This window comes from uncultured Paenibacillus sp. (assembly GCF_963515335.1).
In the GTDB taxonomy this organism is placed as follows: domain Bacteria; phylum Bacillota; class Bacilli; order Paenibacillales; family Paenibacillaceae; genus Paenibacillus_I.
Genome location: NZ_CAUPYC010000009.1, coordinates 1 through 57671, shown reverse-complemented (window position 1 = coordinate 57671; position 57671 = coordinate 1). Strand labels below are relative to the sequence as shown.

Annotated in this window: 53 protein-coding genes (1 of these 53 running past the window's edge); 48 read left to right on the top strand and 5 right to left on the bottom strand. The window is 57.0% G+C overall.

What is annotated here, in order from left to right:
* From RWM61_RS05390 to cysK, 5 genes are all read left to right on the top strand, one after another.
* Nucleotides 1–1963: the 3' portion of an endonuclease MutS2 gene (locus RWM61_RS05390; RefSeq protein ID WP_313998225.1), read on the top strand. 401 nt of this gene lie to the left of the window's left edge; the window shows 1963 of its 2364 coding nt (coding positions 402–2364); its start codon lies beyond the left edge, outside the window; it ends in the stop codon at nucleotides 1961–1963.
* Between the two features lie 27 nt (nucleotides 1964–1990).
* The gene (locus RWM61_RS05385; protein WP_313998223.1) at nucleotides 1991–2413 is read left to right on the top strand and encodes a DUF350 domain-containing protein; all 423 of its coding nucleotides are present in this window, start codon (nucleotides 1991–1993) and stop codon (nucleotides 2411–2413) included.
* Nucleotides 2414–2537: 124 nt separating this feature from the next.
* On the top strand, nucleotides 2538–3065 hold the full coding sequence (locus RWM61_RS05380) for a hypothetical protein (RefSeq protein ID WP_313998221.1): 528 nt from the start codon (nucleotides 2538–2540) through the stop codon (nucleotides 3063–3065).
* A 79-nt stretch (nucleotides 3066–3144) separates the two neighbouring features.
* On the top strand, nucleotides 3145–4464 hold the full coding sequence (locus RWM61_RS05375; RefSeq protein WP_313998219.1) for an MFS transporter: 1320 nt from the start codon (nucleotides 3145–3147) through the stop codon (nucleotides 4462–4464).
* A gap of 117 nt (nucleotides 4465–4581) precedes the next feature.
* A complete protein-coding gene (gene cysK, locus RWM61_RS05370) occupies nucleotides 4582–5496 on the top strand; it encodes a cysteine synthase A (RefSeq protein ID WP_313998217.1) in 915 nt (304 codons plus the stop codon).
* A gap of 194 nt (nucleotides 5497–5690) precedes the next feature.
* Here the strand turns inward: cysK and RWM61_RS05365 are convergent, their stop codons facing one another.
* From RWM61_RS05365 to RWM61_RS05355, 3 genes are all read right to left on the bottom strand, one after another.
* The gene (locus RWM61_RS05365) at nucleotides 5691–5831 is read right to left on the bottom strand and encodes a hypothetical protein (protein ID WP_313998215.1); all 141 of its coding nucleotides are present in this window, start codon (nucleotides 5829–5831) and stop codon (nucleotides 5691–5693) included.
* 163 nt (nucleotides 5832–5994) lie between these two features.
* Complete coding sequence (locus RWM61_RS05360) at nucleotides 5995–7065, bottom strand: CotH kinase family protein (protein WP_313998213.1); 1071 nt, start codon at nucleotides 7063–7065, stop codon at nucleotides 5995–5997.
* A 94-nt stretch (nucleotides 7066–7159) separates the two neighbouring features.
* Nucleotides 7160–7390, bottom strand: coding sequence for a hypothetical protein (locus RWM61_RS05355; RefSeq protein ID WP_313998211.1), 231 nt, complete (start codon nucleotides 7388–7390; stop codon nucleotides 7160–7162).
* Between the two features lie 290 nt (nucleotides 7391–7680).
* On the opposite strand from RWM61_RS05355, the gene RWM61_RS05350 reads away from it, so the two are divergent.
* From RWM61_RS05350 to RWM61_RS05255, 20 genes are all read left to right on the top strand, one after another.
* On the top strand, nucleotides 7681–8313 hold the full coding sequence (locus RWM61_RS05350; protein ID WP_313998209.1) for a hypothetical protein: 633 nt from the start codon (nucleotides 7681–7683) through the stop codon (nucleotides 8311–8313).
* Between the two features lie 240 nt (nucleotides 8314–8553).
* Entirely contained in the window at nucleotides 8554–9222 is a 669-nt protein-coding gene (locus RWM61_RS05345; RefSeq protein WP_313998207.1) for a DUF2642 domain-containing protein, read from the top strand.
* Nucleotides 9223–9360: 138 nt separating this feature from the next.
* Nucleotides 9361–9852 (top strand): Lrp/AsnC family transcriptional regulator, encoded by a 492-nt coding sequence (locus RWM61_RS05340; RefSeq protein ID WP_313998205.1) that lies wholly within the window; start codon nucleotides 9361–9363, stop codon nucleotides 9850–9852.
* A 14-nt stretch (nucleotides 9853–9866) separates the two neighbouring features.
* Entirely contained in the window at nucleotides 9867–11087 is a 1221-nt protein-coding gene (locus RWM61_RS05335; RefSeq protein ID WP_313998203.1) for an aminotransferase class I/II-fold pyridoxal phosphate-dependent enzyme, read from the top strand.
* 6 nt (nucleotides 11088–11093) lie between these two features.
* The gene (locus RWM61_RS05330; RefSeq protein WP_313998200.1) at nucleotides 11094–11273 is read left to right on the top strand and encodes an aspartyl-phosphate phosphatase Spo0E family protein; all 180 of its coding nucleotides are present in this window, start codon (nucleotides 11094–11096) and stop codon (nucleotides 11271–11273) included.
* Nucleotides 11274–11389: 116 nt separating this feature from the next.
* Nucleotides 11390–11965, top strand: coding sequence for a cob(I)yrinic acid a,c-diamide adenosyltransferase (locus tag RWM61_RS05325; protein WP_313998198.1), 576 nt, complete (start codon nucleotides 11390–11392; stop codon nucleotides 11963–11965).
* Nucleotides 11962–13074, top strand: a complete 1113-nt coding sequence (locus tag RWM61_RS05320) for an RluA family pseudouridine synthase (protein WP_313998196.1) — start codon at nucleotides 11962–11964, stop codon at nucleotides 13072–13074. Before RWM61_RS05325 ends, RWM61_RS05320 begins: the two co-directional genes overlap by 4 nt.
* A 142-nt stretch (nucleotides 13075–13216) precedes the next feature.
* Nucleotides 13217–13582, top strand: a complete 366-nt coding sequence (locus RWM61_RS05315) for a Spx/MgsR family RNA polymerase-binding regulatory protein (protein WP_313998194.1) — start codon at nucleotides 13217–13219, stop codon at nucleotides 13580–13582.
* A 16-nt stretch (nucleotides 13583–13598) separates the two neighbouring features.
* Entirely contained in the window at nucleotides 13599–14834 is a 1236-nt protein-coding gene (locus RWM61_RS05310; protein ID WP_313998298.1) for an aminotransferase class I/II-fold pyridoxal phosphate-dependent enzyme, read from the top strand.
* 119 nt (nucleotides 14835–14953) lie between these two features.
* On the top strand, nucleotides 14954–15694 hold the full coding sequence (locus RWM61_RS05305) for a methylenetetrahydrofolate reductase (protein WP_313998192.1): 741 nt from the start codon (nucleotides 14954–14956) through the stop codon (nucleotides 15692–15694).
* A 29-nt stretch (nucleotides 15695–15723) separates the two neighbouring features.
* Complete coding sequence (locus RWM61_RS05300) at nucleotides 15724–16683, top strand: 5'-3' exonuclease H3TH domain-containing protein (protein ID WP_313998190.1); 960 nt, start codon at nucleotides 15724–15726, stop codon at nucleotides 16681–16683.
* Between the two features lie 620 nt (nucleotides 16684–17303).
* Complete coding sequence (locus tag RWM61_RS05295; RefSeq protein ID WP_313998188.1) at nucleotides 17304–18386, top strand: LacI family DNA-binding transcriptional regulator; 1083 nt, start codon at nucleotides 17304–17306, stop codon at nucleotides 18384–18386.
* Between the two features lie 3 nt (nucleotides 18387–18389).
* The gene (locus RWM61_RS05290) at nucleotides 18390–19274 is read left to right on the top strand and encodes a sugar ABC transporter permease (protein ID WP_313998185.1); all 885 of its coding nucleotides are present in this window, start codon (nucleotides 18390–18392) and stop codon (nucleotides 19272–19274) included.
* The gene (locus RWM61_RS05285; RefSeq protein ID WP_313998183.1) at nucleotides 19264–20094 is read left to right on the top strand and encodes a carbohydrate ABC transporter permease; all 831 of its coding nucleotides are present in this window, start codon (nucleotides 19264–19266) and stop codon (nucleotides 20092–20094) included. Before RWM61_RS05290 ends, RWM61_RS05285 begins: the two co-directional genes overlap by 11 nt.
* A 139-nt stretch (nucleotides 20095–20233) precedes the next feature.
* Nucleotides 20234–21607, top strand: coding sequence for a sugar ABC transporter substrate-binding protein (locus tag RWM61_RS05280; protein ID WP_313998181.1), 1374 nt, complete (start codon nucleotides 20234–20236; stop codon nucleotides 21605–21607).
* Between the two features lie 92 nt (nucleotides 21608–21699).
* On the top strand, nucleotides 21700–25356 hold the full coding sequence (locus RWM61_RS05275; RefSeq protein ID WP_313998179.1) for a TIM-barrel domain-containing protein: 3657 nt from the start codon (nucleotides 21700–21702) through the stop codon (nucleotides 25354–25356).
* A 199-nt stretch (nucleotides 25357–25555) separates the two neighbouring features.
* The gene (locus RWM61_RS05270; protein ID WP_313998177.1) at nucleotides 25556–28831 is read left to right on the top strand and encodes a TIM-barrel domain-containing protein; all 3276 of its coding nucleotides are present in this window, start codon (nucleotides 25556–25558) and stop codon (nucleotides 28829–28831) included.
* A 75-nt stretch (nucleotides 28832–28906) separates the two neighbouring features.
* Nucleotides 28907–32761, top strand: coding sequence for a TIM-barrel domain-containing protein (locus RWM61_RS05265; RefSeq protein WP_313998175.1), 3855 nt, complete (start codon nucleotides 28907–28909; stop codon nucleotides 32759–32761).
* Between the two features lie 70 nt (nucleotides 32762–32831).
* Nucleotides 32832–33134, top strand: a complete 303-nt coding sequence (locus tag RWM61_RS05260; protein WP_313998173.1) for a hypothetical protein — start codon at nucleotides 32832–32834, stop codon at nucleotides 33132–33134.
* Nucleotides 33134–34567 (top strand): bifunctional diguanylate cyclase/phosphodiesterase, encoded by a 1434-nt coding sequence (locus RWM61_RS05255; protein WP_313998296.1) that lies wholly within the window; start codon nucleotides 33134–33136, stop codon nucleotides 34565–34567. The genes RWM61_RS05260 and RWM61_RS05255 overlap by 1 nt, the downstream gene beginning before the upstream one ends.
* A 16-nt stretch (nucleotides 34568–34583) precedes the next feature.
* On the opposite strand, the gene hemG is transcribed toward RWM61_RS05255, so the two are convergent.
* Complete coding sequence (gene hemG, locus RWM61_RS05250) at nucleotides 34584–36050, bottom strand: protoporphyrinogen oxidase (protein ID WP_313998171.1); 1467 nt, start codon at nucleotides 36048–36050, stop codon at nucleotides 34584–34586.
* 171 nt (nucleotides 36051–36221) lie between these two features.
* Here hemG and RWM61_RS05245 point away from each other — a divergent pair, with 171 nt between their 5' ends.
* From RWM61_RS05245 to RWM61_RS05235, 3 genes are all read left to right on the top strand, one after another.
* On the top strand, nucleotides 36222–36461 hold the full coding sequence (locus tag RWM61_RS05245; protein ID WP_313998170.1) for a DUF2249 domain-containing protein: 240 nt from the start codon (nucleotides 36222–36224) through the stop codon (nucleotides 36459–36461).
* A gap of 445 nt (nucleotides 36462–36906) precedes the next feature.
* Nucleotides 36907–37242 carry a hypothetical protein gene (locus RWM61_RS05240; RefSeq protein WP_313998168.1) on the top strand — a complete coding sequence of 112 codons (336 nt, stop codon included), beginning with the start codon at nucleotides 36907–36909 and terminating at the stop codon, nucleotides 37240–37242.
* A gap of 120 nt (nucleotides 37243–37362) precedes the next feature.
* Nucleotides 37363–38058: a Crp/Fnr family transcriptional regulator gene (locus RWM61_RS05235; RefSeq protein WP_313998166.1), complete on the top strand. Its 696-nt coding sequence runs from the start codon at nucleotides 37363–37365 to the stop codon at nucleotides 38056–38058.
* Nucleotides 38059–38120: 62 nt separating this feature from the next.
* On the opposite strand, the gene RWM61_RS05230 is transcribed toward RWM61_RS05235, so the two are convergent.
* Nucleotides 38121–39266, bottom strand: coding sequence for a TIGR04053 family radical SAM/SPASM domain-containing protein (locus RWM61_RS05230; RefSeq protein ID WP_313998163.1), 1146 nt, complete (start codon nucleotides 39264–39266; stop codon nucleotides 38121–38123).
* Nucleotides 39267–39474: 208 nt separating this feature from the next.
* Between RWM61_RS05230 and ric the strand changes: the two genes are divergently transcribed.
* The 20 genes from ric to RWM61_RS05130 form a co-directional block, all read left to right on the top strand.
* Nucleotides 39475–40179, top strand: coding sequence for an iron-sulfur cluster repair di-iron protein (ric, locus tag RWM61_RS05225; protein ID WP_313998161.1), 705 nt, complete (start codon nucleotides 39475–39477; stop codon nucleotides 40177–40179).
* A gap of 180 nt (nucleotides 40180–40359) precedes the next feature.
* The gene (locus RWM61_RS05220) at nucleotides 40360–41400 is read left to right on the top strand and encodes a hypothetical protein (protein WP_313998159.1); all 1041 of its coding nucleotides are present in this window, start codon (nucleotides 40360–40362) and stop codon (nucleotides 41398–41400) included.
* Complete coding sequence (locus RWM61_RS05215) at nucleotides 41387–43585, top strand: molybdopterin oxidoreductase family protein (RefSeq protein WP_313998158.1); 2199 nt, start codon at nucleotides 41387–41389, stop codon at nucleotides 43583–43585. The genes RWM61_RS05220 and RWM61_RS05215 overlap by 14 nt, the downstream gene beginning before the upstream one ends.
* Nucleotides 43582–44145 carry a 4Fe-4S dicluster domain-containing protein gene (locus tag RWM61_RS05210; RefSeq protein ID WP_313998156.1) on the top strand — a complete coding sequence of 188 codons (564 nt, stop codon included), beginning with the start codon at nucleotides 43582–43584 and terminating at the stop codon, nucleotides 44143–44145. The genes RWM61_RS05215 and RWM61_RS05210 overlap by 4 nt, the downstream gene beginning before the upstream one ends.
* A 31-nt stretch (nucleotides 44146–44176) precedes the next feature.
* Nucleotides 44177–44713, top strand: coding sequence for a Rieske 2Fe-2S domain-containing protein (locus RWM61_RS05205; RefSeq protein WP_313998153.1), 537 nt, complete (start codon nucleotides 44177–44179; stop codon nucleotides 44711–44713).
* A complete protein-coding gene (locus RWM61_RS05200; RefSeq protein ID WP_313998151.1) occupies nucleotides 44703–44891 on the top strand; it encodes a hypothetical protein in 189 nt (62 codons plus the stop codon). The genes RWM61_RS05205 and RWM61_RS05200 overlap by 11 nt, the downstream gene beginning before the upstream one ends.
* Nucleotides 44888–46420 carry an MFS transporter gene (locus RWM61_RS05195; RefSeq protein ID WP_313998149.1) on the top strand — a complete coding sequence of 511 codons (1533 nt, stop codon included), beginning with the start codon at nucleotides 44888–44890 and terminating at the stop codon, nucleotides 46418–46420. Before RWM61_RS05200 ends, RWM61_RS05195 begins: the two co-directional genes overlap by 4 nt.
* Complete coding sequence (locus tag RWM61_RS05190) at nucleotides 46413–46730, top strand: hypothetical protein (RefSeq protein ID WP_313998147.1); 318 nt, start codon at nucleotides 46413–46415, stop codon at nucleotides 46728–46730. The genes RWM61_RS05195 and RWM61_RS05190 overlap by 8 nt, the downstream gene beginning before the upstream one ends.
* A complete protein-coding gene (locus RWM61_RS05185) occupies nucleotides 46727–47017 on the top strand; it encodes a hypothetical protein (protein WP_313998145.1) in 291 nt (96 codons plus the stop codon). Before RWM61_RS05190 ends, RWM61_RS05185 begins: the two co-directional genes overlap by 4 nt.
* 246 nt (nucleotides 47018–47263) lie before the next feature.
* Nucleotides 47264–49030 carry a sensor histidine kinase gene (locus RWM61_RS05180; protein ID WP_313998143.1) on the top strand — a complete coding sequence of 589 codons (1767 nt, stop codon included), beginning with the start codon at nucleotides 47264–47266 and terminating at the stop codon, nucleotides 49028–49030.
* A gap of 1 nt (nucleotide 49031) precedes the next feature.
* Nucleotides 49032–50327 (top strand): ABC transporter substrate-binding protein, encoded by a 1296-nt coding sequence (locus tag RWM61_RS05175; RefSeq protein WP_313998140.1) that lies wholly within the window; start codon nucleotides 49032–49034, stop codon nucleotides 50325–50327.
* Nucleotides 50328–50345: 18 nt separating this feature from the next.
* Nucleotides 50346–51101 (top strand): response regulator, encoded by a 756-nt coding sequence (locus RWM61_RS05170; RefSeq protein ID WP_313998138.1) that lies wholly within the window; start codon nucleotides 50346–50348, stop codon nucleotides 51099–51101.
* Nucleotides 51102–51284: 183 nt separating this feature from the next.
* Entirely contained in the window at nucleotides 51285–52613 is a 1329-nt protein-coding gene (locus RWM61_RS05165; protein ID WP_313998136.1) for an extracellular solute-binding protein, read from the top strand.
* Between the two features lie 100 nt (nucleotides 52614–52713).
* A complete protein-coding gene (locus tag RWM61_RS05160) occupies nucleotides 52714–53625 on the top strand; it encodes a sugar ABC transporter permease (protein WP_313998134.1) in 912 nt (303 codons plus the stop codon).
* A gap of 16 nt (nucleotides 53626–53641) precedes the next feature.
* Nucleotides 53642–54478 carry a carbohydrate ABC transporter permease gene (locus RWM61_RS05155; RefSeq protein ID WP_313998132.1) on the top strand — a complete coding sequence of 279 codons (837 nt, stop codon included), beginning with the start codon at nucleotides 53642–53644 and terminating at the stop codon, nucleotides 54476–54478.
* Nucleotides 54479–54598: 120 nt separating this feature from the next.
* Complete coding sequence (locus tag RWM61_RS05150; RefSeq protein WP_313998130.1) at nucleotides 54599–55132, top strand: DUF2249 domain-containing protein; 534 nt, start codon at nucleotides 54599–54601, stop codon at nucleotides 55130–55132.
* 18 nt (nucleotides 55133–55150) lie between these two features.
* On the top strand, nucleotides 55151–56380 hold the full coding sequence (locus RWM61_RS05145; protein WP_313998127.1) for a hypothetical protein: 1230 nt from the start codon (nucleotides 55151–55153) through the stop codon (nucleotides 56378–56380).
* A 45-nt stretch (nucleotides 56381–56425) separates the two neighbouring features.
* The gene (locus RWM61_RS05140; RefSeq protein ID WP_313998294.1) at nucleotides 56426–56740 is read left to right on the top strand and encodes a metal-sulfur cluster assembly factor; all 315 of its coding nucleotides are present in this window, start codon (nucleotides 56426–56428) and stop codon (nucleotides 56738–56740) included.
* 65 nt (nucleotides 56741–56805) lie between these two features.
* Nucleotides 56806–57132, top strand: coding sequence for a hypothetical protein (locus RWM61_RS05135; protein ID WP_313998125.1), 327 nt, complete (start codon nucleotides 56806–56808; stop codon nucleotides 57130–57132).
* A gap of 43 nt (nucleotides 57133–57175) precedes the next feature.
* The coding region (locus tag RWM61_RS05130; RefSeq protein ID WP_313998123.1) for a V4R domain-containing protein at nucleotides 57176–57671 on the top strand (496 nt) is incomplete at its 3' end.

Sequence of the window (57671 nt, the reverse complement as noted above, 5' to 3'; positions counted from 1 at the left end):
GATCATGGCGTGCATTGACGAGCAGGCCGAGGTCATGGACAACGCCAGTACGGAGCTCGCCGCGATCCGGCGCGAACTGCGCGGCGGAGAGGCGCGCGTCCGCGAAAAGCTGGAGTCGATGATTCGATCCCCCTCCGTGCAGAAAATGCTGCAGGACGCCATCATCACGCTTCGCGGCGACCGCTACGTGATTCCGGTCAAGCAGGAATACCGCAACCATTTCGGCGGCATCGTCCACGACCAGTCGGGCTCGGGCGCGACGCTGTTCATCGAGCCGGAGGCCGTCGTCCAGATGAACAACCGGCTGAGGGAGCTGCGCTTGAACGAGGAGCGCGAGATCGAGAAAATTCTGCATCGGCTGACGGCGCAAACGGCGGAGTATGCGGAGGATCTGGCGGTCGATCTCGAGCTGCTCGGACAGCTTGATTTCGCGTTCGCCAAGGCGCGGCTTGCCCATGAGATGAAAGCGTCGCTGCCGCGCATGAACGACCGCGGCTTCATCAAGCTGAAGCGCGGCAGGCATCCGCTCATCGCTCCCGCATCCGTCGTCCCTTTGGACGTCGAGCTCGGCAACCAATATTCGGCGATCATCGTCACCGGCCCGAATACGGGCGGCAAAACCGTGTCGCTGAAAACGATCGGCCTGCTGAGCCTGATGGCGATGTCCGGCCTGTTCGTGCCGGCAGAGGACGGCAGCCAGCTGTGCGTGTTCGACGCGATCTACGCCGACATCGGAGACGAGCAAAGCATCGAGCAGAGCTTGAGCACGTTTTCGAGCCATTTGACGAACATTATCCGCATTCTCGATTCCATGACGCCGAAAAGCCTCGTGCTGCTTGACGAGCTGGGAGCGGGAACCGATCCGGCGGAAGGCTCGGCGCTCGCCATCGCCATCCTCGAGCATATGCATAAGCTTGGCTGCCGCCTGGTGGCCACCACTCATTACAGCGAGCTCAAAGCTTACGCGTATAACCGCAAAGGCGTCATCAACGCCAGCATGGAGTTCGACGTGCAGACGCTCAGCCCGACCTACCGCCTCCTTGTGGGCGTTCCGGGCCGAAGCAACGCGTTTGCGATCGCCGAACGGCTGGGGCTGCCGCGCCCGATCATCGAGCATGCGCGGGGCGAAGTAAGCGAAGAGGATATGCGGGTCGAAAATATGATCGCTTCCCTCGAGGAGGACCGTCTCGGAGCGGAATCGGAGCGGCTGACGGCGGCGGCGCTGCGCGAGGAGATGGAACGGCTGAAGGCGAAGCATGCGGCCGAGCTGCGCCGCTTCGAGGAGCAGCGCGACCGGATGCTGGCGAAGGCGCAGGAGGAGGCGCGCGAGGCGGTCGCCAAGGCGAAGCGCGAGGCGGAGCAGATCGTCGCGGATCTGCGCAAGCTCGCGATGGAGGAGGGCGCGTCGGTCAAGGAGCATAAGCTGATCGAAGCGCGCAAGCGGCTGGACGAGGCCGCGCCCCGGCTTCAGAAGCCGAAGACGGCCGCGCCGCGGGGCGGCAAGCCGCAGAAAATCCAGGTTGGCGACGAGGTCATGGTATACAGCCTGAATCAGAAGGGCCACGTGGTCGAGCTTGGGGCAGCCGAGGCGACGGTGCAATTGGGCATTCTGAAAATGAAGGTGCGGCTGGACGACCTGGAGCTGGTCAAGGCCGCCAACAACGAAAGCCGGCAGCAGCCGAAGCAGGCGGCCAGCCTGAAAAGGACGAAGGATGACGCGGTGCGCACGGAATTGGATCTCCGCGGAGCCAACCTCGAAGAAGCGATCGTCGAGGTGGACCGCTTCATTGATGAAGCGTATCTGTCGAACATGGGGCAGGTTTATATCATTCACGGCAAAGGGACCGGCGTCCTTCGCAGCGGCGTCCAGGATTATTTGCGGAAGCACCGGCTGGTCAAGGCTTACCGGCTGGGAAATTACGGGGAAGGCGGCAACGGCGTTACGGTTGCCGAGCTGAAATAACGGCACGGCGGAAGGACGGGGAGTCGGATGGATAAGGAAGTCGACGGGTTGCTGCACAATCCTTATATCGCAACGTTAGCTTACGTATCGGTCGCCGTGCTGGCGCTCATCGTGTTTTTGTACTGTTTCGAGCTCGTCACCCGCTACAACTGCTGGAGAGAGATCAAGCAGGGCAATCTGTCTGTGGCGATGGCGACCGGCGGCAAAATTTTCGGCATCAGCAACCTGTTTCGTTTCTCGATCGAGGGCGGCGACTCCGTCTATCAAAGCATGGCGTGGGCGGGCTTCGGTTTTATTCTGCTCATGGCCGCTTATTTTTTGTTTGAATTCATGACGCCCGTCTTTCGCATCGATGAAGAAATCAAAAAGGATAACCGTGCCGTCGGCCTGATTGCGATGATTATCTCGGTGTCGCTTTCGTACGTCATCGGCGCAACCGTGTTGTCGTGAGGACGGAAGGGGTGACGCGGGGTGAAATATTTGGGGGGAACGCTGCTTGTGCTGGCGGTGCTGTTCTTCGTGATCGGCGTTGTCTACTTGGCTTTATAAAATAAGGGATAAAGGAGAGCGACCGATGGAAAAGCATGCCGTTTGCCCTTGGTGCGACACGGAAATCGTGTGGGATGAGGAATTGGGGCCCGAAGAATTCTGTCCGCATTGCGAAAATGACTTGAAAGCTTACCGGACGGTCAGCTTCTCGGTCGACAACGACGGCGGGGAAGCGGTCGAAGGGCGGAGGGCAGAGGCCTCGGGCATACCCGGCGGGAGGCGCGGCGCACCGATGGACGACGAGCTGGACGGCTACCGCCATACGAGCTCGCGCTTGCTCTTGCTGGAGGAGAAGCTCGAGAGGATTCTGGACGGGCAGGAGGAAGTGCCGGAATGTCCGGAATGCCGAGAGTTCATGGTTCAGGCCGGAACGCAGACGATCGCGGACGAGCGCTATCGGCCGACCTTGCACGAGGCGGTCGGACAACCGCTGCTGCCGGGACCTTTTCAGCTTGTCTGGTACGTTTGCCCGTCCTGTTTCCATACGCAGAACCGTTTGTCTTCTAATGACCGGGACGGTTTCCTGAAGCGGTTGGGCGCCGATTCGCTCTGATGGCAATACCTGCAAAGCATGCGCTTCCCTCGGTTGGGGCATCTTAGCTTAAGATTCCAACCGGCGGGAGGCATTGGCAATGGCGCAGGAAAAGCACGCGGCGGCCCGAACCGGCGGGACGATCGCGCCGAATGGGCTGCGGAAGCCGAAATGGACGGTACCCAACCGTTCCGGCGGACGGACGCGGCGGGATCGCGTCAGCCGCCGACTCGGCAAGCAAGGGGTGCTGCTGCTCGCGGTGCAAGGGTTGTATAATACGGCTAACGCATTGTCGGGTACATTCGTTCCGGTTTATTTATGGAAGGCGAGCCAGTCGTTTGCGCCGATCGGCTGGTTTGCGCTTTCCCAGCACCTGATGTCGGGACTGACGTTCTGGATCGTCGGCCGGTGGGTCAAGCAATACAACAAAATGAACAGCTTGCGGATCGGCCTCATTTTATCCGGCTTGTTTTATTTGGCTGTGCTGCTGCTCGGGCCGGCGGCCAGCCGTTACGTCGTTCCGCTCGGCGCGCTGAACGGTTTGGCCATGGGCTTCTTCTGGATGGCTTACAATGTCGTTTATTTTGAAATTACGGAGCCCGGCAACCGCGACCGGTTCAACGGCTGGGGCGGGCTGCTCGGTTCGGGCGCCGGCATGATCGCGCCGTGGATTTCGGGCTTCGTGATCGGGGTGTTCGGCGCAGGCGGGTACCGGATCGTCTTTACCGTGTCGCTTGTTGTTTTTGCGACGGCGGCGGTCGTGAGCTTTTTTCTGGCGAAGCGCAGAGCGTCGGGCGAATACGATTGGCTGTACGGCGTTCGCCAGATCCGGTGCGACGGCAGCCCGTGGCGGCGGGTCGTGCCTTCCCTCATGTTCCAGGGCGTTCGCGAAGGCGTGTTCGGGTTCCTGCTCGGTCTGCTTGTATTTCTGTCGACCGGCAAAGAGCAAAGCCTGGGCAGCTTCACGCTCTGGACTTCCCTGGTCGCGCTTGTGAGCTTCTGGCTTGCGGGCCGTGTGCTGAAGCCGGACATTCGGAGCAAGGCGATGGTGGCCGGCGCCTTTGCCTTGTCGATCGTTACGATTCTGTTGTTCATTGATGTGGATTACCGTACTATGCTGTGGCTTGGAATCGCGACCGCGCTGTTCATGCCGCTGTACATCATACCGATGACGTCGGCGGTGTTCGATTTGATCGGCGCGTCCGAGGCGAGTGCGGTCCGGCGGGAGGAGCTGATCGTGCTTCGGGAATCCGGATTGATTGCCGGCCGTGTGATCGGACTTGCCGTTTATTTGGCGGTTGTGGCGAGGACCGAATCGGCCGGAGCGCTTATCTGGCTGCTGCTCATCGTCGGGGCCGCTCCGCTGCCGGGCTGGTTGCTGCTGCGGGGAAGGCTTGTCCGGGGAACGGCGAACGGTTAGGCGGCGGCTCGCGGACATTGATCGGGCAGGACGGCTTGCAACGGCGTGGGAACGGAACGTCTGCCGGCAAGTGATGGAGAGGATTGTTGTGAGTACATATATGGGGAGAGAAAAGGGATGCCGAGAGTTGTGAATCGGATAACGGATTTGATCGGCGAGACGCCCGCGGTTCGCTTGTCCATTGTGGAGCCGGGCTCGGCGGAGGTGCTGGTCAAGCTGGAGCGGTTCAACCCGAGCGGGAGCGTGAAGGACCGCGCGGCGTTTGCGCTAATTGAAGCTGCCGAGCGTCAGGGCCTGCTTCAGCCCGGCGGCACGATCATCGAGCCGACGAGTGGGAATACCGGGATCGGATTGGCAATGAACGCGGCGGTCAAGGGCTATCGGCTTATTCTGGTCATGCCCGACAACATGACGATAGAGCGGATCAAGCTGGTGCGCGCTTACGGCGCGGAGGTCGTGTTGACGCCGGCGGCCGAGCGGATGCCCGGCTCCATCCGCAAAGCGCGCGAGCTGCAGGCGCAAATACCGGGCAGCATCATCCCGAATCAATTCGAGAACGCCGCGAATCCTGACATCCACCGCAGAACGACGGCGGATGAAATCATGCGCCAGACGGGCGGCCGGCTGGACGCGTTCGTTGCCTCCTCGGGCACCGGAGGTACGATTACCGGCACGGGTGAAACGTTGAAGTCGATGCTGCCGGGACTGCATATCGCTGTTGTCGAACCTGCGGGCTCACCGGTACTGTCGGGCGGGGCTCCGGGACCGCACAAGCTGGTCGGAACCAGTCCCGGCTTCGTGCCGGCGATTCTGAACACAAGCGTTTATGACGAGATCATATGTGTAACCGACGACGATGCGTTATCGGTCACGCGCCGGCTGGCGCGGGAGCAAGGCCTGCTGGTCGGGCCTTCGTCAGGCGCATCCGTGTGGGCCGCCATGCAGGTGGCCAACCGGCTTGGCGAGGGCCGCTGCGTTCTTTGCATCGCCCCCGACACCGGCGAGCGCTACCTGAGCATGGATATTTATTGACGCCACACTTGGCTCCGCCACTAACGCCGGAATCCGGCATTAAACGTCCGCGGCGCGTCCGAAAGCAGGGAGTAACGCCGGAATCCGGCATTAAACGTCCGCGGCGCTTCCGAAAGCAGGGAGTAACGCCGGAATCCGGCATTAAACGTCCGCGGCGCTTCCGAAAGCAGGGAGTAACGCCGGAATCCGGATAACTATTTTGGACTTGTTGCGCCCATACCCCATTTACAAGTTTTCTTTTCTCCCGTCAGATCCTTATGCAGCCGCTCCAGCCGTTGACCGCTCGCCGAACTCCGCTGCTCCTCCAAAAAACGCCCGAAAGCTTCTTCAAACATACCTGCATCCCCCTCCACAGCCGAGCCGCGAAAACAAAAACGCCGCCTGCCTCCCTAGGAGACAAACGGCGTGTGCTTCACGCTGACCCGATTATTTTATACCTGTATACCATACCAGATAGACAAAGCCGTTGTCCACACCTTGCCCTTGCCGCAAGGCCGCTTACTTCCACTTTCGAAGCTCGGCCAGGACGGCGCTTCTGCGTTCCCGGATATAGTTGCGGATGAATTCGGGCTCCGATTGGAATACGCCGTAATGGTGCTTGCGGGTGGAGTCGGCGCGAATGTCGTCGGCGATGCGGCGGTGCATGCGATGGACGACCGGCATCAGGGTCGACTCCCGGAAAGCGGTCCGCAGCAGTTTGATCAGCAGCTTTTTGTAGGCGTTCCGGTAGATCGGAAAGCCGAGCAGCTTTTTCGTGAGCGCATTATAGCCCCGGATGCTGACGAGGTCGCTTTCGCAGGGCTTCCCGTAGCAGTTTCTCCCCCAAGTACCCTCGTAATCCCAAGGAATGATGCGGTATTTGCCGCTTTGTTTATGTTCGTAAAGGGCGTAGTTCTGCTCAAAGCCGTCATAATTTCCGGTTAATACGGCCCCGGCCAGCCAACGCAAATAGACGCCCGTATCGAGCTTGGCTGCAATTCTGCGGCGCAGCGCGGCGCCTTTCAATCGGTTGATGTCGCGAATGAAACGGACCAATCGCACGGATGTCGACTTGTCGCCGGCAACCTTCTCGTATCCGGAGAATAAACTGCTTTTGGCCGCCTGGCTGTCCGTGTCCAGCAACCCGAAATGGGCGTTATCGTTGACGGCATACACAATCGATCGCTGCCCGATACGGCGCGCGCGGAAAAACGCCGGATTTACCGCTTCGATTTCCAGATAAACGCCGAGCGACGAGCCGTTGACCGACAACCGGCAGTGCGTGGTGCGGGGAGCGGGCAGGCCGATCAGGTTGAAAAAATAGAACGACAGCGCGTTTCGCATGAGCGACGGATCGTCGTATTCGGTGTTCCAATGAAAGGTGTAGCCGCCTTCAATGCTGATTTCGTAAGACTTCTTGGGGTAGCTCCGCGTATGTCCGCCGCGGATTCTCATCCGGGCGTCCACGGTACGGTTTTGGAGCATGATTCGGACAGGGATGGACATCCGGTTCCAGGGGTCTTGATGCAGCCGGTTCCACAAGTAAGACTCGACGATGATACGGCGAACGGGCAAGTCGGCGGCGGGCATTCGATCACTCCTCGGGGACAAAAGATAAAGCCTATCGTCTACGCTGACGATAGGCTTTCGTTACTTGTAACGTATTCGTTTGCCCCGGATTCGGTCACACGTTCTCGACGTACCATTGCGGCGGCCAATAGCTGCGCTGGTACGGCCATTCGACGCTTCGAGTCACGCCGCGTGTCCGGCCGCCGTGCGTGCCGTGCGTATGGTCGCCGCGCGTCCGATCATCGCGCGTCACGCCTGCCCGGTCGGCGCGTGCCGCGCGGTTCCCGCGGGCCGTATTTGCCTTTTTCCCCCGCCGGCCCGCTTTATTCATTTTACTATCAGCCATATTAAAATCTCCTCCTTATATCGTTCTGATACAGGCTATGTCCGTAATCTATCGACGGTGTTAGCCGAACGTATAATTTGGAAGAATTACGCGAAAATCTAGTACCGAATGCAAGAGGGATACATATAGCTATATTACAATTCATCCTCCCTGGCGGATGGCGCGGGGGGGAGCGAATGGGGGATGATCGCAAGGGGAGAGGCGTCCGGCTGGTCGGTGGGAAGTCTAGCACTTGCAGGTGGAACCAATGGTGTCAACCACAATAAATCTATTAATCTGGAGGGATTCAAGTGGCGTTCATGTTTGAAATGTTCGGCGGCATGAATCAATACCAAGGCGGCAGGAACCAAATGGCTCAAGGGTATTTGAACGGTTTTGTCGGAAAGACGGTAAAAATCAACCGCGGCGGTCCCGATTCGATCGTCGGCCGGGTGATCGCGGTTCACAGCGACTATCTGGTCGTCGTCACGAAAGAAGGCATTGTTTACGTCAACACGAACCATATTAAAAGCATCACGGAAGGCTCGAAAAGCGGAGGCAAGAGCGGAGGCAGAAGCGGTGGCAGAAGCGGCCAGGCTGCCCACATTATCGCGGAAAACTTTAACGGCGTGCTCCGCCGGCTGAACCAGCGGTTCGTCATAATCAACTGGGGCGGACCCGAGAAAGTAGAAGGCTTCATCGTCGAGGTATCCGGCGACACGCTGCTGCTGGTGCACGATAAAGAAGTGATGCGTATTCCGTTGTTCCATATCAAAACAGTCAGCCCGCATAAAACCGGCGGCAAAAACGACAACAAAAAAGACAACAAGAAAGACAACAAAAAAGACAACAAAAACGACAACAAGAAAGACAACAAGAAAGACGGCAAATCCGGCGGCAAATCAGGGGGCAAATCAGGGGGCAAATCGGGCGGAAGACGATAAAACGGCAAATGCCGGAAACGGCGCCCATGCCTCCAGGAAGAGGCTCGTCGAACCGGCATCGCAAGTCCGTGCACAAACCGTTTGCATCCAACCTGCTTAAGCGGAGCGAGGCGCAGAAACATGCGGCAGGCCTACGTTGCTCGCTCCGCCCCATTCATTGGAACAGCGCGTGTTGATCCGATTCTTGGCAGGATGGCTGTGGACAGGCACCGTGCATTCGAACAAGAAAGGAGGAAACCGATGAAGAACCCCAACCATCCGCTGCTTGACAAGCCGGTTGAGGTCGAGGTTGCCGGCAAAGGAGTGCCGCTCCGCGGCAAAATGATCGATCTCGGCCAGGACATTATAGTAATCCGCGGCGCCAGCCACTTCTATTACATTCCGCTTGTGCACGTGAAGCAGCTGCGGCCGGCATCGCAGGAAGAGTCGACGGAAGCGGTCCCGGAGATGCCCTACGAGCCCCAGTCGGATCCGATATCCTACCGCAAGGTGCTGTTCAACGCCAAAGGCATGTTTTCGGAGCTGTACATTGCCGGCTCGCAATCGATTCACGGCTACGTCACAAGCGTCATGAACGACTATTTCACTTTTTATTCGCCCGTCTATCACACGGTCATCGTTTCGCTCAGCCATTTGAAATATTTGTCCCCTTACCATCCCGATGTGACGCCCTATACTTTGCCGCCGGAGCAATTTCCGCTGAAACCGTCGCCCATCTCGCTGGCGCGCACGTTCGATCAACAAATCCGCAAGCTTATCGGAGAATTCGTGGTGCTCGATCTGGGCGACCATCCCAACAAAACCGGCATCCTTAAACAAATGGAAGACGGAATGATCGAGCTGGCGAACGCCGCCGGACAGCCCGTCTATATTCACTTCGACCATGTCAAAACGGTGCATGTGCCATAAGCGGCCCCAAGATCGCATACCGGGCGGGAGGCCCCGTCCGGATTACATAATCGGCGTTTATTTTCTTTTTGCAGGAAACGGTTAATCGTTGTAAGATAGAGAGTATTAATCGCAGACGGACTGCAGGAGGTTGCGACGATGGATGGACTGAAGCTGAAAATATTGGAGCTGCTCAAGGAAGATGCGCGCCGCGGAGCGGAATTGATCTCGACCATGCTGGGCGTGCCGGAAGCGGACGTCAAGCAGGCGATAACCGAAATGGAAGACGAGCACGTGATCGTGAAATATGCGACCGTCGTGAACTGGAGCAAGGTGGACGACGAGAAGGTAACGGCGCTGATCGAGGTGCAGATTACGCCGGAACGCGGCCGCGGCTTCGACAGCATTGCGGAACGCATCTATTTGTATCCCGAGGTCAAATCGGTATACCTGATGTCGGGCGCTTACGACTTGCTGGTTGAGGTAGAGGGCAAGACGCTCAAGGAGGTCGCTTCGTTCGTGTCGAATAAGCTGTCTCCGATCGATTCGGTGCTGTCCACCAAAACGTTCTTCATTCTCAAAAAATACAAGCAGGACGGCATTATTTTCGAGGAAACCGAAGGCGATAACCGCCTTGTCATTTCGCCGTAAAGGAGAGCTGCGCCATGATTAAAGACAAGGAGCAACAACCCGCCTCGCCCAAGACTGCACGCGCTTCGATGTCGGAATACTTGGCGCCCGGCGCGCGTTCGCTCAAGCCTTCCGGCATCCGCCGTTTCTTCGATCTCGCGAGCGGACGGAAAGACATCATCACGCTCGGCGTCGGCGAGCCCGATTTCGTTACACCGTGGCATGTGAGGGATGCGTGCGTATCCGCGCTCGAAGCGGGAAAAACGCAGTATACGTCCAACGCAGGCATGCCGGAGCTCCGCGAGGCGATCGGCGAATATTTGCATAACCGTTTCGCGGTCGGTTACGATCCGTCGAATGAAATATTGGTAACGGTCGGAGGAAGCGAAGCGATCGATCTGGCCCTGCGCGCGCTGGTCGAGCCGGGTGATGAAATTTTGATCCCTGAACCGTGCTACATAACGTATTCTCCGATCACGTCCCTCGGCGGAGGTATTCCGGTCGGCATCGAGACGTTTGCCAAGGACGAGTTCAAGCTCAAGGCCGAGCAATTGGAGGCGAGCATCACGCCGCGCTCCAAGGTGCTGATTCTGTGCTATCCGAGCAACCCGACGGGCGGCATTATGACGTACGAGGACTGGCTGCCGATCGCCCGGGTCGTGGAAAAGCACGATTTGATCGTCATCTCCGACGAAATTTATGCCGAATTGAGCTATAACGGAAACCATGCCAGCTTTGCGGCCGTGCCCGGCATGCGCGACCGGACGATTCTGGTCAGCGGGTTCTCGAAGGCGTTCGCCATGACCGGCTGGCGGATGGGCTATGCTTGCGGACATCCGGAGCTGATCGCCGCCATGCTGAAAATCCACCAGTATACCATCATGTGCGCGCCGATTATGGGGCAGGTGGCCGCGCTCGAGGCGCTCAAGAACGGCCTTGGCGAGAAGGACCGGATGGTGGAGTCCTACAACCAGCGCCGCAGGCTGATGGTGAAGGGCTTCCGGGATATCGGCCTCGACTGCTTCGAGCCGCATGGCGCCTTCTACGTATTTCCGTCGGTCGCCGGCACCGGCCTCGATTCCGAAACCTTCGCAGAGAGGCTGCTGAAGGAAGCGGGCGTGGCCGCCGTGCCGGGCAACGTTTTCGGACTCGGGGGGGAAGGGCATCTGCGCTGCTCGTACGCGACCTCGGTGCCGCAGCTGACCGAAGCGCTCGAGAGGATCGGAGCGTTCGTCGAATCGGTGAAAAAAGGATGACCGCCGATGAATCCCGCAGCGATCCGCAAGCTTGAAGACGAAATCAACCTGCTGCGCAGCAAAATGGTGCTGACCTATATGGAGGAATCATCGTTCAATTCGGACAAAGTGATCGCCATCAGCCGCAAGCTCGACAAAAAAATCAACGAATATATGAAAAGCACCAAGATGTGCGCGAACGGCTAGGATCGGCCGATTCGTGTTTCGGGAAGAAGTCTCGCGGGAGGCTTCTTTTCTTTTTCCGGGTTGGCCCGGTATGGTATAGTGAAAACTGGATTATTTTGCGGGAAGGGGCGGAATAAATGAGATTGTATACACGCACGGGGGATGCCGGTCAAACTTCGTTAAAAGGAGGCCGCGTCCGCAAGGACGATGCGCGCGTCGAGGCCTACGGGACGATCGACGAGCTGAACGCGTTCGTCGGACAAGCGGCGGCCGCATTGGTTCGGTCGGGCAAGCTCGACGACATGGCGGCGCAGCTTGCCGACATCCAGCAGGAGCTGTTCGATTGCGGCTCCGACCTGGCATTCGCTAACGAGCCTTCGGTGTACAAGATGGGAGCGGAGCCGATCGCCCGGTTGGAGTCGGAGATCGACGCATACATCACGCAAGCACCTGAGCTTGCGCGCTTTATTTTGCCGGGAGGCTCGGAGGAGGCGGCGCTGCTGCACGTATGCCGCACCGTATGCCGGCGAGCCGAACGCCGCTGCGTCACGCTTGCCGCCGAGCATAACGTGAATGCGCACGCCGTTACCTATTTGAACCGGCTGTCGGATTACTTCTTCGCGGCGGCGCGGGTCGCCAATGCCCGACTTGGCGTAGCGGACGTCGAGTACGTGCGAAGCGCCAATGTGTTTCGCAAGCCGAAATCGCAATGAGCGAGCGTTATTACGAGCCGATCACGCTGACGGTCGATCCCCGGGATGAGGGGATGACCGTCCGCACCGTGCTGGAGAAAAGGCTCGGCGTTTCCCGCAAGCTGTTGTCCAGGCTGAAGCTGACGGAGGAGGGCCTGACGCTGAACGGGCGGCGCGTCTACACGACGGCGAAGGTGAAGGCGGGGGATGAAGTCGCGCTCCGAATGGAGCGTGAGCGTTCGGACGATATTTTGCCGCAGGAGATGCCGCTTGACATCGTGTACGAGGATTCGCATCTGCTGATTCTGAACAAAGCGGCCGGGGTCATCGTCCATCCGACGCACGGCCATTACACGCATACGCTGGCGAACGGCGTCGTCCATCTGTGGCAGTCGCGCGGCGAATCGTTCCGGTTCAGGCCCGTTCACCGGCTCGATCAGGAGACGTCGGGCGTGGTGGCCGTGGCCAAAAACGGGTATGTGCATCAGCAGCTGTCGGAGCAAATGCAGCGCGGCGAGGTCGACAAGACGTATATCGCGTATGTGTTCGGCAAGCCGGAGCCGGCTTCGGGCACGGTCGATGCGCCGATCGACCGCAATCCGGATGCGCCGCATATTCGCATCGTCACGCCGGATGGTTACCCGTCGGTGACGCACTATGAGACGGTGGAGATTTACCGGGGCGGAGCGGGGTCCGCTTCCTTGGTCCGGTTAAAGCTCGAGACGGGGCGCACCCACCAGATTCGCGTTCATATGCGGCACATCGGCTGCCCGTTGATCGGCGACAAAATGTACGGCATCGGGACGGGTGAGGCCGCCTTGAAGCGGCGGATGACGGCTGATGAGCCTGCCAAGCCGCGGCAGGCGGCGGCGACTGCCGCCGACATGCAAGGTCGCGAAGCGAAGGCTGCTGCGGAGTGGCGGACGATGGGGACGGCCGCGGATAGGCATGACGGCGAGGAGACTGCTGCGGAATGGCGGGCCGCGGCCAATGAGGCGGCCGGAAGGCAGGCGCTGCACGCCTGGGAGCTCGCATTCACGCACCCGATGACGGGCGAGCGCGTGACGTTCCGCGCGTCGTTGCCTGAGGATTTGCAGCGTCTGGAGCGGCTGCTGAGGGAGGGCGACTAGCTCTGTTTGGTGGGGAATAACGCCGGAATGCGGCGTTAAAAGCGCCGCGGGGCGCTTCCGGTGGGGAATAACGCCGGAATCCGGCATTAATTTTACGCAGCCGGAAGGGGCTTATTTTTACTAGTGGAAGGATGGAGCAACGTTGGCGGAAAAGAAATTGAAAGTTTATCATTACGCGAAATGCGGCACCTGCCGTACGGGCATTAAGAAGCTGCAAGCGATGGGCTATGAGCTGGACCTGCGCGACCTGTTCGAGCAGCCGGCGAGCGAAGCGGAGATTAAGGGATGGCTGCGGCTCAGCGGGTTGGAGCTCGAAAAATTTTTCAATACCTCCGGCGAGGTGTATAAGGAGCAGAACCTGAAGGACAGGCTGCCCGGCATGAGCGAAGAGGAGCGGATCGCGATGCTCGCCTCGAACGGCCGTTTGGTAAAGCGGCCTGTCGTGACCGACGGCAAAACGCTGACGGTCGGTTACAAGGAAGACGAATTCGAGCGGGTATGGGGCTGAACGCGCAATGACGGACATGATGAAATGGCGGTCGTCCCGCCTGTCCAGGCTCGGCTCCGCGGTTTTTGCCGAGGTGGCGGAGTGGAAGGAAGAGGCGAGACATGACGGTCTCGACGTGATCGATCTCGGGATCGGCAGCCCGGATCTGCCGCCGTCCGAACGGGTGCGGCAGGCGATGAGCGCAGCCGTGCTGCGCGATGACGCCTACCGGTACCCGCTTTCCAGAGGGAGCATCAAGTTCCGGCAGACCGCAGCCGATTGGCTGTCATACCGCTTCGGCATCTCGATTGATCCGGAGCGCGAGCTCGTGACGCTGATGGGCTCGCAGGACGGACTAGCACATCTGGCCCTGGCGGTCAGCGAGCCTGGCGACATGGCGATCGTGCCGGATCCCGGTTATCCGATCTATGCCGCGGGACTGGCTGTAGCTGGCGTAGAGCCGTATTTTGTACCGCTTCGGGCGGATAACGGCTTTCTTCCGGATCTGGGAGCCGTGCCCGAGCACATATGGGCGAAATCCGCATTCATTCTGCTCAACTTCCCGAGCAATCCGGTATCGGCGGTCGCCGACCTGCCGTTCTTTGAACGGCTGGCAGCTATCGCGAAGCGTTACGGAGTGCTTGTCGTGCACGATCTTGCCTATTCCGAAATGGCGTTCGACGGCTTCCGGCCGCCCAGCATCCTTCAGATTGAAGGGGCCAAGGATTTTGCGGTAGAGTTTCATTCACTGTCCAAAAGCTTCAATCTTGCAGGCGGGCGAATCGGCTTTCTGGCGGGCAATGCCCAGGCGGTCGGCGCGCTGCGCGATTTGAAAGCGAATCTCGATTACGGCGTATTTGAAGCCGTGCAGGAGGCAGGCATCGAAGCGCTCCGTGAGGACATGGCCGGCGCCGCGCCGGTCGGCCCGGTGTACGAGCGGCGGCGCGACCGGTTTCTGGCGGCATTGCGCGCCGAAGGCTGGGAAGTGACGCCGCCGAAGGCGACGATGTTCGTCTGGGCGCCGCTGCCGAAAGGCTGGGGATCGCAGCAAGAAGGGAAGGTAGCCGCAGACACGCCGCCAAACGCGGATAGTCGGCAATCTTCCCGCGCATTTGCCCGCGAGCTGCTGCGCGCGACCGGCGTCGCCGTCATCCCGGGCAGCGCGTTCGGCGCGCAAGGAGAGGGCTACGTACGGATCGCCCTGGTCGAGGAAGCGGACCGCCTCGAGGAGGCGGCGCGCCGGATCGGCCGGTTCATCCGCGGCGAATTTTGACGCAAAACCCGTCCCCGTGACCGGCATATCTCGTGTATAATAGAAGTCGGACATGTTCTTGTCGAACGCTGCCCGGCTTCCTTTTTCCATATCAATAAGTCCGATGGAGATCACATCAAATGCATATTTCAATAGAGTTGGTTCCCCGCGGCCTGGACAGGTTTCGGGAGGAGCTTCAAGCGGTCAGGAAACGGCACGCCCCGATCGATACGGTGAACGTGCCCGATCTGATGCGGCTTTCCGTCCGGAGCTGGGAAGGAGCGGCGGCGGCGAGACCTTTCTACCAACGAGCCATTCCCCACATCCGCGCGATCGATTTCGACCTGCGCAAGCCGTTCAAGCTCGGGAGCGAGCTGCTGCGCAACGGCCTGGCGGAGATTCTGGTCATAGCAGGCGATCCGCCGGCCGACATGACGCGGAAGGTTTACCCGACGAAGACGGCCGAGCTGATCCGCAAAGTGAAGCACGAATATCCGCAGCTGAAGGTGTATGCCGCGATCGATCCTTACCGGAGCAGCATCCGCGACGAGCTCGGCTATGTCGGCGAGAAGCTGGAGGCGGGCGCGGACGGTTTTTTCACCCAGCCGTTCTTCGATGTCCGGTTGATGGAGGTTTATGCGGAGCTGCTGCCGTGCTGCGACATTTATTGGGGCGTGTCGCCGGTTATGACGGATGCGTCGCGCGGCTATTGGGAAACGAAAAACAACGCGGTGTTTCCGGCAAATTTCAAGCCCGCGCTGGATTGGAACGTCGACTTCGCGCGGCGGGCGATCGGGTTTGCCGACAAGGCCGGGGGGCACGTCTATCTGATGCCGATCAAGGTTGATGTGGAGACATACTTAAGCGGGATTTTCAGTTAAAATCGATTTGCGATTACGGAGGAGAAAACATGGATTTGGGAGAAAGCCGGGAACGGCTGCTGATTGTCGACGGCATGGCGCTGCTGTTCCGGGCGTATTTTGCGACCTCGTTCACGGGTGCGATCCGGCGGACGAGCGCGGGGGTGCCGGTCAACGGCGTCCACGGCTGGGTGCGTTATTTTTGGGATGCGGTGCAAAAGTTCGAGCCGACGCGCGTCGTTTGCTGCTGGGACATGGGGAGCACGACGTTTCGGTCGGGTCAATTCGAAGGCTACAAGGCGAACCGGCCTGAAGCGCCTGATGATTTGATTCCACAGTTCGATCTCGTCAAGGACGTCGTCGCCAGCTTCGGCATTCCGAACGTCGGCATTTCGGGGTATGAAGCCGACGATTGCATCGGCACGCTCGCCAAGCTGTATGCGCCGCACGCGGATGTGTTCATCCTGACCGGCGACCATGACATGCTGCAGCTTGTGGACGATCGGATTACGGTCGTCATTATGAAAAAAGGCCAGGGCAATTACGCGGTTTATACGCCCGATTATTTGTTTGAGGAGCGGCAGCTGACGCCGGCGCAGATCGTCGACCTGAAAGGGCTGATGGGCGATACGAGCGACAATTACCCGGGCGTAAAAGGGATCGGGGAGAAAACGGCGCTGAAGCTCGTACTCGAATACGGTTCAATCGAAGGCATTCTGGGCAATCTCGATGGGTTGTCCAAAACGATCCGGGCGAAAATCGAGGCCGATCTGGACATGCTGCACCTGTCGCGCGATCTGGCGACGATCCGCTGCGACGCGCCGGTGGAGCTGGAGTGGGAGCGTTGCGTATGGGCGCTCGACCATGCGGCGGCGGCAAGCAAATTCGAGGAGCTCGAGTTCGGCGGCCTGATCAAGCTGATCTCGGGCGGTTCGGCACCGAAGGCCAAGGCGAAGGCGAAGGTGGAGATAGATCCTTTTGTGCAGACGGCGATGACGCTGGAACTATAATTTCTATAAAACTTGAGCCGTCCATGTGACGGCTTTTTTGTTGTGCGTTCACTGACGTGTCGCATATACACTTAGATTTCGAACCGATAGGGCTTTCTTAAAGGCAGAAAGATTTGCCAGAGGGGGCCCCGTTTTCACGAAACGAAGGTTCCAATCAAAAACGGTTACGAGGTGCAAAAGATGCACTTTGTTAGGCCGAAATGGTCCGATTTCTAGCAATAAGGTGTAAAACCTGCACTTGGTTGCGGCAGAACGGCCATTTCCGGTAGAATTACTGCGTTTGTGGTGCATATTTTGCACTTCGTTCGGCGCTGCTGATGCCTGTTAGAGAAACCAGGTGCATAAAATGCACCTGATTGATTGGAAGCGGGCTATCATTCCAATCCGACATACATTTGGATAGCCTCCGGCGCAGCCAAGCGGGAAACTTGCCCCTAAAGTTTATTAAACGGTTAACTTAATCTCGACGAATCAGGACGGTTAATGCGATAAAAATAAGGTTTATCATGGGAAAAATCCATATGTAAACACTTTCACAACGTAATTCCGAAAATTTATGTTGCCAAATTCTGATGTCGGGACTATAATTCACTTAAACGTATAACCATTGGAGCGATCATATGAAACGACCGACGCTGAAAGACGTTGCAAAGGCTGCAAGCGTTTCCACCGCCGCCGTCTCCTACGTGCTGAACGGCAAGCACGAGAAGGTGTCCGGCGAGACGCTGGAACGAATAAACAACGTCATCAAAAGTCTCAATTATGTCCCGGATTATTCGGCGCGCAGCCTCGTCAAAAACCAGTCGAAGCTGATCGGCATCGTCATCCCGCAAACGGAAAAGCACGCCCAGCTCATTCTGGAGAATCCGTGGTACAGCGAAATTATCAGCGGCATCGAAGGCAAGCTGCGCGAATACGGCTATCATTTGCTGCTGTCGGGCGTCAATCAGGGCGAAAGCTATCTGGATGTGCTGATCCAGCGCAACCTGGACGGCGCGATCATTATGGGAATCTATCCGGAGGAATTTTACGCCGGCCTGAAAAAAATCAAGATCCCGATCGTGCTCATCGACAGCTACATCAACGACAGTTACTTTTACCGCATAGGCATCGACGACGAACACGGCGGGTACCTGGCCACCAAGTATTTGATCGATATGGGCCATACGAATATCGGCATGATAACGGGCGCGATCAGAAGGGAAGGCGTGGTCGAAAAGCGTTTTCTCGGCTACAAGCAGGCGATTCGCGAGTCCAATCTTTTCTACAACCCGGATTATGTGTTTGAGGACTCCATGAGCTACGATCACGGCGTCGCGGCGGGCCGCCGGATCGCGTCCGCTTTTCCGGAAATTACCGCGGTGTTCGCCACGGCCGATATGATTGCGTTCGGACTGATCAAAAGCTTCACGGACGAAGGCATCCGAACGCCCGACGACATCTCGGTCATCGGCTTCGACGATGTGTTCATGTCCAAAATGTTCCTGCCGCCGCTGACGACCGTCCGTCAGGACATCAAGAAAAAGGGCGTGATCGCCGCCGAGCGGCTGCTCCGCCTGATCGGCGAAGCCGGGGACGACGACGGCGGGCAATCGGAAGATCAGCAAGAGACCATTCTGCCGCTTGAGATTGTGGAGAGGGGAACCGTCATACGGCGCGGCAACGGTCAGAGTCAGACGGAAACGGAGTTCGGGAGAGGATAAACCATGGTAGGGCAAAAAAGAATTTCCAAATGGCTGATCATCATCGCGTTTTTGCTGCCGAGCCTGGCGGGACTCGTCCTGTTTCAGCTCATTCCGCTGCTGTCGTCCGCCGTCATCAGCTTCACGGATTGGGACCTGCTTACGAAGGCGCGTTTTGTCGGCTTCGACAACTACACAGAGGCGCTTGACGACGAACAGACGGTAAGCTCCCTGATCAACATCGTGCGCTATATCGTCGGTTATCTGCCGACCGTGCTTGCGCTGGGATTGTTTTTTGCGGTGCTGCTGAACCGCAGGATGAAGGGCGTGAAGTTGTACCGGGTTTTTATTTTTATCCCCGTCATCACTTCCTGGGTGGCCGTCGCGATCGTATGGAGATGGCTGCTTAACGGACAGAGCGGGCTGGTGAATTACTTTCTTTCCTTCTTCGGCATTCAGGGACCGATATGGCTGCAGGATTTCACCTGGGCGATGCCGGCGATCATCGCGGTCAGCATCTGGAAGGATATCGGCTACGTGACGATCATCCTGCTGGCCGGCCTCCAGGAAATTTCGGACGATTATTACGAGGCGGCCATTATCGACGGCGCCAGCGGCTTCGGGAAATTCGTCAACATCACGCTTCCTTTGCTGACGCCGAGCCTCTTTTTCGTCCTCGTCATCTCGCTCATCAACGGCTTTCAATTGTTCGACCAGGTGATGGTCATGACCGGCGGCGGCCCGGCGGGCGCGACAACGACGCTGGTGCAGCAAATCTACGAGAACGCTTTCCAAAATTACAAGATGGGCTTCGCATCCGCCCAGTCGTGGATTCTGTTCCTCATTATATTCGCGGTGACGTTAATCCAGCAAACTCTGCAGAAAAGGTGGGTCACCTATGATCGCTAGACGCAACCTTATCCGCGACGCGCTTGCCCACTGCGTGCTGATCGTTGCGGCCGTCGTCCTTATTTTCCCGTTTGTCTGGATGTTGTCCGGCTCCTTCAAGGACAGTCTGGAAGTGGTGCGGATGCCGCCCAATCTCATACCGGAAACGTTCCGATTCAGCAATTATGCCGAAATTACGAAATATTTTCCGATCTACCGGTTTCTTGCCAACAGCATAGCGGTATCGGTGATCACGACAGCGCTGCAGCTGCTTGTCGCCGCCATGGCTGCGTTCGTATTCGCCAAAATCCGGTTCAAAGGCCGGGAAGCGCTGTTCGTGCTTTTCCTGATTACGATGATGATTCCCTTGCAGGTCACGATGACGCCGCTGTTTATCGTTTTCCAGAAGCTGAACCTGATCGATACCTATGCGGGCCTCATTCTGCCGGGGATATTCAGCGCTTACGGCACGTTCATGCTCAGGCAGCATATCCAGACGATTCCCGACACGCTGCTCGAAGCGGCCTTTATGGACGGCGCCTCCTATTTCAAGGTGTTTTGGTCGATTATATTGCCGCTCAGCAAACCGTCCATCGCGGCGTTGTCGATCTTCTCTTTTATGGCTTCGTGGAACAACTTCCTGTGGCCGCTGATCATCACGAGCGATACGGACATCATGACGCTTCCGATCGGGCTAAGCAAGCTTCAGGGAAGATGGGCCACCGAGTGGAATATTCTGATGGCAGGCAATGTCGTCAGCTTTATTCCAATCTTCATCGTGTTCCTGTTTGCCTCGAAATACATCATTAAAGGGGTGACGATGAGCGGGGTCAAAGGCTGAATCGGGAGCGGGAACGGGAACGGGAACGGGAACGGGAACGGGGCTTCTCTTGAAGGGGGTGATGCCGGGCGGAATCCGGCAGCAGCAGTGCCAGGCACGAAATACAAGGGACTCATCAAATGAAAAGTGAGGGTTGAACATGACAAAAAAAAGCAGGATTTGGTCCGTGCTGGTCATCATGGTGATGATGCTGGTGGTTACGGCATGCGGAGGCGCGAACTCCGGCAACGGGGAGAATCAGAAGGGCAACACAACGGCTCCGGCGAATACGACGGCGAATGAGGGGAACAAAGAAACAGAGCCGGCCGCCGAGCCGAAGCAGGATCCCGTTACCTTGAAATTCATGCAGTATACGGCCAGCGGCTCGCAGGAAGAAACGCTGGATGCCATGGTCAAGGCATTCGAGGCCGCAAACCCGGACATCAAGGTGGATGTGGAAGTCGTCGACTACGCCAACTACTACACGAAGCTGAACACGCAGATCGCTTCGGGGGAAGGCCCTGACGTGTTCGAGGTCGGCTATGAGAACTTCGCATCCTATGCGGCCAAAAATACATTGAAGGATCTGACATCGGTAATCGCGGCGGACACCTCGTTCAAACCCGAGTCGTTCCAGGGTCTGGCCTACGACGCGTTCAACTACGGCGGCAAGCAATACGGCGTGGTCGAAAGCTTCTCCGCCGTCGTTCTTTACTATAATAAGGACTTGTTCGACAAATATCAAGTCGAGTATCCGACAGCCGACTGGACCTGGAAGGAAGAACTGGCAGCGGCCCAAAAGATGACCGATCCGAAAAACGGGGTTTGGGGCACCTATGCGCCGATCCAATTCTATGAATTCTACAAAACGATCGCGCAAAACGGCGGCGGCATCTGGTCGGCCGACAACAAGCCTACCGTCAACAGCAAAGAAAATATCGAAGCGTTGAACTGGATGCTCGGCAAAGCGAGCAAGGAGAAGGTTTCGCCGCCTCTGAACGACGACACGTTCAGCCAGCCGGACGCCGATCTTAACGCGTTCATGTCCGGCAAGCTGGCTATGCTGCGCGCGGGCACCTGGAACTTCGGACGCTTCGCGGAAGCTCCTTTCAAATGGGACATCGCGCTGGAGCCGGGCAACACGCAGAAAGCGCACCATTTCTTCGCCGACGGTCTGGTTGTTTCCGGCAATACCAAGAACGAAGAAGCGGCATGGAAGTTTATCAAATTCATGTCTTCCGATCCGGCGGCGGTCAGCCTGCGGATCGAGAAGGGCTGGAGCACGCCGGCCGTGTCGGATGACGCCGTCATGCAGGCTTTCTACGACCAGAAGCCGCCGGAATCCAAAAAGGTTGTGCTGGAAGCGCTCGACAGCTTGGTGCTGCCGCCGGTTGGCCCGATTCCGGATCAATGGGGCGATCTGCAGAAAGCGATCGGCGATGAGCTCGAGAAGGCGAAGCTGAAGCCGGATTATACCGCGGAACAGGCATTGAACGCGGCGCAGGCGAACGTCGAAAAGCTGCTCGCAAAATAAGCAATCGGTTGGTCTGTCGGGGCTGTTGTTTTGTACAATGGCCCCTTTTTCTATCGAAGTTTTGCTCATTCGTTCCCAGGAGGTATCATGCATTGGAAAGTTTGGCTACCACGGCGCAGCATCGCGACAACGCGTTTCGATCTTACGCATTTATGAAGTCGGGTAATGCCCCTGCGGCGTATTCGCTGGCTGCGGAGCTTCTCGCGGCAGGGGACAAATCCGCCCCGGACGAGGCGTTTGCGCTTTGGGCGGCCGGAGAATATATGAACGCGACACAGGACTACAGCTTGCTTCAGAACGATGGGACCGCCATTGCAAAGGCGATCGGCCGCATCGAAGGCGGGTGGCGGACGCCCCAAAGCCACTGGCTCGATCCGCGGCGCAGCGGCGTGTTTCTGACGAACCTGGCCATTTATTATGCCGGTCTCAGCTCGATCGGACCGCATGCCGGGGATGAGCGGACACAGCAGCTCATGAAATCGATTCGCGAGCTTTTATTCGCCCGTTTCATTAAAGACGGGCGGGTCGTCAGCGAGCTGGGCGACACGGCCGTGCACGGCGATATCGTGGCGGCCGCCATTCCGTTCGGACTGCTCGGCATCGAGGACCGCATTCTGATCGAGGCGCTGGCGGTCGTCGAGGAATCCCTCACGGGCAAAGGCGTCCGGCTGTCGGCGAACGATACCTGGTTCGGCGGCTGCGAGCGGACCGATGTCACTTGCCTGCTCGCCTGGTATTACGCGAACAAAGGCGAGATCGGCAAGGCGAAATCGCTGCTGGCGCATGTGGAAGGGCTTTTCCGGACAGACGGCAGCATCGGCGAGCTGGATGTATCGACCGCCCGGGAGCCGCTGTTTCTCTCGCATTGGCAGTCGCAGTCGCAGGCGCCGGACAGCCGGCTGAGCGTTGTGCTGTTTGAATTGGCGTCCGCCAGCGTGCGGTCCGGGGGACTGCTGAAGGCCGGTGCGGCGGCGGATACGGTCGATCTGCTGCATAAGCCGACAGGGTACGACGATCCTTATGTTACGCTGCCTTATGAAAGGCTGCCGCGCGAGCCCGAAGCGGGCGATACCGTATTCGTTCGATTGTTGACCCGGCCGTTTCATCCGAATCAGCGCGTGACGGTCCATGTTATGGCGGACGGCGCAGCCTGTGCGGAGACGATCCGGATGCAGGCGGAAACGACGCCGGACGGCGATAAAGTGTGGGCCGCCCGTTTGGGTGTTTTCGAGGCGGGACAGGAGGTTCGGTACGAGTTCCGGCTGGAAGGCGACAACGGCGTGCAGCAATCGGAGCCGTACCGTTTTCTCGTGCGGCAATGGCTGCCTGTCGACCGTGTGCGGTCGATGGAGGCGTCCGACGACAGCATTGCCGTCACATTTGCCGGCAGGCCGGAATTCGGCGAACGTTCGCCGGTCGTCACGCTGGCGCGGCATGAAACCGGTGCGGCGAGGCTGTCGTTTGAGGCGGTTCCGCACGGTGCGGCGAACGGCGCCGGCGAAGCCGCGGAGACGGCGGAAGCCGTGCTCGCGCTTGCCGGGGCGCAGCTCGCGGCTCGCAGGGAGAACGGAGCGCTTAAACTGCTGCTCCGCAATGAGCAGGGCGTTCTGATCGAGAGCTACGGTATAGAAGGGAAGCCGTTCCTGGAAGTGCTGACGGACAGAAGCGGCATGCTGCATAAGGTCAGGTTCAACTGGAAGTCCAAGGCGGAGCACCGCTGGTTCGGCATGGGGGAACGATACTCCCACTTCGATTACTCGGGGCAGGAAGTGGACCAGTATGTCTACAATCAATACCGGGATCAGGGGCTCAAAACGTATATGCCGGTTCCTTTTGCCGTCAGCTCGGGCAAATACGCGGTATTTCTGGATACGCCGCTCTATTCCAAGTTCCGTTTCCACACCCGTTTGTCCGATCTGGTGGAGATCGAGGCGGATTTGCATACCGTCTCCCAGCAATTGACCGCTTATTTATTCGCGGGCGAACCGCTGTCCATGATCGGCCAGTTCGCCGGAATCGCCGGGCGGCCGGCGCTCCCTCCGAAGTGGGCGTTCGGTCCCTGGATGTCGAGCAACAACTGGGATTCGCAGGCAGAGGTGATGAAGCAGGTCGAGCTGACGAACCGGCACCGTATTCCGGCCACCGTGCTCGTGCTGGAGCAGTGGAGCGACGAGGCGACGTTCTACATTTTCAACGATGCGCAGTACGAGGTGAAGGACGGCTCCGAGCCGTTCCGCTACGCGGATTTTCGTTTTCCCGAATGGGGGCGGTGGCCGAATCCGAAGCGGATGATGGACGACCTCCACGCGGACGGCTTGAAGGTGCTGCTGTGGCAAATTCCGATCCACAAGTTCATGTACGGCGTCGTTCATGAGCAGCGGGACCGCGATGAGCGGACGTTCCTGGAGCGGGGCTATTGCGTGCACGATGAGAACGGCGAGCCGTTTACGCTGCCGTACAACTGGTTCAAGGATTGCCATATTATCGACTACACGAATCCCGAGGCGAAGCGCTGGTGGTTCGATAAACGCCGTTATTTGGTGGAGGAGCTCGGGGTCGACGGCTTCAAAACGGACGGCGGCGAGTTCGTGTTCGGCCATGGCCTGAAGTTTCACGACGGCTCGACGGGCCGGGAGATGCGCAATCTTTACCCGAACCTGTATGCGGGAAGCTATTACGACTTCGTGCAGCAGGTCGCCGAAGGCGGGGGCGTGACGTTCAGCCGTGCCGGCTATACCGGAGCGCAGCGGTATCCGCTGCACTGGGCCGGGGACGAACGGTCGACGTTTGAAGCGTTCCGCTCCTCGCTGATCGCGGGCCTGACGAGCAGCATGTCGGGCATCCCGTTCTGGGGCTGGGATCTGGGCGGCTTCCACGGCGACATTCCGACCGCGGAATTGTTCGTGCGCTCCACGCAGATGGCCGCTTTTTGTCCGGTTATGCAGTACCACGCGGAGACGAAGGGGGAGTTCAACCAGGACCGGACACCGTGGAATATCGCCGAACGGACGGGACAGCCCGCCGTCATCGAGCTGTATAAGCGTTATGCGGATATCCGGATGAACCTGCTGCCTTATATTTATGAGCAGGCTGTCCGAACGAGCCGCACCGGCGTGCCGCTCATGCGGGCCATGCTGCTGGAACATTCGGATGACCCCCACTGCACGGAGATGACCGGACAGTATATGTTCGGCGATAGTCTCCTTGTGGCGCCCATCGTCGAGGAAGGCGCTTATACCAAGGAAATCTATTTCCCCGAAGGCAGATGGCTGCCCCTGTTCGGCGGCGAAGAGATTGCGGGGCCGCGGCTCGTGAAGGTAGAGGCGGAGCTGGCCCGCATTCCCGTTTATGTGAAGCAGAACAGCGTGCTGGCATTGAATCTGGGCCAGGATTGCCGTCTGGGCGACCATGTCGGCAATCGGACCGACCGCTACGAGCGCCTTTGTTTCCTTGTCTATTTGACGGATACGGCTGCCGCCCATTTCGAAGACGATTTGGGGCTGTCGATCGGCATCGGGGCGGAACGCGACGCTGACGGCATCCGTTTGAAGTGGAACGGCAACCGGACGGAGCCGGCGGTATTTATCGTTGGCGGGCTTGACGGCGTTTCCTCCGTGCAAGCAGGAAGCCTGTCATTCGAGCGCGTCGGCGAGGCGTCCTTGCTGAGCGCCGGAACCTACTGCGTTCGCGACGGAGAAGTGCTGGTCGCCGTCGGAGAGGCCGGCGGCGAAATCACGATTCATCCATAACCGCAACAATAGAGCGCCTGCACCGAGAGGAATGAAATGAAACGTTTCCCGGTGCAGGCGCTTTTCACCGATTGAGAAAGGAGGGATGCCCGGAACCATTATTGAAAACGCTTCCTTTATGGGCGGTTGCAGTCTCGGGCCCACGCAGCCTGCGTGTGGGCAGGCGATTCGCTAAAAAGCATGAAAGGTGATGAGATTGATGGGATTCAAGAGACGAAGAAAGACCGTGGCCATGCTCGCCGCGATCGTCATGTCATTCGTTCTGCTGGCCTCTACCGTGTATGCGATCGACGGCGTGTACCACGCCCCGTACGGAATTGACGATCTGTATGAGATTCAGGCGACGGAACGCAGTCCGCGCGACCCCGTTGCCGGCGAGAATGTTTCTATTAAAATTACGACGTGGCCGATCGAGCCGGGGCAGACGGCCTGGGTGACCTGGACGAAGAACGGCATCACCCAGCCCGCAGTGGGCGCGTCCTGGCAGTACAACAGCGGCAACAACACATACTGGTCGGCCAACCTCGGCAGCTTCAGCAAGGGGGATGTCATTGCCTACACGGTGCGCGCGAACAAAGACGGGGCGAACGAGAAAACGGTCGGCCCGTTCACCTTCACCGTAACGGACTGGGAGTCGGTCAGCAGCATCGGCAGCGTGACCGACAACACCAACCGCGTCGTGTTGAACGCCGTCCCGAATACGGGAACGATGTCGCCGAAAATCAACCTGCTGTTCACGGCGGACGACGTGTTCCGCCTGCAGCTGTCGCCTAACGGTTCGGGCACGTTCAGCAGCGGACTGAGCAACTATACGGTTTCGGACACCTCCGCGACAACGTGGATCAGCACGTCCAAGCTGAAAATCAAGGTCGACAAAAATCCGTTCAAGCTTAGCGTATATAAGCCGGACGGAACGACGCTGATCGCCCGCCAGTATGACAGCACGGTCAATCGCAACCTGGCCTGGCTGACCAACGGCAGCACGATCGTCGACAAGGTGCAGGATAATTTCTACACGCCGCCGGGCGAGGAGTTTTTCGGATTCGGAGAGCGCTACAACAGCATTCGCAAGCGCGGCAGCGACGTGGATACGTATGTGTACAACCAATACCGGAACCAGAACGACCGCACGTATATGGCGATACCGTTCATGCTCAATACGAACGGCTACGGCATTTTCCTCAACACCACATACTATTCGAAGTTCCGCCTGGCGACCGAACGGAGCGATATGTACAGCTTCACGGCGAACACCGGCGGCAGCGCCAGCTCGCTGCTCGATTATTACTTTATTTACGGCAATGATCTCAAGGGCGTCGTCAGCAATTACACGACGATTACCGGCAAGCCGGCCGCCGTGCCGAAGTGGGCGTTCGGGCTGTGGATGTCGGCCAACGAATGGGACCGCCAATCGGAGGTTGCGGGGGCGATCAGCAACGCGAACGCCAACAACATTCCGGCAACGGCGATGGTGCTGGAGCAGTGGAGCGACGAGCAAACGTTCTATATTTTCAACGACGCGCAATACACGCCGAAACCCGGGGGCCAGGCGTTGACCTACGCGGATTTCACTTTTCCGGCGGGCGGCAGGTGGCCGAACCCGAAGCAGATGGTGGACGATATCCATGCGAACGGCTTGAAGGTGCTGCTGTGGCAGGTGCCGATCCAGAAGTACACGTCGACCCCTTACGCGCAGAAGGATAACGATGAAGCGTACATGATCTCGCAAGGGTACGCGGTCGGCAACGGCAGCGGCGGGCAGTACCGCATTCCGTGGGGGCAGTGGTTCGAGAACAGCCTGCTGCTCGATTACACGAACTCGGCCGCGACGAACTGGTGGATGTCCAAGCGCAGCTATCTTTTCGACAGTGTGGGAATCGACGGATTCAAGACGGACGGCGGCGAAATGGTGTGGGGCCGCTGGAATACGTTCGCAAACGGCAAAAAGGGCGACGAGATGCGCAACCAGTACTCCAACGATTATGTGAAGGCCTACAACCAGTACGCCAAATCCAAGAAGTCCGACGCCGTCAGCTTCAGCCGGTCGGGGACGCAGGGGGCGCAGCAGAACCAGATCTTCTGGGCGGGCGACCAGGAGTCGACGTTCTCGGCGTTCCGCGATGCCGTGAGGGCCGGCCTGAGCGCGGGGATGTCCGGCGTTCCTTTTTGGAGCTGGGATCTTGCCGGTTTTACGGGAACCTACCCGACGGCCGAATTGTATAAGCGCGCGACGGAAATGTCCGCGTTCTCGCCGATCATGCAGTTCCACTCGGAGAATAACGGCAGCTCCGGCATCAGCGAGGAGCGCTCGCCGTGGAACGCGCAGGCGCGCACCGGCGACACTACGATCATCAGCCATTTCGCGAAATATACGAACACGCGCATGAACCTGCTTCCGTACATTTACAGCGAAGCGAAGAAAAGCAGCGATACCGGCGTCCCGATGATGAGGGCGATGGCGCTCGAATACCCGGCGGACAGCAATACGTACGGGCTGACGGAGCAGTACATGTTCGGCGACAACCTGCTCGTCGCGCCGGTCGTCAACCAGGGCGAAACGAACAAGAGCGTTTACCTGCCGGCAGGCGACTGGATCGATTTCTGGTGGGGCGCGCAGCGACCGGGCGGACGCACGATCAGCTACTACGCCGGCGTCGATGACATTCCGGTATTCGTGAAAGCGGGAAGCATCCTGCCGATGAACCTGAACGCGCAGTATCAGCTCGGCGGCACGATCGGCAACAGCCTGACCAGCTACAACAACTTGACGTTCCGCATCTACCCGTCGGGCACGACAAGCTATGACTGGAACGACGACATCGGCGGATCCGTCAAGCGAATCACGTCGACGGAGGAGTTCGGGCTGGGCAAGACGACGGTGTCGCTGCCGGCGGTCAATTCCGTCAAAACGCTGCAGGTGTTTACGACCAGGCCGTCTTCCGTAACGGTCGGGGGTTCGGCGCTGACGCAGCAATCGACGCTTGCCGCGCTCATCTCCTCCGCCTCCGGATGGTACTACGATTCCGTCCAGAAGTTCACGTACGTGAAGCTCGGCGCGAGCGCAAGCGCGCAGACCGTCGTGCTGAACGGTGTGAGCAAGGTGGAATATGAGGCCGAGTTCGCAACCCAGGTCAATGTGTCGACCAATACCGATCATGCGGGCTACACGGGCACCGGCTTCGTCGACGGCTTCGAAACGGCCGGGGATTCGGTCACGTTCGAGGTGTCGGCCAAAACGAGCGGCACGTATACCATAGGCATCCGCTACAGCTCGGCGGGAGGCAACGCATCGAGAGCGATTTACGTCAACAACGTGAAAGTGACGGACCTGGCGCTGCCGCAAACGGCGAATTGGGAGACCTGGGCGACCGCGACGCTGAACGTCACGCTGAATGCAGGGGCGAACACGATTAAAGTGAGCTATGACGGCACGAGCTCGCTCGGCGTCAATCTCGACCATATCACGGTTTCCTAACCGGAATCGGCGGGAAAGGGAGGCCGTTGCCGGCCTCCTTCCTTCCCGACTATCATGTGGAAGGTGGACTTGTTTATGAACGCTTGGCACAAGTTTCGGCGCCGCGCGATATCGTTCATCCTGGCCGCAGCGCTGCTGGCCGCTTCCGTTTCCGTCGGTCCGGCGGTGTCGGCTCAAGCCTATGTAAGCGCGCTCGGCAATTTGATATCGACGAGCGTAACGGGCGACACGCTTACGCTGACGATCGACAACGGCCTGGAGCCGAATGACGACCTCCTGGTGCTGCAGGCCGCGGCCGAAGGCATCCTCAAGGCGAATTACCGCCCGAACGGTATTGCGGCCAGCTCAAGCACGCCGATGATCGATCCGAATAAAACCTGGTCCGCGGTCGGCGCGACGATCACGACGACAACGGATCCGATGACGATCACGACGTCCAAAATGAGAATCGAGCTATCCAAAAATCCGGTCCGCATGACGGTCAAAAAAGCCGACGGCACGACGCTGCTGTGGGAGCCTTCCGCGGGCGGCGTATTCTACGACGGCGTCCGGTTCCAGCATGCGCCGGGCGACAACATCTACGGCATCCGGAGCTTCGACGCCTTTGAAGGCGGCGGCAGCCTGCTTCGGAACAGCTCCACCCATGCCGCCCACGCGGGCGAGCAGGGCGATTCCGGCGGCCCGATCATGTGGAGCACGGCCGGCTACGGGGTTGTCGTCGACAGCGACGGCGGTTATCCCTACACGGACGGCGCGACAGGCAAGCTTGAATTTTACTATGGAGGCACCCCAACCGAAGGGCGGCGGTATACGAAGCAGAATGTGGATTATTACATCATGGTCGGCAATCCCAAGGAAGTGATGAGCGGAGTGGCCGAGATTACGGGCAAGCCGCCGATGCTGCCGAAGTGGTCGCTCGGATTCATGAACTTCGAGTGGAATATCAACGAAACCGAGCTCACGAACAACGTCGACACGTATCGGGCGAAAAATATCCCGCTCGACGGCTACGGCATCGACTACGACTGGAAAAAATACGGGGAGAACAACTACGGCGAGTTTGCCTGGAATACGACGAATTTCCCTTCGGCCGCGACCACCTCCCTTAAAACGGCGATGGACGCCAAAGGCGTGAAGATGATCGGCATCACCAAGCCGAGAATCGTCACGAAGGATTTCGGCGGCAATCCGACCGTTCAAGGCACGGATGCGGCGAACGGCGGATATTTCTATCCGGGGCACAACGAATACCAGGATTACTTCATCCCGGTTGCGGTGCGCAGCATCGATCCGTACAACGCCTCGCAGCGCAACTGGTTCTGGAATAATTCGATCGACGCGTACAATAAAGGCATCGCCGGCTGGTGGAACGACGAAACCGATAAAGTGTCTTCCAACGGGGTGACGTATTGGTTCGGCAACTTTACGACGGGATTTATGGCGCAGACGATGTACGAGGGACAACGGGCCTATACGGCCAACGCCGCACGGGTATGGCAGACATCGCGGACGTTCTACCCGGGCGCGCAGCGGTATGCGACGACGCTGTGGTCGGGCGACATCGGCATCCAATACTACAAAGGCGAGCGGATCAATTGGGCGGCCGGCCTCCAGGAGCAGAAGGCGGCCATGCTCTCTTCCATCAACAACGGACAGGTAAAATGGGGCATGGATGTCGGCGGCTTCAACCAGCAGGACGGAACCACGAACAACCCGAACCCGGACCTGTACGCCCGCTGGATGCAGTTCGGCGCCTTGTCGCCGGTATTCCGCGTACACGGCAATAACAGGCAGCAGCGCCAGCCCTGGTATTACGGGACGACGGCCGAGGAGGCGGCGAAGCAGGCGATTCAGCTGCGTTATTCGCTTATCCCTTATATTTATGCCTATGAAAGGAGCGCCTACGAGAACGGCAACGGGCTCGTGCGGCCGCTCATGCAGGATTACCCGGCCGATCCGAATGCGAGGGATTACACGGACGCTTGGATGTTCGGCGATTGGCTGCTCGCCGCGCCGATCACCGAGAAACAGCCGAGCTCTAAACAAATTTACCTGCCCGGCGGCACCTGGACGGATTATTTCCGCGGAACCGTCTATGCCGGAGGGCAAACGATCAGTTATCCGGTCAATCCCGACACGCTGACGGATATCCCGCTTTTTATCAAGAAGGGCGCCATCATTCCGACGCAGAAGGTTCAGGATTACGTGGGGCAAAGCGCGGTGACTTCGGTGGACGTGGACGTATTCCCGGACACGGCGCAGTCCTCGTTCACGTATTACGATGACGACGGAGCGAGCTACGCTTACGAGAACGGCGCCTTTTTCAAACAGCTCATGACGGCGCGGGATAACGGTTCGGGCACAATCAGCTTCGCGTTAAACGCCAAGAGCGGGTCCTATGCACCGCCGTTGCAATCGTATATCGTCAAAATTCACGGCGCCGCCGGAACTTCCGTCACCAATAACGGTGCGGCGATGACTTCCTATGCGAACCTTAATGCGCTTCGCGCCGCCGCGGGTGAAGGCTGGACGACGGGCAAGGACGTTTACGGGCCGGTCACGTACGTCAAGCTGGCGGCGGGAGCGGCGTCGAACAAATCCGTAACCGTAAACGGCAGCGCATCCGTGCCGGCAGCCTCCGTTATGTACGAAGCGGAAGACGCATCGTTATCCGGCAATTCGACGAGCACCAAAGCATCCGTCAACAACAACTACCCGGGCTATACCGGTACGGGATTCGTCGAAGGCTTCTGGAATGCCGGCGCGGCCGTTACCGTTTATCCGAAAGTGACGGCAGGCGGCGATTACAGCGTCGCTCTGCGATACGCCAACGCTACGGGTGCAAGCAAGAAGGTGAGCATTTTCGTCAACGGCAAATGGGTGAAGCAGACGACGCTCGCCAACTTGGCGAATTGGTCGACGTGGGGCACGCAAGCCGAGACGCTGCCGCTTACGGCCGGAAGCAATATTATCACCTACAAGTATTACAGCGAAGCGGGTGATACGGGGAATGTGAATCTGGACTCCGTCTCGGTGCCGCTCTCGCCGGCCGCAGCCAAGTATGAAGCCGAAAGCGCCGATCTGTCCGGCGGCGCTTCCCGGAATACGGACCACTGGTATTACAGCGGCTCGTCGTTCGTCGATAATATGACGGCCGCGGGATCGCAGGTACAATTCAACGTAAACGTGCCGAGCGCGGGCAGTTACCAAGCGGCGCTGCGTTATGCCAACGCCACTTCCGTAACGAAAACGCTCAGCACCTATGTCAACGGCGTTAAAATCGGCCAAACCGCCTTCGCGAGCCCCGGAGCGAACTGGAACGACTGGCGGGATCAGACGCAAACCGTCACCTTGAACGCCGGCAGCAATACGATCGCGTTCAGATACGACACGGGAGACAGCGGCAACATCAACCTTGACAGGCTGCTCGTTTCCGCTGCGGCTCCGGGAACGCCCGTCTCCGAACAAAACCTGCTGGACAACGGCGATTTCGAGCGCAATCCGGCCCAGACCACGAACTGGACGGAATGGCGTCCGGCCGGTCAACCGACCGCCTACGGCATAGACAGCGGTTCCGGAACGAATCCGCCCGAGTCCCCCTGGACGGGAGACAAGCGCGCTTACTTCTGGGCGGCGGGCCCCTATCAGCAAAGCATTCATCAGGTCATCAGCGTGCCGGTGAACAACGCAAACTACAAGTTCGAGGCGTGGGTGCGGCTGAAGAACGCGACGCCGACCACCGCAAGAGCCGAAATCACGAACTACGGAGGCTCCGCCATTTTCAGCAATATTAGCAACGACGGCGTCTGGAAGTACATCAGCATCAGCAACATTATGGTGACGAACGGCCAGATCGACATCGGCTTCTACGTCGATTCGCCGGGAGGAACGACGCTGCACATTGACGATGTGCGGCTCACGAAGCAGTAGAAGGCAGTTTGAACAGGGCTTGGGTATCCGGTGTGCCGGGTACCCAAACCTGCATAGAAATCTAGGTCGGATGACGCAGAACAAAACCTTACAGAAATTAAAAACCAAGCAAATTCCCCTTGAAGAGGAGAAGGGTTTTGGGAAATATCGACATTCCCCGGCAGGATTGCTTGGTGCAATTGGCTTTTCCGCAGCTGCTTTGCGTGGTTGTGGAGAACCTACCGGGCAACCCGGGGCCAAGGCAGGTTTTTCTGGCTGCTCTTATGTGTGGCTAATCTTTTTGCCGTCGCCGCTTACGTCTTTTCTCTTTATTACCATTTCATTTTGCAAGAAGCCGTACCGTTTGCCGGGTGGACGAACGCCTTGTGGCTGATGCAATACCTGTTTTTTCTGGCAGCCCTGATCATCAAAACGAAAAGCATAAAGCGAAAGTCCCACACCGTCATCTTTCTGTTTAATATTATCATTCTGATGACCGTAGCCGCCAGCTTGAGCTGGTACTTTATTATCGGGCCCGCCTTAACGTTCTCCTCCGTCCCGATGGCCGTACGACTGGTCTTCATCGCTTACCCGATCCTGGATTTGGGTTTGCTTTTCGCCACCGTATATTTATTGATCAACTCCCAATACCGGTCGAAAGTGCTGATGGTCATTGCCTTCGGATTTCTGACTCAAATCGCGGCGGATTCGATTTATGTATACGTATCGCTCTATGAAACCTATAAGGAGGGAAGCCTGCTCGAGCCGCTGTGGACTTTAACGGTTCTCCTGAAAGGATTTTCAGGTTTGTATGCGGCCAAGCACGAGCATGAGCAGCCGGTTCATCCCCACGATATCATCCGGGAAAAATACAACAACAACATTATTTTTACCGTGAGCGTTATCGGATTGATGATCATCGTCTTTTTCTCCCATATCAACCGAAGAATCGAGAGCATCGAAGTGGGGCTGTTGATCACGATGTCGCTAATCATTACGAGGCAATTCGTATCTTTATCGGAAAATGAGAAGCTGTTCGGCAGGCTGCAGAAGCTTTCGGAAAGCCTCGAAGAAAAGGTGAAGCAGCGAACGGCGGAGCTGGAGCGCAAAACCGAGGAACTGCACCATATCGCTTACCATGATGTGCTGACCGGGTTGCCCAACCGTAAAAAACTGTATGCGCATTTGTCCGGGCAAATTTCGCTGGCGGCAGCCGCAAAGGAAGAGATAGCGGTCATGTTTGTCGATCTGGACCGTTTCAAATATGTGAACGATACGTTCGGCCATGAGATTGGCGACCTTCTGCTGCAGGGTGTCGCCGGTCGTCTGAAAAGCATTGTCGGAGAAGACGGCCTGATCGCCAGATTCGGAGGAGACGAATTTATCGTGGTCCGGTCCGGCAAAGGCAGCCGCGCGTGCGCGGATACGGCTCAGTCGATTATAGACCGTTTGGCGACCCCGTTCTTCATAGAAGGCAATGAAATCACGATCAGCCCGAGCATCGGCATCAGGCTTTATTTCGGCTCCGGCTATTCATCGTTAAGCTATCTGAAGCATTTTCCGATTGATGAAATGAAGATCGACAAGTCGTTTACTTTCGGTATCCCTGAAGATTCGAAGGATGCGGCGATTACGGAAGCGGTCATCCATTTAGGCCGGCAATTAAATATGGAAATTGTTGCCGAAGGCGTTGAAACGGAGGAACAGATTGCTTTTCTCAAAACCCGCCGGTGCTGCATCGTACAGGGATATTTCGTCGGGAAGCCGGCGCCCGCCGAACGGATCGGACGGCGCCTCGGCGTCGGCGCGCAATCCGAGGGCGCCTAGACATCCGCCGATCGTCTCAGGTCGGCGGATGCAAGCCAAGCTGCCCCAGCACCTTCCCGGCCGCTTTGACGCCTTGATCGATACAGTCGGGGATGCCGACTCCCCGATAGGACCTGCCTGCGAGCACGAGACCCGGACACCGGTCTTCGAGCTCCCGCTCGACGGCTTGTATGCGCTCCAGATGGCCCGGCAAATATTGCGGCATCGCCAGCGGATGCCTGGTTACGAGCTTGAACAGCGGCGCATCAAGCGTACCGGTCACTCGGCTCAAGTCTTTCATCACCATGAGGGACAGTTCTTCGTCATCCACATTACGATGGGATTCGTCGGCGGCGTGTCCGACATAGGCGCGAATCAGCACCTTTCCTTCGGGAGCCGTATGGTTCCATTTGGACGATGCCCAGGTGCAGGCCGTGATGCTCATCTTCTCCTTGCGCGGCACGACGAAGCCCGACCCTTCAAGCGGCTTCGGAAAGCTCCGCCCTTCAAAAGCCATGACCACGTTCGCTACCGACACGTCCGGCACCTGCCGGAGCCCGGCGATGCTGCCAAGGCCGAACGGCTGCAGCAGCCCGGCGGCTTCCTCTGCGGGACCGGCAAACACGATGCCGTCGCACGCGATAACGGATTGATCCGCAAGGCGAAGCTTGTATCCGTTGCCGATCCGCCCTATGGACTCGAGGGCCGTCCCCGTCTTCATGTCCGCCCCCATACGGATCAGTTCCTCGCTTAACCGGTCGACGATCGACCGCAAGCCTCTTTTCAAGCTCAGAAACATGCTGCCGCGCAGATGCTGCGGCAGCTCCGTGCCCGAAGCCGGGGCGGAAGGCGCGCCCTTGCCGCGGCCTTTGACGATTCCCATAATGAGGCTCCGGTGGCGGGCGGTCATGTCCAGCAGCTGCGGGAAAGTAGCCGCCGTGCTGAGCCGGTGCAGGTCGCCGGCATAGATGCCGGCCAGAATCGGCGAGACCAGGGAATCGGCTACCTCTTTGCCGAGCCGTCCTTCGATCAGGCTTCCCAGCGAAACGTCGCCGCCGTGCTTCGTTCCCGGCAATACCAGGTCCAGGGAGGCGCGGGCTTTCCCCTTGAAAGAGATTAGGCCCGTTGACAGAAACGGCTTCAGCCGGGTCGGTATGCCCAGCATGAGCCCCTTGGGAACCGCCTGCAGCCGGCCGTTCAGGTAGATGAAGCTTTTGCCGGCGGCGGGATTCATGCCAACCAGATCGTTCTCCAGGCGGAGCGCGCGGATCAGCTTGACGGCGGCGGGCTTGCGGGACAGAAAGGAATCGGGTCCTTGTTCAATAATAAACCCGTCGCGCGCGACCGTTTGAACGGCCCCTCCGAGCCTGCCGCTTCTCTCAATTACAGTGACGCGTACGGGGCAATCGGCCGCGGAGGTCCCTGCCATGAGTTCATAAGCGGCGGAAAGGCCGGTGATCCCTCCGCCGATAACGGCGATATGCTTCCTCGGATTAGACGTCATGGATCTGCTCCTTCTCAATCGGCTGCCATTAATCTAGCACCGATAGCAGGAGCCGGATATGACAAAGATCACGAACTGTTTTCGTTTTGCGTGATCTGCCTCACAAAGCGGCCGGGGCGGGGTGCTTATAATGAAACCGAAACGACAACAAGTAAACGAGGAGGAAACAGTGTGAGCGAATTTGCCGCCGTAATCAAAGCTCCGGAATACCCGCCGCAATTAAAGCATAAGGTTATTTTTCAAACGTTTGACGAGCTGGAGGAAGGGGAAGCGCTGCTGCTGATCAACGACCACGATCCGAAGCCATTGTTCTTTCAGTTCCAGGCCACGAGAGGCGGCCGGTTTTCCTGGGATTACCTGGAGCGGGGACCCGAGCTGTTTCAGGTCAAGATCGGCAAAGTCGCCGGATAACGTCCTCCCTCTCCCCGCAGACCGCTTTAAACATGTCTGTCAAATCGGGGAAAAATGGGCGAACAGTTGAATGCAAAAGGCCGCGGATCCGCGGCCTTTTTTTCTACGAACGATCGATGCGCTCGAACCATTTTTCCGATGTATAAGGAAGCACGCGTATCGAGACACTAACAAGGAAACTGTTGCAGAGGCTGGTGATTAAATTGGTCAATACATTCATCTTCATTGGGGCCGTTGTTTGTTTAATCGCTTTTGTCTTGTCCGTTAACCTTATAAGAAAACAACAAAACAAAGAATGGGATATGGGCGTGGACAAAAAATTACTTAACAATCCTGTCAGAACGAATCCAGGCATTGTAGCCTACGTGCTTTTTCCCATAATCGTCATTCTCGGCGCAATCGTCTTAGGTTTTTTTTATAAATGGTAGACGGGGGAATCAAACTTATGGAAAAGAAAAAATACTACATTTCGGTTCAAGGCCAAACCATTATGGAACAACAAGGTGACGCAGCATATGAATTGGAGATCGAAGCAAATTCAGAAGAAATTGAAAAACTGAGAAAATTATTTGTTATGCTCAAGGAGTCCGACCATAATTGTTTTTTTCGAGCTCAATATCTTGCCATTCCTTACCATCACGACAATTCAAACGATCGGTATGATTATTATTTAAAGGAAATCTACAATTATATTTATGAATTGGGTACCGATGAAACCAAACAACATTTAGCTTCGATAACCGACAGCTTAAACACTATGGGATGGGCGGAAGAGAAATAAAGTATTTACCCATTTCCCCAAACTTCGTCAGGGACAGCTTGCCTGCCAAAACGCGGATTCCCTTTTTTCAATTGTCATTTTGCCGACCGTGCATTATGATCGAATAAAGGGGTGGACGGCATGGCCGAAGAGAAATACGCGAAGCAAATATTGCGCCAGGTCCCGTTATTCCGGGATTTGACGGCCGAAGAGATGGAGGAGCTGAGCCTTTTTGCGATCGGGCGAAGCTACCGGAAGAAGTCGGTTATTTTCAACGAAGGCGGCGACAAGGAAGCGGTGTACTTCATCCAGACCGGACTGGTGAAAACGTACAAAACGGACGAGAACGGCCATCAGCATATCGTATCGTTTCTAAAGAAAGGGGATATGTTTCCGCACACGGGGCTGTTCAACTCCAATCCTTATCCGGCCACCGCGGAAGCGATCGTGCCCGCCGTTCTGATCGCGCTGCCCGTCCGGCCATTCGAACAGTTTCTGTCGAGCCGGCACGGCGTCGCCATCAAAATTATGAGCGTCTTGAGCGAAAAAATAAACGAGCTGCAAAAAAAGCTGCAGGAGCTTACAGGCCAGGACGTGCAAAACCGCGGGCAGATGTTTCTCATCAAGCTGGCGGAAAACTACGGGAAAGAGGTCGACGGACAAATCCGGATCTCGATTCCGATGACCCACCAGGATTTCGCCAATACGATCGGAACGACGCGCGAGACGGTAAGCCGGCTGTTGAACCAGCTTCGCAAGGACGGCATCATCGAAATCAGCCGGGCGGGCTTTGTCATATACGACCTGGAAGCGTTGAAGCAGTGGAACGAGAAGTGAACCGGCGCCGAATAAAAAAGACCGAATCCCGTCATGTCGACAGGATTCGGTCTTTTGTCTTTTCATGGCTTAACCGGCTTTCTCGATAAAGCCGGTACGTCGGCGAACCCCTTGGGGATGTAAGAGCAGGCGGGATCGCTTTCCAGATAGTCGCCCGTCACCGCATAGGCCCTTGCCCGCGAGCCGCCGCACAGCGACTTGAATTCGCAGGCGCCGCATTTGCCTTTGAGCAGCGATTTGTCGCGCAGCCGGCGCATGACGGGCGAGTCGCGGTAAATGTCCAGCAGCGGGCTCTGCCGGACGTTGCCGCAGGAGACGGGCAGGAAGCCGCTCGGATAAACCTCCCCGGTATGGCTGATAAACACGAAGCCGTCCCCGTCGTTCACGCCTTTCGGCGCCCGTCCCAGCCCGTCCGCCCGTCTCATCGGCGGCAGGGCATGCTGGCTCACTTGCCGCGCGGCGGGGTCGCGGCGGCTTCTCTCCTGCGCGGCCACCCGGCGGTAATGCGGCGCTTCGGTGGTCTTGATGCCGAACGGCGCCTGCTCGCCCATGCCATGCAGCCAGCGCATCACTTCCTCATGCTCGTCGGGCGTGATCATGTCCTTCTGTTGGCCTCTGCCTGTCGGCACAAGAAAGAACAGGCTCCACAGCACGGCGCCCATCCGCTCCACCTTCCCGGCGATGCGGGGCAGATCGTGCAGGTTGTAGTTCGATACGGTCGTATTGATTTGCAGCGGAATATTCAATTCCTGAAGGTACCCGATCCCCCGCATCGTCATCTCATAGGAGCCTTTCGTCCCCCGGAAATGGTCGTGGATCTCGGCGCTGGACCCATCCAGGCTGAATGCCCAGCGGGAAAGCCCCACTTCCTTCGCTTTCCGGATCGCCTCTTTCGTCACTTTCGGGGTTGCGCTCGGCGTCATGGACACCGGCAGCTTTTGTTCCCGGATCGCGTAGTCGGCAAGCTCGAACAGATCGGCCCGCATCAGGGGATCCCCGCCCGTAAACACGAAGAGCGGCTGCTGCTCCATGTCCGCGACCTGATCGATCAGCCGCTTGCCTTCCTGCAGGGACAGCTGCCGGGGATCGGGTTTATACTGCGCCTCGGCCCGGCAGTGCAGGCATTTCAAGGCGCAAGCTCTCGTAACCTCCCAAATGACGATAAAAGGGTAATCGTCGTAATGGCGCGGAGCCGCCGAATGCTGCATCGGGATCCCTTCCTTTCGTGTAACCGTCAACGATAAACATTGTAAGCCGTTTTCGGGCAACGTACGGTGAGATGGCTCACAAAAGCGGCAAGTTGTGCGGAAATCGGCTATCCTGTGACAGTTGCGTGACAGATGGCGAAATTTGTGTTCCCGCTCACAAATGGACCGCCATTTTTTTTATAACGTGGAGGCCGGGAGGTGTTTATTGATGAAGACCGTTTTTACCGGAGAGGAATCGATCGGCGAGATTGTGTCCGATTTTCCGGGAGCGAGCAATTTGCTTAAAGAGTATCGGATCGATTTTTGCTGCGGCGGCGACCGCAAGCTCAGCAGCGTCCTTCAGGAGCAGAGCATCGGTCAGGCCGCTTTTGTCGAAAGGCTGAATATGCTGTTCATGCTGGCTGCGGAGGAGCAGCCGCCCAAGGACTGGCGGAATGAAACGCTGGGCGATCTGATCGCGCATATCGTGTATAAGCATCATGCCTATCTGAAGGAAGAGCTTCCGCTGCTTGACGAGTTCATCGGCAAAATTGTACGGGTGCACGGGCAGCGGCATCCGGAAATCAGGGAAATGGCCCAATTGTTCGGGCTGATGAAGGGCGAGCTGGAGGAGCATCTGGCCGCGGAGGAGAACGAGGTGTTTCCTTATATCGTGCAATATGGGGACACCGGCTCCCGGTCGGCGCTGCAAACGGCGCTTCAAGCGATCGGGGAGCTGGAGGCCGAGCACGGCAAGGTCGGCGACATATTGAAGGTGATGCGTTTTATCGCCTCGGACTACACGCTGCCGCCGGATGCCTGCAGGACGTTCACATTGACGTACCAAAAGCTGGCGCAGCTGGAATCGGATCTGTTCGAGCATATCCATCTGGAGAACAACATCCTTTTTCCGCGGCTGGAGCGCATCGGTTGACGACAAAGCACGCCGTTCCGGGAGGGGCGGCGTTCTTCAGGAAACGGACGGCATTTTGTGACCGAAAATTGACGAAAAGGCATTGCCCGTCTCCGGCGTGACATTTGTCACAGTAGGACTTGTCGGGGGTGTGATCTACTATACATAACCGGTAAACGCCAATTAAAAGGGGAATTGAGAATGGATCGAGCTTTTGCCTCCAAGTTTGCAAAGTCCGTGTTCCTGACGGTCAGCGCGCTTCTTGTCCTGATGTACATCGGCTCCCGCTTGTTCGTCCACGTGGATCTTGCTCTTTACGGGTACATGGTGGGCACGTTCGTCTTCATCTGCGGTTTTTTCTACCGTTTCATCGCGTGGGGGGAGCGGCCGCCGACCAAAATCATTCTGAAAAAAGGGATCAAGCTGCTTTTCCGAAGAAGCACGCCGCAAACGACGGCCGAGCACCTGGTCACCTACCGCTTCATCTGGAACCGCGGGTGGTACCGTTGGACGCAGCACGTGCTGCTGGGATGGGGCTGCATCCTGTCGGCGCTCGTTACTTTTCCGCTGGTGTTCGGCTGGATGTATTTTACGATGGAAGAGAACCGCACGTACACGGTTGTGGCATTCGGGATTGACCTGATGCGGATCAAAGCGGACGGCTTTCTGGGGTATCTGTTCTACAACGCGCTCAACATTACGGCGGTAATGGTGATCGGAGGAGTCTGCATGGCGCTCTACCGCCGGGTTAAAAACATGCAGGCCAGGGCCGAGCAGACGTTCGTTTACGATTTCCTGCCGCTGTATTTGCTGCTGTTCGTCAGCATTACCGGACTGATCATGACTTTCCAGAACCTTTTTCTCCGCGGCTGGGGGCAGCCGGTGGTCTCGTTGATTCATCAATGGGCGGTGATCGTGACGCTGATCTATTTGCCCTTCGGCAAGCTGGCGCACATTCCGTTCCGCCCGATGAGCGTATTTGCCCGCAATTACCGGGAGCATTACGGCGAGCAGGCGATGAAGCCCTGCAAGGTGTGCGGCACGCCGTTCGTTTCGGTAGAGCAGTCGAACGACGTGATCGAGGTATTGAAGAAGAACCATATGCAATTCGATATGAAGGACGGCTTCAACCTTGCCGAGCTTTGCCTGCCGTGCCGCAGAAAATACCGCATGTCCCGGTTCTCCGGCGTTCCGACCCACACGATTCCAGTCAAGGAGGCCAACCAGAATGCCAGAGGATAAATTTTTCAAGGTTATCGCGAATAAAACGCATCCGAACGAGCGCCTGGTCAAGACGCATTGCTCGTACTGCGGCATGCAGTGCGGCATGAACTTAAGGGTGGATACGGCTTCAAATAAAATCATCGGCGTCGAGCCGCGCTACGACTGGCCGGTGACGCTCGGCAAAATGTGTCCCAAGGGCGTCACCGCCTACCAGCAGACGAATCATCCGGACCGCTTGCTGAAGCCGCTGATCCGTGACGATGCTTCGACGAAGGGTACGAAAGAAGGGTTCCGTGAAGCGAGCTGGGAGGAAGCCTACGATCTGATCGTAAATCGCTTCCAAAGCCTGCAGAAGCAGTACGGCAAAGATTCCGTGTCGGTATTCAGCGGCGTATCGATGACGAACGAAAAATGCTACCTGACCGGCAAATTCGCGCGGGTCGCCCTGCAGACGAGATACATCGACTACAACGGCCGCTTCTGCATGTCGAGCGCGGCGGCCGGCTTCCTCCGCACGTTCGGCGTGGACCGCGGCTCCACCTTGCCCTGGACGGATCTGCACGAAACCGATTGCCTGTTCATTGCCGGCAGCAATACGGCCGAGTGCCACCCGACCTCGATGTTCCGCGTGTGGGAGGTCCAGAACCGCGGCGGCTATCTGATCGTCGCCGATCCGCGGGAGACGCCGATCGCGCGCCGCGCCGACATCCACCTGGATCTCCGGCCGGGAACCGATCTTGCGCTCGCGAACTGCATGGTGAACCTGCTGATTCAGAACGGGCATGCCGACGAAGCGTTCGTGCGCGAGCATACGAACGGCTATGACGAGATGGCCGAGGTCGTCAAGGCATTTACTCCGGAGTATACGAGCGAGATTACAGGCATTGCGCCGGAGAAGCTGATCCGTGCCGCGGAAATTTACGGCAAGGCGCCGAACGCGGTCGTCATGTTCGCGCGCGGCATCGAGCAGCAGCAGAAAGGCGCGGACAACGTATCCGGCTATACGAATATGTGTCTGGTAACGGGGAAAATCGGCCGGCCGAAGTCGGGCGTGGCCACGTTTACGGGCCAAGGAAACGGTCAGGGCGGCCGGGAGCACGGCCAGAAGTCGGATCTGCTCCCCGGCTACCGCAAGATCACGAACCCGAAGCACGTCGAGGAAGTGTGCAAGGTGTGGGGCATCTCCCCGGAGGAAATGCCGGAAGCGGGCGTGTCCGCATACGAAATGTTCGAGCTGATGGAGAAGAAGACGATTCGCGGCCTCTATCTGCTATGCTCCAATCCGGCCGTATCGGCGCCGAACCAGAATTACGTGCGCGCCGTGCTGAAGGATCTCGATTTCATGGTGTGCTCCGATCTTTATTTGTCGGAATCGGCGGAGTTTGCGGATGTCGTGCTGCCCTCGACCTCGTGGTCGGAGGATGAAGGAACGGTCACCAATCTGGAGGGCCGGATCATCAAGATCAACAAGGCGCAGGAGCCGGTCGGCGAGTCGAAGCCGGATTGGCTGATCGAGGTCGAACTGGCCGAAAGGCTCGGCCGCGGGCAATATTTCCGTCATCTCAAGACGGCAAAGGACGTGGCCGACGAATTCCGCTTGGCCACCAAGGGCGGGTATGCCGACTATTACGGCGCGACCTGGGAGAAAATCGACCGCCAGAATGGGGTTTTCTGGCCCTGCAAGGACGAGGAGGATCCGGGAACGCCGCGCATGTTTCTGGATAAACGGTTCTATCACCCGGACGGCAAAGCGAAATTATGCGCGCTGCCGTACCGTCCGCCGGCCGAGGAGCCTTGCGAGCAGTATCCGCTGCGGCTGACGACGGGACGGGTCGTCTACCACTACCTGTCCGGCAACCAGACACGCCGCATTCCGTTCCTGCGGGATATGTGCCCCGAGCCGTACGTCGAGGTGCACCCGGAAACAGCCAGGCTGTACGGCATCGAGCATGAGGAAGTCGTCCGCTTGCATACAAGGCGCGGCGAAGCGTTCTATAAAGTGAAAATCATCGAGGCGATCCGGCCCGACACGGTGTTCGTCCCTTATCATTTCGGGCACGAGCAATCGATCAACCTGCTGACGATTCCGGCGCTCGATCCGATGTCGAGAATGCCCGAATTCAAAGTATGCGCCGCGCAAATTCAGAAGACGGCAGACGGCCGGAAGCAGCCTGTGTACGAGGCGACTGGAGGCAAGCGATGAAACAGCATCTATACATCGAGATGGACAATTGCATCGGCTGCCGCAGCTGCCTTGCCGCCTGCACGCAGTGCGGCGGACACGACGAGCGCAACCGCAACTATGTGTATGACGTCAACCCGCTCGTCGACCGGCAGACGATCCCGCTCATGTGCCTGCACTGCGTCAATCCGGCTTGCGCCCGCAGCTGTCCGGCGCAAGCGATACAGGTAACCGCGGAAGGGGCCGTCTTATCGGCCTTGGTCGAGAAATGCATCGGCTGCCAGAACTGCACGATCGCCTGCCCTTACGGCATACCGAAGTTCGATGAAGAGCAGAACCTGATGTATAAATGCGATTTGTGCTACGACCGCACCAAGGAAGGCATTCCGCCGATGTGCGCCTCCGTTTGCCCGACGAATACGCTGCAATGGCTGACGGAAGAAGAGCTGGCCGCGAAGCAGGCGAAGCACCGTCTCGGCCAATGGTCGGCAAGCCGCGATCCGTTCGACGCGCTCGAAGGGGAAACGAACGTGAAGGTCAGTCTCCCTGGAATCCTGCAGGGAAGGCAAAAGCTGTTTTGAATCCATTGAATGCATGAGGAGGTGGCGGTATATGGACAGCAAGGACCGGAAGGAGCAGCCGAACGTGCCTTTTCAGGAAGACAACTATACGCACAACATCCGAAAAGACGGTGAGCGCAAGCTCGACAGGCGCAGCTTTATGAAAATGATGGCCGGCGCCGCAGGCGTTTTCGCCGTATCGACTTTGCCTTGGGGCGCGATTGCCGCGCGCGAGCTGACGGGTCTGGACAAAAAAACGTATGCGAAAGCCAAAATTGCGGATACGAGCGCGATCAAAGTCGGCGAAGCCGTCGAGTTCGCTTACCCGGAGAAGCATGATTCCGCTTTGCTGGTCAAACTCGGAGACAACGAGTATAAGGCTTACCAGAATACGTGTACGCATCTGAAATGCCCGGTATTCTGGAGCGGCGAGAAGGGGAAGCTGGTGTGCCCCTGCCACCACGGACTGTACGATGTGCAAACGGGGATACCGATTGCCGGCCCGCCGCAGCGGCCGCTGCCGGAAATTACGCTGGAGACGGCCGAAGGAGCCGTGTACGCGACGGGAGTGAAACGGTATGAAACGTAGCTGGAGGGGCGTTATTTACCTGTGCATCGTCCTGTTCCTGAGCATCGTTGTCACCCAGACGGTCGTCAACGCATTCTTTTACGAGAAATACGGTTTGGTCGTGACGCTTGCTTTAATCAATGTGTTGTTGTTTCCAGTCGCGCTGTGGATCTATAGAAGGGAACGTGATCGCGTATGAACGCAGGCAGACGCCAGCTTCCGCTGCAAACGGCGAGCCTCGTGCTCGGCTTTATGGTATGGGTGATTCTCTCTTCCTTGATGCCGTTCATTAAAGAAGAGATTTCGCTGACACCGGGCCAATTGACGTGGGTGACCGCCATTCCGGTATTGTTCGGCTCCGTGATGCGGATTCCGGTCGGCTATTGGACCAACCGGTTCGGGGCCCGCAAGCTGTTCATGATCAGCTTTGTATTTCTGCTCGCGCCCGTCTATTGGGTGAGCCAAGCCGATTCTTTCGCCGACCTGATCGTCGGCGGATTTTTTCTCGGCATCGGGGGCGCGGTGTTCTCGGTCGGCGTGACCTCCTTGCCGAAGTATTACCCGAAGGAAAGGCACGGCTTCGTCAACGGCATTTACGGGATCGGGAACTTGGGAACCGCCCTTTCGTCGTTCGGCGCTCCGGTGCTTGCGGCACAGATCGGCTGGTCCAAAACCGTGCTCGCATACAGCATCCTGCTGATTGCGCTCGCGGCCATGAACTTCGCGGCAGGGGACAAGAACGAGCCGAAGGTGAAAACCCCGCTCGCCAAACAAATCAAAGAGGTATCCCGGAACGAGAAGCTTTGGCTGCTGTGCCTGTTTTATTTCATTACGTTCGGCGCGTTCGTCGCCTTTACCATTTACTTGCCGAACTTCCTCGTCACCAATTTCGGGCTGGCCAAGGTGGACGCCGGCATGCGCACCGCCGGCTTTATCGTGCTGGCCACCGCGATGCGCCCGATCGGCGGATGGCTCGGCGACAAATTCAATCCGTTCAAAATATTGATGGCCGTGTTTGCCGGTTTGACCGTCTCCGCCGTGCTGCTGTCGTTTGCGCCGGACATCGTCTGGTACACGGTCGGCTGCCTGACGGTCGCCCTCTGCGCGGGGACGGGCAACGGCACGATTTTCAAGCTGGTGCCGCTCTATTTCACGAAGCAGGCCGGCATCGCCAACGGCATCATCTCGGCGATGGGCGGGCTGGGCGGGTTTTTCCCGCCGCTGCTTCTGACCCTGCTGTTCAGCATTACGGGCCAATACGCCATCGGGTTCATGGCGCTGTCCCAATTCGCGCTTGCGAGCTTTATTCTGGTCGTGTGGCTGTTCTATCAGGAGAAGCTGGGGCTTTCCCGGCGCATCATCGAGCATACGGTGGAAGGCATCATGGTCACCGACACGAAAGGCGTGATCGTCTCCGTCAATGCTTCCTTCACGAGGCTGACCGGATATGAGGCCGAGGAAGTGGTCGGCAAGAAGCCGAGCGTGCTGAAATCCGGCCGGCAGGACCGGGAGTTCTATGCCGGGATGTGGAAGGACATCCGGGAGCAGGGCTTCTGGCAGGGGCAAATCTGGAACCGGCGCAAAAACGGCGAAGTTTACCTGGAATGGCTGACCATCAGCGCCGTGCGGAACGACGCGGGCGATATCGTCTACTACACCGGCATGTTCAGCGACATTACCGGAGTCAGAGGCGGATGGCAGACTGAGGGAAGTGAAATCGGTGCCTAGCGAATACCAATTTGATCTTTGCTTTATCAGGCAGGCTGACGATACCGGCTTTTTCCATGCGGAAATCGAGCGGGAGCTGCGCAGGCTGTTCGACGGAGAGGCCAAATGGGCCGTCGACCGCAAACGTCAGGGGGAGCTTGACATCGCTGTCGCTGAAATCAATGGGTTGAGCGCGATCGGAACGGAAGAGGAATGGATGGACGCATTCGAGGCCCGGGCTCTGTCGGACTGCTGGCAATGGCTGAACGGCTACCGGCTCGAGGTTATTCCGAAGGAAGACGCGGGCTGCTGCAGGGTGAAACGACAATGAGCCGTGCCGCGATGGATTGGCCGGCGGAGTTGTCGCATTGGCGCGGACGGTTTGCTGAGCTGCGCATTGAAGACCGGGCGGGAGAGGATCCCGTTGCCCCGCCGAAGGTGGTTATGCTGCACCGGATCGCCTATTCGGAGGATCGGGAGAGCTTGCTGTTTTACATGAACGAACAGCAGTTTTTGTCGGTTCCGGTACGGGAAGCGGGCGGGGTGATGCTCCACGGTAAAGTATTTGAATCGACTGATGCTGATGCGCAACTGGTTTACAAGATCACTTTGATTTGACTGAGCAGAGAAACCGCGGCGGTCTGTCGCGGTTTCTCTTTTTTTTGAGTTGCTGATTGCTTTCGGTGCATAAACGAGGCTATGGCCGCATGCGGGTACAGCATGTGGTTTCTTTTTGTATCCCGGCATTGTGCGGATATTTTATATGCAAAACGCCCAATACCTATTATACTAAAAAGAAAGCGCATTCAAATCGACACCTGGTCGTACTATACTGCGGTTATGTTATTGAAAAGGACAGAGATGATGACCAAAAAAATACCTTTGATCGTCCAGCTGATTGCCGGTTTTTCGCTCATTTTCATTGCGGTCATGTCGATTACCGGTTTTTTCACCTATCGCTATTCCTCCCAAATCATTTTAGAGAAGACGACCTTGCTGCTGCTGGAATCGATTATTCAAATGCGAGGCAAAATGGATGTGATGCTCAGAGACTTCGATCAGACATCCCAGATGATCGCATTTAACCCTCTTATCCAGACCTATCTAACGAACATTGACCGCGGCAGACCGAACAAAACAACGCCCACTGAAATCGAAAGGTTCATGAAAGAGCAAAGCCGCTATAGCGGAACGGAACTCGGCATTTCCATCATGGATGCGGAAGGAACCATGTATCACAGCAGGAACTCGCTTACTACTTATTGGCGTACGAGGAGCGACATGACAAGCGCCTCCTGGTATCCTGCATTGCAAAATAACCGGGGACGCGTTCTTTGGCTTTCCGGTCCGGCATGGCGGAATGGGAAAATTCCGGCGGTAGTAGGCGTTCGGGAGTTGAACAGCTGGACGTCGTTTCAAAAAATCGGACATCTGTTTATCGTCTTTCCGGTGGAAGCGCTCGGAAGGCTTTTGCAAGAAAACAATATCGACGACACCCGCAAAGTCCAACTGATCGACGAGCTCGGCATCATTGTTTATTCCACCAACCGCGAGGAGATCGGAACCGAGCTCGACGTCAGCCTTCGGCAAAAAGTGGGCAAGAGCAAGACGGATGTCATCTCTACGCGCATGAACGGCACCCAAACGTACATTTCCTATACCTCTTCGGAATACAGCGGCTTGACGATCGCCTCCTATATTGAAGTGCCGGTTGCGATTCGGGACGTCCTGAAAATTCAAAGAGCGGTATTTATTATCGGTGTCGTTGGGCTGACAGCCGCTATTCTAATCACGGCATTCTACTCCTGGTCGGTTTCGAAACCGATCCAGTACTTGGCCATGCGTTTAGGACGAGTCAACAAGGGCATGGTCCAGCCGTCCAAGGGGCCGTTCGTTAACCGTGAGGTCGCCGTTTTGTATGAAAGCTTTAACAACATGGTCAGGAATCTGGATCGGACGGTCAAAGACTTGTCGGATAAGCAAATCACCGAGAAGCAGGCCCAGATCGTCGCCTTGAAAGCGCAGTTTCGGCCCCATTTTCTGTACAATTCGTTAAATACGATCTACTGGGAGCTGATCAACGAAGGAAAGGACAAAGTCGCGCAGATGGTGCTGACTTTGAGCGATTTGTTGCGCTACAGCATCCAACCCGGCTCCGAGATGGTCACGGTGAAAGAAGATCTTGAGCAGTTGAAGAGGTATATGCTGCTGCAAAACGCCCGATATGGGGACAAGCTTCAGTTGGAGTTGGATGTCGACAAGCGGGTTCTGGATTGCCGGATCATGAAGCTGCTGCTGCAGCCGCTGGTCGAAAATGCCGTCACGCACGGTCTGGAGACCGTCAAAGGCCGCCCTTGGCTGGTCCGGATTGCCGCCTCGACGGTTGATAGCGACAAAATCCGGTTTATCGTAGAGGATAACGGCATCGGCATGTCGGAAAAGGCAATGAAAGAGGCATTGAGCTTCGGCAAAGGCAACGATCCTATCGATATCATGCATACCGGATTGGGTCTTGCCAATTTGCACCATCGGATCGGGTTGATTTACGGCAAGGAATATGGCATTCGGTTGGCGAACAGTTCGCTCGGGGGACTTCGTGCCGAAGTTACGCTCCCGGTGGGAGGAGGCTAATATGCCGCAATTTCCGAAAATATGCGCGGCACTGGTTCTGCTTGGTCTAATACTTGCCGGTTGTACGTCGTACAAGGTGCCTGATGCCTCGAAGATTCGCAGCGTATCGGAAACCGGGCAGACCGAGCTGACCGTGTGGCTATGGCCCGGAACCGGTCTGGAAAGATTGATTGCCATCTACCAGCAGGAAAACCCCGATTTGAAGATCACCGTTCAAACCGGCGAATTCGAAGATGTGCATGACAATCTTCGTACGGCATTCGCGGCCGGTTACGGCGCGCCGGATATCAGTCTGATCGAGACGAATTATATCGACCGCTTCAAAACGGTTTCTTCCCGGTTTTACAACTTGTTCGATTACGGGGCAGCCGGCCTGCAAAACGTCTATCTGGATTGGAAATGGCAGCAGGCCCAGGGTGTCGACGGCTCGTTTCTGTTCGGTTTGCCTACCGATATCGGACCGCTCGCGATGATCTATCGCAAGGACATTTTCGCCGAAGCCGGATTGCCGACCGATCGCGAAGCGGTTGCTCGCCTCATTCGGACGTGGGATGACCTGATCGAGGCGGGAAAACGGGTGAAGCAAAGAACGGGCAAAGCGATGTTCGATAATTTGGGTAATGTGTACCGAAGCGTCGCAAGCCAGGCCGATATGCTTTATTTCGACAAATATACCGACAGCTTTATAGCCGAGCGCAATCCGATAGTGCTCCAGGCATGGAGATATGCCGCCGATGCGGCCGCCGGCGATTTGACGGCCAAGATCCCTTCCTGGATGCCGGAGTGGGAGGCCGGTGTAAACAAAGGCGAATTCGCCGTCGTATTGGCCCCGGCCTGGATGATGGGCCTCATCAAACAGAATGCGCCGGATGCCGCCGGCAAATGGGATATTGCGCAGCTCCCGGGAGCAGGCGGCAACTGGGGCGGTTCCTTCTTGACCATGCCCCGGGAAGGCGCTCATCCCGAGGAAGCTTATCAATTGATTCAATGGTTGACCGCACCGTCCCGGCAATTGGATGTTTTCGTGCAAAACGGCAACTTTCCTTCCACTCCCTCGCTCTTCGACGATGACAAAATAAAAGAGAAGAAAGACGGCTATTTCAGCGGAGCACCGGTCGGCATCATTTATTCGCAGGCCGCGAAAAAGGTGAAACCGCTTTATGAGGGACCATACGCTTATATCGCCACGAAAATTTTCAATGACGCGATCTGGCAAATGGAGCACCACTTGCTTTCTCCGGAAGAAGCTTGGCAATATGCGATCGATCGAACCGAACGTGAATTGGAGCAATATTGACGGATGGGAGGACGGGATATGAAGATCCTGATTGTTGACGACGAACCGCATGTGCGGAGCTCCATGTCGCGCGTTATCCGGCTGCATGATAAGAAGTACGATGTGGAGGAAGCGGAGGATGGCCGGGAAGCGGTTGAACGGCTTGCGCGGCAGCCGGTAGATCTTGTGATATCGGATATTCGTATGCCCGATATGGACGGTCTCAAACTGTCCCGATATATGAAGCGCCATCATCCCGATACGTTCATGATTTTGCTTACCGGCCATGCGGATTTTGAATATGCCCAGCAAGCGATTCGCGTCTCGGTTTTCGATTATTTACTGAAGCCGGCCTCGAAGGAAAGCATATTGGAGCGCGTCGATACGGTGGAGGAACTGCTTGCCGAGCGCAGACGAAATGAAAAACTGTACCCGATCCATAACCAAAGATTGTTGGAGAAACGGGTGACGGTGCCCCGCCTGGTGAGGCAGACGTTCGATTATATTGAAGCCCATTATACGAAGGACATTACGCTCGCTTCGCTTGCCGAACAATTGGAAGTGAATCCGAATTATTTGAGCGGCTTGTTGAAAGCCAAAACGGGGCATACGTTTACACACCACGTGACCCGGTTTCGTCTGGAAAAATCGAAGCAGCTGCTGACGACCACGAATCTCAAAATCTATCAAATCTGCGAGAAAGTCGGTTACGTCGATCAGGCCTATTTCAGCCGTTTATTTAAAAGCACGGTCGGTATGACCCCGTTCGAATATCGCGATGCCCACTTGACGTAGCGTTCGGGACGTCCCTCGTACATGATCCGGTCTGGCGGTTCATGTACGAGGGATATTTTTTTTGGAATAATCTGAATTGCGTCCAAAAAATCTAAGTCCAGCCACATGGAATGATGAATGCGTTTTCATTATGATTCAGATAGGCGCTAATCCACGCGCACCTATTTTAAAGGGGGAATCAGGGTGGTAAAACGGCTTTCTGTTATGGTTGCATGTCTGATGCTTGTCTTCTCGCTTGCGGCTTGTTCATCCGGCTCGAATAACGCGGGGAGCAAGGGGGAGGGCAATCCGGCGAATGAGGAAGCTTCCGGAGCCGCCCCCTCAGGGAATGCGGACAAAAAAGTGAAGCTGACGGTTTGGCTATGGCCGGGCATGGGCATAGAAGAACAGATGAAACAATACGCTGCCGAGAATAATATTGAACTGGATATCCAGCTTTCTCCGTTCGCCGACGTTCATAACAACCTGCAAACCGCTCTGGCCGCAGGAAGCGGAGCGCCCGACATTTCGGCGGTGGAAGTGAAAGTCATCGAGAGGTTCAAGAGCAATCCGGAGCAGTTCTACAACTTGCTTGAATTGAATGCTGAAGATCTCGAAAGCGATTATATGGATTGGAAATGGAAGCAGGCCATGACAGGCGACGGGGCTAACCTGCTTGGCATACCGACGGATATCGGGCCGATGGCAATGGCGTACCGTACCGACGTGTTTGAGAAAGCCGGCCTGCCCACGGATCCGGCGGAGGTAACCGCACAAATCAACACGTGGGATGCTTTTATCGAAGCCGGCAAACAAGTTCGCGCTAAAGCGAATGTCGGCATGATCGACAATGCGGCCAGCCTTCTTACCGTAATGGTCGGCCAAGGTGACGAGAAATACTTCAAACCGGACGGCACCATGATTCTGAAGGACAATCCGCAAGTGAAGAAAGCCTGGGACTACGCCAACAAAGCCATTGAAGCGAATATTACCGCCAACGTCGACACATGGTCTACCGAATGGGGAACAGGAATGACAAAGGGCGATTTCGCGGTTCAGCTGGCGCCGGCATGGATGATGGGCTTCATGAAAACCAACGCTCCGGATGCAAAGGGCAAATGGAATATCGCATTGATGCCGGAGGGTTCGGGCAACTGGGGCGGCTCGTTCCTGACCATTCCGAAGCAGTCCAAATATCCGCAGGAAGCATACAATCTGATCAAATGGCTGCTTTCGCCGGAGCAACAGCTTGTTACATTCCAGAAAAACGGCAACTTCCCGTCTACTCCTGCCTTGTTTGAGACGGAGGATATCCAAAACTTCAAGGATGAATATTTCTCGAATGCTCCGGTCGGACAAATTTACTCGGAGGCGGCGAAGCTTGTGAAACCGGTCTATGAAGGTCCGGATTCCCAAACGGTGGAGGATACACTGAATAAAGCGATTACGAGCGTGGAAGACAAGCAGGCAAAGCCGGACGACGCCTGGAATACCGCCGTCCAGGATATCGAAAGACAATTGTCGCGCAAATAAGAGGCATGGCGCAGGAGGTTGATGTTCGTGCATCGGCCTCCTTTTCCATCACGGGCACGCGTGTAAACGGGAAAACTTTATTCCGACGGGAGGCAATCCAATGCTGGCCAAGCCGCTGAACCGGAGATTAAATCAGCGAATCAGAGACCACCTGAATGCGTATTTGTACATTTCGCCGTTCTTCATTCTTTTTGCCGTGTTCGGCGTATTCCCGATGTTCTTTACGGCGTGGGTTTCGCTGCACAAGTGGAATATCGTCGGCGCGAAAACGTTTATCGGATTGCAAAATTATAGATTCATTATGGAAGATCCGTATTTTTGGAAGTCGCTTTACAATACCTTCAGCATTTGGTTTCTGTCCACGCTGCCGCAGCTGTTCTTTGCCTTGATTCTGGCCTTTCTGCTGAATCAGTCCATGCTGAAAGGCAGGGAATTTTTTCGGATCAGCGTATTTCTGCCCAACATTACCTCGGTGGTTGCCGTAGCCATCATTTTCGGGGCGCTGTTCGGTCAGCATTACGGCTTGATTAATTACGTGCTTTCCTTGTTCGGAATCGACCCGATTGATTTCCGAAGCTCCGTCTTGGGAACCCACCTGGCTATCTCTTCTATGGTCATGTGGCGGTGGACCGGTTACAACGCGATTATCTATCTGGCAGGTCTCCAGAGCATTCCGAACGATCTGTACGAGGCGGCCACGATCGACGGCGCTACGAAACGGCAGCAGTTCTTTTTCATTACGATTCCGCTGCTGCGGCCGATGATCATCTTTACGATCATTCTTTCAACCATCGGCGGAATGCAAATTTTCGCTGAACCGTTAATGTTCTCGGGCGCCGGAGGCGGTTCGCAAGGGCAAGGTTTGACGATCACGCTTCTGCTCTACGAAGAAGCGTTTGCACGACAGGCGTTCGGCTATGCATCGGCAATCGCATGGATGCTGTTTTTCATCATCGTGGCCTTCTCGCTCGTCAATATGTTCTTTGCCAAAAAACTTCAATCTGCAGACTAGGGGGATGGACAGGAATATGACCAGAGTATCACCATCATTCAACTTGGGACGAATCGCTTTTTATTCGTTTCTCATTCTCGTTACGGCGTTATCCGTGTTTCCGTTCTATTGGATGTACATCATCGGATCGAACGTGACGGCTGCGATCAACCAATTTCCTCCGGCCATGATCCCCGGCGGCAGATTCATTGAAAACCTGATTAAAGTATATGAAAATGTAAACTTCAACAAGGCATTGATGAACTCGTTTTTCGTATCCGCGACACTGACGGCAGGCGTTTTGTTTTTCTGTTCGTTAGCCGGCTTCGCTTTTGCCAAACTGAATTTTACGGGACGAAACATGCTGTTTGCATTTCTGGTAGGTTCGATGATGGTGCCGGCCCAGTTGGGGCTTATCCCCTCTTATATGATTATCAGCAAACTGGGGTGGCTTGACGATCTGAAAGCGGTAATTATCCCCGGTATTGCAAATGCATTCGGCATTTTCTGGATGAGACAGTATATTTCCTCCAGCGTTCCGAATGAGCTGCTTGAGGCGGGACGGATCGACGGCTGCTCGACTTTTCGCCTGTTCTGGAGTATTGTCGTACCTGCCATCAGACCGGGCTTTGCAACGTTGGGAATCATCACGTTCATGGGGTCGTGGAACGACTTTCTATGGCCGCTTGTCGTCCTGAAGGACCGCAGCGTTCATACGGTGCAAATCGCGCTGAAAAATTTGAACGGCGCTTATTATCAGGATTTCTCCATGATTTTGGCCGGCACCGTTCTGGCTACGCTGCCGATTTTGGTTATTTTCCTTCTGTTCAGCAAGCAATTCATTTCGGGGCTGACGGAAGGCGCGGTGAAATAAGGGCTGCCCATGCCCGCAAGCGGTTTATCGGCGAAAAATGTGAGGCGCGTCACAAACTTTGCTCCGGGTTCGGCCTACAATGAGAGCAGCTAGTGAAAACATTCTCAAGGAGGGCTAACCATGCGGGCAGAGCCGAAAACGGTCGAACTGGATGTCAGGCCGCAGCTTCGCAACAAGCTGGAGCCGTTCCAGCTTATTATGGATACGGTCAAAACGTTGGGCAAGGATGACACGCTCATCCTGCACGCCACATTCAAACCGACGCCGCTTCTCATGCTGATGAAAGGGAAAGGCTATCGGAACGCGGTTCGCCGGTTAGCAGACGATCATTGGATCACAACCTTCGTGCACAAAAGCCGCGCGCTGCCGGACGAAGCGGACTTGCCGGCGGACGATTCGCAACCGGACGCGCACGAGGGGGATGCGGCGGGCGAGCCCGACACCTTCGTTCTCGACAATCGCGGGCTGCAGCCGCCGGCGCCGATGACTCGCACGCTGAAGAAGCTCGAGCAGGTCAAGAAGGGCGACACGGTTATCATTCACAACGACCGGGTCCCGGTGTTTCTCCTTGAGGAGCTGCAATCGCTAGGCTATGCCTATGAGATTGAGGAGCAGCAGGATGGATCCGCGAAGGTGGCCATCCGCAAGTCGTAATCCGGGAGTGAGAAGCACATGTTTCGATTGCCGTTCGCGTTTATTGTCACGGGGATGATCAGCTTCGTCCTGTTCCATCTGCTCACGCTCGCCGATTTTGCGGGATGGATCGCCGGCGAGCCGGAAAGCGCAAAAGGCTGGTTTCACGTCCATTTGCTCGTGCTCGGGTGGGCGACGATGATAGCCATGGGCGCTGTCTACCAGCTCATCAACGTCGTCCTGCAGACTGAACTGCACAGCCGTAAACTGGGCTGGATCCATTACGGGCTGTTCACGGTCGGCACGACCGGCCTGCTGGCAGGGTTCCGTACCGTCCAAACGCAGTGGATCGCATCGTTCGCCGTATTGGCTTTTGCCGGCATCATTCTCTTCGCGTGGAACATAGGGGCGACGTTATGGAAAGCGAAGCAGTGGAATCCGGTTACGATCAGCGCCGCCTGCGCCGTCGGCTATCTGTGCCTGACCGCTCTAAGCGGCATGATGATGGGGCTGGGCTTCCGGTTCGATATCCTCGGAGAGCTTCACGAGCGCTGGTTGGGCACACACATCTGGCTCGGGACGGTCGGCTGGTTCGGCCTGCTGATTACGGGCTTCAGCTACAAATTGCTGCCGATGTTTTATTTGGCCCACGGCTATCCGGTGAAGCTGCAGCAGTGGGTGATCATGGCATGGAACGCCGCGGTGCTGCTCGGCGCGGCGGGCTTTTTGACCGGCACCCGGATGCTCGTCGGCGCGGCTTTGCTGCTCCTGACCGCCGGGCTTGCTTTCTACAATATTCATATTTCGCAAATCGCCAGGCACAAGCACAAGAAAACGCCCGGCGCCGGCATCAAGTGGACGGTTTGGTCAGCACGGCTGCTGCTGGCGGTCTGCGCGGCAAGCACGGCTGCGTACCTGTTCAACCCGAAGCTTGCGGCGGATGAGAGGATCGTCGTGTTTGTCCTGTGGGTGTACCTGTACGGGTGGGTTGCGATTACGATGATGGGCTATTTGTCCAAAATCGTCCCGTTCCTCTGGTGGACCCATAAATACGGACCGGACGCGGGCAAGAAAAAGGTGCCGACAATGGGGCAACTGCTCGCGGAAAAGCCGGTTCATACGGGCCTGTCCGTTGTGGCGATTGGTTTGGGCGGACTGCTGGTCGGACTTGGCCTGGATATCGCCTCCGTCATCACGGCGGCGGGGAGCCTGCTGTCGGCTGCGGCGATCGTCTATATGCTTATGATTGCCCGCGTGTTTACGAGATAGGGGCAGCTGCAAAGAATGACCTGGGAGGCGATGACCGTGAACGGCATGACGCAACATTCGGAAATGATCGACCGTATGATGGAACGCTTGGGCGAGGTATACGATCCCGAGCTGGGCATCAATATCGTGGATCTCGGACTGGTGTTCGACGTCCGGTACAACGAGGGCGGGGCGCACGTCGTGATGACCCTGACGACGCCGGGCTGCCCGATGCATGACATGATGGTGGGCGGCGTGGAAAGGGCCCTGAAGGAACTGCCGGAGGTGCGTTCCGTTCAGGTCGAGGTCGTATGGGAGCCCCGCTGGACTCCGCACATGATGTCCGACAAGGCAAAGGACGAATTGGGCTTCGAGGGATAGCGCAGGCCGGGAACCGGGTTAACCGCCGGACCTGCCGACAGTACAATCAAACAGGGAGTGATTCGATGGCGGCGATCGATATCATCGACGAGAAAACGATCAAAATATCCGTTCAGCTGGAGGACGCTTTATCCATGATTGAGGAGGCGCGGAAATCAACGCGGGAATACGCGCATGACATCACGACGATCGTGGAGAAAATGCCCGAATTCGAGTACACCTATTTCTGTTTCTACGCCTATGACAGCGCGGCGTTGTTCGAGCGGATGCTCGGCATCGACCCGAAGCAATATTTGTCGTTCTCGCTGGACGCGCCGGACTCCTTTTTCTACAGCTTGTACGGAGGAATGACGGCATTATACGAGGACGCCAAACGCCTCGCCTTGGATTAGAAATCACGTCCAAAATATATAGCAGGGATGGGAGGCGGACGGAATGGGTGAATTTACATTCGAGGACATGAGGATGATCACAAGGGAGAAGTTGGGCGATCAGGTGCCGCTTGAACTTTTCCGCGCAATCAGGCTGATCGGAATGTACCAGGGCCTGCCGATGGGCGGCAAGGGAACGACGGTCACCATCGGGCGAAAAATCGGAGAAAGCATCCCGGCAAATTCGCTCGAGCAGCTTCTTGCCAAGTTTGAGGAATTAAAGGTGGGCATTCCGAGAATCGTTGAAAGAAGCAAGAATACGATCCGCGTTGCTGTCGATGATTGCTTTTGCGAAGGTTTACCGGCACAGGAAGGGAAGCTGGTATGCGATTTGGAAGGCGCAATAATGGAAGGCGCGCTTACGAGAATACACGGGAAGAGAGTAACGGTCCGCGAAGTGAAATGCAATGTCAATGGGGACACCCACTGCGAGTATGAAATAAGAATCCTAAATTCCCGACCAAATTATACCTACACGGGCTCGTTGACGGTAAAAGCTT

What these genes read in the sequence shown, in the direction of transcription:
- RWM61_RS05385 (WP_313998223.1), top strand. Translation starts at nt 1,991, where the DNA reads ATGGATAAGGAAGTCGACGGGTTGCTGCACAATCCTTATATCGCAACG.
- RWM61_RS05380 (WP_313998221.1), top strand. Translation starts at nt 2,538, where the DNA reads ATGGAAAAGCATGCCGTTTGCCCTTGGTGCGACACGGAAATCGTGTGG.
- RWM61_RS05375 (WP_313998219.1), top strand. Translation starts at nt 3,145, where the DNA reads ATGGCGCAGGAAAAGCACGCGGCGGCCCGAACCGGCGGGACGATCGCG.
- cysK (WP_313998217.1), top strand. Translation starts at nt 4,582, where the DNA reads ATGCCGAGAGTTGTGAATCGGATAACGGATTTGATCGGCGAGACGCCC.
- RWM61_RS05365 (WP_313998215.1), bottom strand. Translation starts at nt 5,831, where the DNA reads ATGTTTGAAGAAGCTTTCGGGCGTTTTTTGGAGGAGCAGCGGAGTTCG.
- RWM61_RS05360 (WP_313998213.1), bottom strand. Translation starts at nt 7,065, where the DNA reads ATGCCCGCCGCCGACTTGCCCGTTCGCCGTATCATCGTCGAGTCTTAC.
- RWM61_RS05355 (WP_313998211.1), bottom strand. Translation starts at nt 7,390, where the DNA reads ATGGCTGATAGTAAAATGAATAAAGCGGGCCGGCGGGGGAAAAAGGCA.
- RWM61_RS05345 (WP_313998207.1), top strand. Translation starts at nt 8,554, where the DNA reads ATGAAGAACCCCAACCATCCGCTGCTTGACAAGCCGGTTGAGGTCGAG.
- RWM61_RS05340 (WP_313998205.1), top strand. Translation starts at nt 9,361, where the DNA reads ATGGATGGACTGAAGCTGAAAATATTGGAGCTGCTCAAGGAAGATGCG.
- RWM61_RS05335 (WP_313998203.1), top strand. Translation starts at nt 9,867, where the DNA reads ATGATTAAAGACAAGGAGCAACAACCCGCCTCGCCCAAGACTGCACGC.
- RWM61_RS05330 (WP_313998200.1), top strand. Translation starts at nt 11,094, where the DNA reads ATGAATCCCGCAGCGATCCGCAAGCTTGAAGACGAAATCAACCTGCTG.
- RWM61_RS05325 (WP_313998198.1), top strand. Translation starts at nt 11,390, where the DNA reads ATGAGATTGTATACACGCACGGGGGATGCCGGTCAAACTTCGTTAAAA.
- RWM61_RS05320 (WP_313998196.1), top strand. Translation starts at nt 11,962, where the DNA reads ATGAGCGAGCGTTATTACGAGCCGATCACGCTGACGGTCGATCCCCGG.
- RWM61_RS05310 (WP_313998298.1), top strand. Translation starts at nt 13,599, where the DNA reads ATGATGAAATGGCGGTCGTCCCGCCTGTCCAGGCTCGGCTCCGCGGTT.
- RWM61_RS05305 (WP_313998192.1), top strand. Translation starts at nt 14,954, where the DNA reads ATGCATATTTCAATAGAGTTGGTTCCCCGCGGCCTGGACAGGTTTCGG.
- RWM61_RS05300 (WP_313998190.1), top strand. Translation starts at nt 15,724, where the DNA reads ATGGATTTGGGAGAAAGCCGGGAACGGCTGCTGATTGTCGACGGCATG.
- RWM61_RS05295 (WP_313998188.1), top strand. Translation starts at nt 17,304, where the DNA reads ATGAAACGACCGACGCTGAAAGACGTTGCAAAGGCTGCAAGCGTTTCC.
- RWM61_RS05290 (WP_313998185.1), top strand. Translation starts at nt 18,390, where the DNA reads ATGGTAGGGCAAAAAAGAATTTCCAAATGGCTGATCATCATCGCGTTT.
- RWM61_RS05285 (WP_313998183.1), top strand. Translation starts at nt 19,264, where the DNA reads ATGATCGCTAGACGCAACCTTATCCGCGACGCGCTTGCCCACTGCGTG.
- RWM61_RS05280 (WP_313998181.1), top strand. Translation starts at nt 20,234, where the DNA reads ATGACAAAAAAAAGCAGGATTTGGTCCGTGCTGGTCATCATGGTGATG.
- RWM61_RS05270 (WP_313998177.1), top strand. Translation starts at nt 25,556, where the DNA reads ATGGGATTCAAGAGACGAAGAAAGACCGTGGCCATGCTCGCCGCGATC.
- RWM61_RS05265 (WP_313998175.1), top strand. Translation starts at nt 28,907, where the DNA reads ATGAACGCTTGGCACAAGTTTCGGCGCCGCGCGATATCGTTCATCCTG.
- RWM61_RS05260 (WP_313998173.1), top strand. Translation starts at nt 32,832, where the DNA reads ATGACGCAGAACAAAACCTTACAGAAATTAAAAACCAAGCAAATTCCC.
- RWM61_RS05255 (WP_313998296.1), top strand. Translation starts at nt 33,134, where the DNA reads ATGCAATACCTGTTTTTTCTGGCAGCCCTGATCATCAAAACGAAAAGC.
- hemG (WP_313998171.1), bottom strand. Translation starts at nt 36,050, where the DNA reads ATGACGTCTAATCCGAGGAAGCATATCGCCGTTATCGGCGGAGGGATC.
- RWM61_RS05240 (WP_313998168.1), top strand. Translation starts at nt 36,907, where the DNA reads ATGGAAAAGAAAAAATACTACATTTCGGTTCAAGGCCAAACCATTATG.
- RWM61_RS05235 (WP_313998166.1), top strand. Translation starts at nt 37,363, where the DNA reads ATGGCCGAAGAGAAATACGCGAAGCAAATATTGCGCCAGGTCCCGTTA.
- RWM61_RS05230 (WP_313998163.1), bottom strand. Translation starts at nt 39,266, where the DNA reads ATGCAGCATTCGGCGGCTCCGCGCCATTACGACGATTACCCTTTTATC.
- ric (WP_313998161.1), top strand. Translation starts at nt 39,475, where the DNA reads ATGAAGACCGTTTTTACCGGAGAGGAATCGATCGGCGAGATTGTGTCC.
- RWM61_RS05220 (WP_313998159.1), top strand. Translation starts at nt 40,360, where the DNA reads ATGGATCGAGCTTTTGCCTCCAAGTTTGCAAAGTCCGTGTTCCTGACG.
- RWM61_RS05215 (WP_313998158.1), top strand. Translation starts at nt 41,387, where the DNA reads ATGCCAGAGGATAAATTTTTCAAGGTTATCGCGAATAAAACGCATCCG.
- RWM61_RS05210 (WP_313998156.1), top strand. Translation starts at nt 43,582, where the DNA reads ATGAAACAGCATCTATACATCGAGATGGACAATTGCATCGGCTGCCGC.
- RWM61_RS05205 (WP_313998153.1), top strand. Translation starts at nt 44,177, where the DNA reads ATGGACAGCAAGGACCGGAAGGAGCAGCCGAACGTGCCTTTTCAGGAA.
- RWM61_RS05200 (WP_313998151.1), top strand. Translation starts at nt 44,703, where the DNA reads ATGAAACGTAGCTGGAGGGGCGTTATTTACCTGTGCATCGTCCTGTTC.
- RWM61_RS05195 (WP_313998149.1), top strand. Translation starts at nt 44,888, where the DNA reads ATGAACGCAGGCAGACGCCAGCTTCCGCTGCAAACGGCGAGCCTCGTG.
- RWM61_RS05185 (WP_313998145.1), top strand. Translation starts at nt 46,727, where the DNA reads ATGAGCCGTGCCGCGATGGATTGGCCGGCGGAGTTGTCGCATTGGCGC.
- RWM61_RS05180 (WP_313998143.1), top strand. Translation starts at nt 47,264, where the DNA reads ATGACCAAAAAAATACCTTTGATCGTCCAGCTGATTGCCGGTTTTTCG.
- RWM61_RS05175 (WP_313998140.1), top strand. Translation starts at nt 49,032, where the DNA reads ATGCCGCAATTTCCGAAAATATGCGCGGCACTGGTTCTGCTTGGTCTA.
- RWM61_RS05170 (WP_313998138.1), top strand. Translation starts at nt 50,346, where the DNA reads ATGAAGATCCTGATTGTTGACGACGAACCGCATGTGCGGAGCTCCATG.
- RWM61_RS05160 (WP_313998134.1), top strand. Translation starts at nt 52,714, where the DNA reads ATGCTGGCCAAGCCGCTGAACCGGAGATTAAATCAGCGAATCAGAGAC.
- RWM61_RS05155 (WP_313998132.1), top strand. Translation starts at nt 53,642, where the DNA reads ATGACCAGAGTATCACCATCATTCAACTTGGGACGAATCGCTTTTTAT.
- RWM61_RS05150 (WP_313998130.1), top strand. Translation starts at nt 54,599, where the DNA reads ATGCGGGCAGAGCCGAAAACGGTCGAACTGGATGTCAGGCCGCAGCTT.
- RWM61_RS05145 (WP_313998127.1), top strand. Translation starts at nt 55,151, where the DNA reads ATGTTTCGATTGCCGTTCGCGTTTATTGTCACGGGGATGATCAGCTTC.
- RWM61_RS05140 (WP_313998294.1), top strand. Translation starts at nt 56,426, where the DNA reads ATGACGCAACATTCGGAAATGATCGACCGTATGATGGAACGCTTGGGC.
- RWM61_RS05135 (WP_313998125.1), top strand. Translation starts at nt 56,806, where the DNA reads ATGGCGGCGATCGATATCATCGACGAGAAAACGATCAAAATATCCGTT.